Source organism: Bacteroides timonensis (assembly GCF_000513195.1).
Lineage (GTDB): Bacteria > Bacteroidota > Bacteroidia > Bacteroidales > Bacteroidaceae > Bacteroides > Bacteroides timonensis.
Map to the genome: position 1 here is coordinate 1 of NZ_CBVI010000147.1, position 41,341 is coordinate 41,341.

The window sequence follows — 41,341 nt, forward strand, 5'->3', positions numbered from 1 at the left end:
TAAACGAGAATGTCAAAGGTACAGTTATACGCTATAAGATGGAATGCTACAAAGTACTGTTCGAACATTTCACTGAACCACAAACCTTCCTCAAACAAAAACAGGAGGTTATGGAGAAGAAAGTGACGGAATACCAGGAATGTCAACGTCGCTTCAAAGATGCTCAAAAACTGATGAACGAGGCTAAAGCTGATCTTAATCAAGTGATGAAACTCACTATTGAAGACTGGCGTGCTAATAATCGTCAACTGAACTTGCCATTTTCAACAGAAGAAATCACAGAAGAATAAAATAATCCGGGCAAAATGTATCACCATTCAAAAATAATCATTATGTTTGCATCGTTCCCGCCAAGAACAATACATATTATCAAATGCGATGGCCTTTTTTGTGACCGTTTGGGAATATTTTGCCCTAATGATATAAGGTTATCTGATCCACATGGATTGCTGTCGCATGATAGTAGTTTGTTCTTGGCGGAACGTGGAAAGGATAACCTTTCTTTATTTTTTAATATTATAATTTTCTATTCATGCCAAGAACAATGGAATTTTGTAATACAAGGAATAATAGTACTTGTGAAACAACGTCTATCCACGAAACGGGTACTTCTCTTATCGCCCTTACCGGCAATCCTTACACCGACCTTGCCGCCTATGGCATCGACCTGCACGGATGCACCATCCGCTATTTACGCACCCCCAATTCAAATGGCAACACCGTTACCGGACGATTCAACATCTCCGGTCGTGAAGAGACTGCAGGGGCTATTAGCTACGAAACCCTTATCCTCTTCCTGGTGGAGAAGAATCGTGAACATCGTCGCTATGTGGCAGAATGCCATCAGCGCAAGCGTGAGCGCAATTATGCTTCATGGCTGTCTCGCCATCCGGAATTCATGTTCTACAATTGTAACGTCACATTCATGTAGCCACTTACACAAGTCGGCTAACTATTATTTCATTGCACAACCTACATTTCTGGTAGGTTGTGCAGGAATTCTACACCCTAAAAAATAATTCAAATCAATAAACTAATGAACAAGAAAGAAGAACTAATAAAAGCCTTAGCCGATATCGAAGAACAGGAACGGAAGGCAATGATAGATGCTGAATATCCTAAATTAAAGGAATTAATCGGAACATGTTATAAGTACAGAAATTCGTATAGCAGTCCAGAGGAAGAATCAGACTACTGGTACACTTATTTCAAAATTACTTCTCTAACTCCTGATGATTTGTACATCGGTGGTTTAAAAAATGACAATGTGCTAGCTAGATGCAGAACTTTAAAATTTCAAGTATGCAAGTATGGCATTATTAGCATTGACCCGCATTGTTCTAAATTCGCTCATTCTCTTGGTGAAAGAATTAGCATAGATGAATTTAATCGAGAGTTTGATAAGGTCATTGATATGGCTAAGAAAGTGGTTTAACGTATAACTAAGTAAATATGAGCTATATAGACAATACAAGAAGGTCGTTTACATCTTCATATGAGATAACAGTGTGTATGACCAAAGAGGAATGTAAGATATTACTTCCATTCTTTCAGAAAGCATATAAAGAAGTGAGTTCAAAATACGAAAAGTATGATGATATTCATTCTGGAGGAGAGGCTACAGAAAGAGAGGAAAACCTTCGGATTAAGTACTTGGAGCAATCTGAACGTTTAGAAAGTGTTTTGTCATCTATTGACCTAATTCTAAAATAATTCAAATCAATAAATAAATAATTCCACTATGTACAATACCACAATTTTTGAGCTCGCCATGAACGCCTGCTCCTATAGATTAGACCATATATTCCTTAAGAAACGTTCCGTTTGCAAAATATATGGTAAAGTTCCAATAGCCAAGAGAGTCACCATCGATGGAGAGCGAAAAACGATTGTCAGATGGAAGAAACTCCGATGGAACGATGCCGGCCAATGTTTTTCCATGTACTCTTCCAAACGGCAACGAAAATACGATCTTCCGCTTCGAAGTATCGAAGAACAGCAAAAAATGACAAAGCAATGAGTATGTATTTAGATAAAGACTCCCGTGGAATATATGGATTTCATGATATCACCTTCCAGGAACTATCATCCATTCTTTCCATATTATCCACCTACAGGAATCCCTGTGAAAAGGAACTGGAATCTATAGCATTCCAGACCTTCATGTGCATTGAACATCAACTTCTTAAAATTGAAGCAAATGACCGACCTGAGACAGTACCGCCTAAACAACCTTAATGAGATAGACCACTTCATGGCCGAGATGGGTACAGATGCCTTTCTTGACTTCGAACGTAGGGTTTACAGTGTTCTTGAGAAGCTTAAGGTCATGCGTTACTTCGATATCGAAGAAAAGATTATTCCGGATCAGCAGGAACTTTTCATTAAGTTCTGCTGCTGCTATATAGAAAAACACCCAGAATACGAATTTAATAACAGTTATACCCAAATATGGAGGAAAGAAAGCTATGAACAATGGAAGGTGGAAACCTCACGAAGACAAGTTCGTAAGAGACAACGCCAATAAAATGACTCCAGAGCAGATGTCTGAGTCATTGGGGCGTTCGCCTCTGGCCATACAATTGTATATGCATCGAAAACATATTGTTGTCGGCCAGACAGTCAAAAGGAACTTGATACAAGAGATGCTCCGGATTAAATTCCGGCATCCGGAGAACTTCATGCCAACCCGCACTTTTTATCGTGAAGTTGGCATTAATCAAATGCGCTGGTGGGATATTTTCCACGGACGCAAGAATGTTAATCAGCAAGAGTATATCGCGCTATCTAATTACTTCGGCGTCACGATGCAAGAAGCGTTCGAAGCACGTCAACTCTGTATATTTGAGGAAGAAAATAATGATTGATAACGAACTACGAGATCGAATTAAGGATGCTAATGACATTGTAGATGTCATCGGTGAATTCGTCACCCTAAGAAAGAGAGGTATTAACTATCTGGGGATTTGCCCATTTCACCCCGACCGAACCCCATCCATGACTGTCAGCTCTTCACGACAAAGTTTCAAGTGCTTTGTTTGTGGAAAAGGTGGAGACGTTATCGAGTTCCTCCAGGAGCACGAAAATATGTCATTCTACGAGGCTGTTAGCTGGCTGGGGCATAGGGTAGGGATAGAGGTTCCTAAACCTGTATTGACCGATGAAGAAGCTGCAAAAAATCGCGAACGCGAGGCGCAGCGCATTGCAATGAAAGGTGCTGTCACTTTCTTCGAGAAACATCTTCCAGAAGCACAGCTCTACCTTCACGAAAGAGGATTCAACCTGACAGATAAAGTTATTAAAGACTTCCGAATAGGTTATGCCCCAGAAGGCAACCTTGCTAAGAAGGAAATGCTTGCTGCAGGTTTCTCTGAGCGGAAGCTGGTCGAGGTCGATATTTTAAAAGAATGCGATAAAGGTTTCACTTTCGATACTTTTAAAGACCGCATCATGTTCCCCTTCTTCGACGTCAAAGGGAATATAAATGGCTTCACCGGACGCTGGCTCACTACCCAGCCTAATTCTGGGAAGTACGTCAACACCGGTGATACCCCTTTATTTAAAAAAGGTACTCAGCTATTTGGTCTATACCAGGCACGTACTGCCATTGCCCGATATGACCGTGCTTATGTAGTCGAGGGTCAGTTCGATGTTCTTTCCCTAAGTGCCGTTGGTGTCTGTAATGTAGTTGCCACCAGTGGAACAGCACTTACTCCAGAACAGATCCAGTTACTTGGCCGCTTCACCCGCCGGGTAATTCTAATCTACGATTCCGATGCTGCAGGACTCAAAGCCTCGCTTGTCAATTGTGAAGCATTCCTTCGTGCTGGCTTCGAAGTAAGTGCCATTCCGCTTCCCGAGGGCAAAGACCCGGACAATATTGCACAGGAATACAAACTCGATACAGGAAAGTGGCTCATGAACCGTGAACAGAACTTCGTTCAGTACTTCGCCATTTCCCTACGAGGCAAAAATCCCGGCGAAGACCCCAATAAAGAAGAAGAAGCCCTGAAGCAACTCTGCACGCTAACCTCAGTCATTCCCTCAGAAACACTTCTTCTCAAATGTATCGAAGCAATAGCCAGCATTTTTGGCACCAATACCGAGGTCATCCAGCGCAAGGTTAATAGCATTCTCCGACAGATAAAAACGGCTTCATTAAAAAAAGAGTCGCAAATGAAGCCAGGTATCTATGGCATTGAAATGATTGCTGAAACTCGTTGTAATGGTGAACCTTGTACCATCACTTCCGATTATCAGGAGTTCATCACACTCTATGGAGATGCACCTATTATTTATATTCACGGAATACCCAGTATTACAGATATCCAGCTTCTTCGCCAGGCCAGCCAGTTTTTTACTACGGACGAAAGCGGACTTTCCATAGAAAAGAGTGGCGAAGAATCCCCCTATCTGGCTGCATTGGCCGCAGTCTACCGTGCCGGCATCACGAATATTACAGTAGAAGTGGAAATCGAATCCACAAAGAAAGAGAAAGCTTCAGGCAATGATCCCGACGAAGAGGAGGAGGAAGATGAAGAATACGAAGAGGAGAGCGAAGAAGGGTATACCCAGTCTTTCAACTTTGCAAAATACTATGTACGTGCTCACATGTTCTTTTTTTCCAAGTTCAAAGGAGAGCATTCTCCATTTGTTGAACGATGCGCAGAGCTTATCAGCTATGCTGATGACTCCGTTCGCATCGTCAACTATTCCTATTTCTACAACGCTCTTGGTCTGACTAAGACTGCATTGACTGAGATATTGAAACCCTATCTCGCCAAACGGAAGTCCCGCATGGCTATCAACGCTCAACGTTCCGATGATGACTTCGAAGAAGAGTATAATCCGGAAGAACTACCTTCCTATGTCAGTGAAAATCCGGAATACATGGAGATGTTCCATCAATGCGGCTACTATCCCAAAATAAACAAAGACCATGAACCTGTATGTTACATTTTCAAAAATGATAAATCCGGGCATACTCTGGTAGGCGATTTCTATCTTACTCCTCTGTTACATATCTATTCAGATGACAAAGAGGCCAATAAACGTGTACTCAAGATAACCCGGCGTTACTATAAAAATCCATTATACATTGAAATATCCTCCAAGGCTTTACTCAAGAAGGCTACCATTGAAGAAGAGCTTATCATGCTCGAAGCGGTTAACTTCACAAACGGAGAGGAAAAGCACTGGACTAAAATACGTGAATATATGAGCAGACATTTTGTAACCTGCACCGAAGTCACCACTTACGGAAATCAGCAGGAGGACGGGCTTTCCCGTCGCGAAGACAATATGTTCTTCGCCTTTGCCAATGGCATCTTCCACACCATCGACGGTGTTCCTCGCTTCGACCCGGTCAACGAGCTCGGAGTTGTTACTCACAACAAAAAGAATTACTATCTACCGGCGTTTTCTACAATATATGCTGGATCCGGACGTCAATCTGACAAGTACGAGCTAATATCCCAGCTCGTTTATAAGGAAATACCGTTAGAGAAAAGGTGCACTTTTGAGCGATGGGCTTCCCTGATGGACGATGTCTACAAGATTAACGACAATGGCAAATGGGCCGTCCTTTTTGCCATTATGTGCGCTTTCCGTAGCAACATTCACTGTATTGACCGCTTGTTTACTGCTCCCTTCTTCATGGGGCCGATGTCCTCCGGTAAGACTCAGATCGCAATCTCCATCCGTTCCCTTTTCATTTCTCCGAAAATCCCCATTTTCAACTTGAACATTGGTACTGATGCTGCCATGTCCACACTGATGAGCACCTTTAGAGATGTACCAGTAGTGCTCGACGAATACAATAATAAAGATATCTCAGATCAAAAGTTTCAGGCACTGAAAGGTATCGTTTACGACGGTGATGGGCGTCAGAAGCGAAAAGGTGTCTCCGGAAAAGAAATAGAGAACGATAAGGTATATGCACCGGTTATAATATGCGGTCAGGAGACTCCCCAACGTGATGATAATGCCTTGATGTCCCGTATCATAGTTTGTGAGGTTCCCAAGCCCAAGAACAGAACACAGGAAGAAGTAGACCTCTTCAACACTCTGAAGGAAATCGAGGATCCGGCCAAGATAGGCCTTTCCAATGTACTTTTTGATATCCTTAAGCTCCGGCCATTATTTATGGAGCATTTCCGGATACTCAAGCAAAAAGCCTACGACGAATTAAAAAATGCCCTTCCTAATGCCGGAGAGATAGACCGCCTCATGAAAACCGCCTCATTATTCTTAGCAACATGCAACTTAATTGAAAATTATACAGATATGAAACTTCCATTTTCCTACAAAGATTTTTTAAAAATAGCCTGTAATAAAATCAAGTTCCAGGTAGAACTTATCAGTAAGACAGACAAGCTGGCCACCTTCTTTAAAGCTATGGACGTTATGATAGACTCCAAGGCCATCCGTGAGGGACGTGATTTCGCTATTGATGTTCCGGACAAACTTACCATCAAACTTCCAGGAGGAGATAAGAGAGAGGTACCGGTTCCCGCAGGTAATCGGGTTCTCTTCCTACGCGTTAGCAATATCTACACTCAGTTTGCCCGCTCTTCCTACAGCCAAGAAGAATCGACGCAATCCACCATCGAGCAGAACCTTCGCTCAAACCCAAGCTATATTGGATTCATCCATGCCCGACGATTCACCTGGAACGAAGTAGTCGAAGTTCCCCGAGGCGGATTTGAGGAAGACATTCCCAATGAAACCGGCATCGACATTAAAATTGATAATAATATGGTAAGGAAAGTCGAAAAACAAGGCGCCAATTCAAGCTGTATAGCATTGAACTACGAAATTTTCAGAGAGCTCTATGGCATAGACCTTAAGCGTTCTGTGCCCAAAGAATCAACCACTCCCAATCCGGACAATGACCCTATCGGAATGGCCGGTGCACCTCAAGACATCGAATTTTGATTTCTATTATATAAACCTAAAAACAAAAAGTTATGGAAACAAAAGAATTTGAATACAACGGAAAAGTTGTCGGCTTCGAAATCGACGACAAAAATGTGATGGTTAATGCAACCCAAATGGCGAATGTTTTTAATCGTGATTTGTATCAATTCACCAAAAGTGAAGATACAAAACGGTTTATAGAAACATGTCTAAAACCTGCAAATGCAGGTTTATTAGAAATCGTTAACAGAACTGATTTAATCGTATCAAGACAAAAAGCGGGCACATTTATGCACCGTGTGCTTGCTATCAAGTTTGCTGCTTGGCTCAATCCTGATTTTGAGTTGTGGGTATATACTACAATTGACAAAATTCTATTCGGTTCTTACCTTGACGATGAAAAAAGTCTGAAAGAGATAGCCCGGATACAAACTCAAATATCCCAAAAGGAGCAGTATCTGGTCGATCATCCCATACAGAAGGAGATAGAAGAGCTTAAGAAAGCGGAGCAAAAGGAAAGAAGGTTGCTTGATTTGCGTAAGAAAGAGAGAATCAGTAATTTCAAGTCCATGTTCTCTGTAGGAGAAATGGCTGGGGAATCTGAGAAAGCAACTGAAGAATAAAAAATACTCCGGACAAAATGTCGCACAATTCAAAAAGAATCATTATGTTTGCAGTGCTTAACATATATAACAACTCAAATGCGGGCTGTCAGCTTGCATTTTCGGTGCAGGCATTTTTTATGCCCGGACATATTGTGTACCCTATATGGTATCCGTGTACCCCCGTGTGGAGCGTTAATGCGCCCACAGCATTTGAGTTGAATGTGTTAAGCAGCGGGAAAGGCACGGATACTTTCATTTTAAAAACAAATTGTTTATGCTTAACAAATCAACTCACTCTGATTCTGCAATGCTTAGCAGCCTCGGAACGTCCGCCCACGAAACGGGTACTTCTGTTATCGCCCTCACCGGCAATCCCTACATTGACCTCGCTGCCTATGGCATCGACCTGCATGGCTACACTATCCGTTACTTGCGGGAATCCAATCCGAAAGGGAACAACATCACTGGGAGATTCAATATCTCCGGACGTGAAGAAACAGCCGGAGCTCCTTCTTATGAAGCCCTTATTCTTTTCCTGGTGCGGAAGAACCGTGAACATCGCTGTTATGCGGCAGAATGTCGTAAACAGAAACGCGAACGGAACATGTCTTCATTCATCAGCCGTTATCCGGATGCAATGGTACTTCCGGCATACTTTTCCTAACTTGTACCTTTTACATCAATTTTTATGTATTATTCCCGGTGGCCACCCCATCGGGAATAATTGCTTTTTCTGTTCTGATTTACGGACATTTCGCGTCTCATTCTTCTATCCATATTGTTCTATTAACCTACAGTTAAATCCCCCGTACCCCCTGAAGCAAAAAAGAGAGCAAATAGAGCGAGTTTTGAAAGGAAAACTTTTCATAAACACCATCCAACCGTCCAACAGTCCAACAATGAAAAACATTTTAAAATGTAACTCGCTGTTGTATAGTAGTATATATATTGTTTTTAATTATATATATATACTATATAACCGTTGTCTTGTTGGACGCTGTTGGACGTGTTGGATTGACGATTTTCAACCGTCCAACAGTCGCTGTCCAACAAAAACAGCCAAAAAGGCCATTTTGTTGGACGTGTTGGACACCATCCAACAGTATTTTCTTCTTGGTAAATTTGCATAACTAAATAATAATCAGTAACTTTAATAATCCTGTTGGACTGTTGGACGGTAGGACGCGAAAATGAACAAAAACTATTTCAAAAATATCTTTAGAGGAAACAGCCATGATTACAACGAGCATTATGATTACACCTTACCTTGCTGAATATCTGCGTGGAAAATATAACAATGGCGCAGATGAACCCATTAGAATTCCTGACAATACAGATTTGTATCACGCTATTTGGACCCTGATGGCCCGTCGTCATCAGAATCAATCTCCGGTTGATAATGGCAATCTCACCATTATTCTTCCGGACAGGCGAATAGGGAAGGATCCACAAGTCTATAACTACCTATCCCCACGTGCTGCCAAGGTCATAGAGAATGAAGTACGCCGTATGTTCAACCGTGATCTTCATACCGCTATGGATGAGAATGATTTAAACGGCCATGAACTTAACAATCTTGATATCGTTCATAAATTCCTTTGTTCCTATTGCATTGACAGCATTACTGAAGATGCTTTGCTAAAAAACTTCTATCGGTGGCGAGAAAACATTCGAAAGAGAAAAAGGCGTCGGGACTATAAAAAGAAGTTAAAAAAGAGCTAAAAAATCACCGACCAAACTATGCTTTTTGTCCCAAAATGGCGGACAAAATGTCCTATGTGTGGCGAACTTGTTGAATATCAAATAAATATAATCACAATGAGAGAACTATCTATCCAAATCAATGTATATCCTATCGCCAAGATGCGTCAGGATATCTATCGTTTCACTGCCGATGAATTTACTTTTGCTCCGGTACCGGAAGATTCCGAAGCTGGCCGGTGCTTTAACTGCAACAAAGATATCACTGTCGATCTTCCTCCTGTAGACGTAATTCGTGATTTTTCTTCAGGCAAATTTGCTATCGTTGAATTTAGGGATACCCGGTACCGGAAGTTCAACATCGGAGACAATAAGATACCGGCCATCGTCTCCATTTCCCCGAATCTGAACTCCGCTACTCTGAAAATCGAGTGTAAGATGCTCAAATCCCCGCTCCAGTAGCGTCCTTCACCCCCTTCTGTAAGCTGCCTATCTTCGCTGAAAAGATATGCAATGAACAGAACTTTTCTCCGCCAGCTTCTTTTATCAAACACTCACCAGCTTCTCATCACGGCAGATGGTCTTTCTTCTGCCATGATGGATGCTTTTCCTTTGATAGTAAATGACTCGCCTACACCATCAGCTTTCTTCTTCGACGATGATCCGCCTACATATAAGGATTTGGCAGATAAGGCCCTCGCTAAAATTCAGCAGCAACTACATGCTCTTTCCGAGTTTCAGGGAGTAACCCTTACCAGTGACTTCTCATCCGACGAACTTCCGGAAGGTAGCATTGCCTACCATCGCATTTGGGGATTTATCACCGCCGACAGCCGCTGGTATTTTTCTTCCAAGCAATTTGAGCGAGATATCCTAGATGCCGAAACCAACCCGGCCATTTCCTGCCACTTCATCCATGCCAACTCTCCAGGTGGAGAAGCCTGGTATCTTGATAGACTCAGCGAAACCATGCGTTCGTTGAGCAAACCCATAATAAGCCTTGTCGAACAATGCAATTGTTCTGCCTGCTATTACATCACCTGCCACTCCAACGTAATTGCCGCACTTACAGCCAACGATGTCATCGGCTGCATTGGTACCATGATCGAGACTTATGACTTTAGTGGCTATTACGAGAAGCTCGGTATTAAAATCATTAGGGAAACCGCTGAAAAATCAGACCTTAAGAATAAAAAGTATGACGACTTGCGTGCCGGCAATCCGAAGCAATACGTCGAAGATGTATTGAACCCGCTCACTGAGCAGTTCCTAAATGAAGTACGCGCAAGCCGTCCGGAACTGAGTGAGCTCCCGGAAGACGATCCTGTCTTCCGGGGCGAAACGTTCGATACTCCTCATGCCATCGAAAAGAAACTCATCGACAGCTCCATGACCTTCCTCGAAGCCGTTGCCAAGGCCGTGGACCTTGGACGGGCTTACACGAATCTGGAAACCATCAAAAAGAACGCTCTCAACTATTTATAACTTAATTTTTTCATTCACATGAATATTAAAGAAAGAATTCAGACCGTCCTGCAGAAATTGAAGCTGCTGGACAAAGCAAAAGCCAATCAGCTGACTGACGAAGAATGGAAACAGATTGTTGACTCTTATCAGAAAGAGTATCAATCAACTCTTCAGGATGACTTAGCCGCCGACATGGCAGCTCATGCTGCTACAAATACTCCTATCACTCAAGAGCAGATGGATCAGGTACAAGGCATTTTGGATAGTATTGTTAATCCAAACCAGAATGCAACTCAAGATGGAGAAGAAAAGCCGGTAGTACAGACTACTCAAACTCCGGCAACCGGTACTGACATTGTACAACTTGCTCAAGCCGTACAAGGCTTGGTCAACACGATGCAAAATAGTGCCACTGAAGATCGTCCCATTCAGACGGTAACCGCTACTACTGCCAGTTTCACAGGTCCTGCAGATCGCACGAAGTTCTTGTTTGGTATCGAAAATTCTATGTTTTCCATGACCGATCGTTGGAACCGTATTGCTGCTAATCCGGCAACTGCAGCTTCTTTTGGAGCTTGGGATGAAGATACAGAAGGCGCTTCTTTCCGTAAACAGGCTGTAGCTTTCTCTCGCTCGTTGCAAAAACGCTATGCCTATTTGCACGCCAATGGCATGCTCGATGCCAAGAAATTGGCTGCCGGTGAATTTGGAACTAATTACGAAGGCGTTAATACTGCCGGAGTCGGTAACCAATTTGTAGTTCTCCGTCAAGATGCCTTGATTGCTCGTGTTCTCACGAAACGTGATCTCACTCAGTATTTCCCGGTACGCTACGGCATTCAGGATCATGACCTCGTATTCAATGCTTTCTTCTCGGAAGTTTCCCAGGCCTACCAGCAAGGTGAAATCTGGAAGGGTGACATGAAGCTCGAGAACGAGATGGGCCATGTAGACGACGCCATGATCAAACTCAAGTTCGGACCGATGAAAGAACTGGAGCGTATGTATATCGGCTACTTGAACAAAGAAGGTTCCGATCCGATTAAGTGGAATATGATTGAGTTCTGTATACTGAACTCTCTGGAAACCGCACAGGTAGAGCAGAACAAACGCCGCATGCGCGGTATCTATGTAAAACCGGAGGCAGGCGTTGCCGGCAGCTATCTGAATGCTTCCACCGGTATCATCCACACCCTGATCCGCTACGTACACGAGTTTAAGATTCTTCCCCATGACGACGATGCTTATCGCGGTTATACCGATGCCGATATGCTGGATGCCGTTCAGGATTTTGTTGCCGACATCATCACTTCCTGCACGGAAGACATGGAAATAGACAACCACGTCCTGTACCTGAACAAAACTCATCAGCCTTGGTGGATCAAGAACGTCCGCGCCAAATATGGCAAGGATATCGACTTCACCGGACCGGACAGCTACAAGAACGTTGTTCCCGATACGAGCGTCCGCATCGTATGGCTTCCATATCTCGGCCAGCTTCCCCTCATGTTCATGGACGTTCCCGGCAATCTCCAGTTCCTGGAATATGTACCGGGTGAAATGATGTCTATCAAAGTCAAGGAAGACATGGAACTCGTCAAGGCATGGTCTACCTGGAAAGAAGGTTGTGCAGCTTCATTCACCGGCCGCCGTTTCGACAGCCTGGATAAACTGAAGGCAAACAACTACGAATGGCAGCAGATCTTCATGAATAAACCTGCTGTTGACATGGAGGCTGATGCTACTACCGTAGATGCATCCAAGGGTTTCTGGCAAATCACTGTAGCCAACACTGCCGCCAAAGCCATTACCGATATCACTAATGCTAAAGCCGGTGTAGCTTACATCATTGAGTGCGGAGCAACTGAGAATGCAACCACTATCGCCAAAGCTGATAAGTTTGCCGATATCACAGAAGCTTATGCTCCTACCAAGGTAGGCGATTACATCATGGTGATCTTGAACAGTAAAGGAAACTTCCTGGAACTTGAGCGTCAGGTCGGTGGTGTCCGCAAGGTCAATGCCGCACTGCAGCCCAATATTCCCGGCGTAAGATAACCTTTGTTAGTCTGGTAATTAATTGTTTTTAGGTGACTGGGGCGGGTCTAGTAGCCCGCCCTTTCTTTTTAACCCATCATTTTATTAAATATGAAAGCAAGAAAAATTTCAAATCCTTTTCGTAAAGGAAACCAAGCTGCCCGCAAAATGCAGGTTCGCTTCTTTCTCTCACTGATGACACTGGTCGCATTTACCTTCGTCATTGGCATGCTCCTGGATCCTGCATCCTCTTCCTTTTGTCTCACCGGATTTGCCGGTACCTCATTTGCCGCTATGATGGTCATCGGTGACGTTGGCGATGTTTCTGACCGCCAGACTCACGGCTCGAATATAGCATATAAGGCCTATTTGATTGAAATATCCCAAATCAATCCCGATGTAGCTTTTCCGAAGCCTAATTCAAATCGGGAGGTCGGTACATTGCCGATGAAAGCTGGACAATACATGAAGTATTTCGAGGCCCACGATATTCCCACATATACATCAACAGGGGAGAAAGGTGATATCACCACCAGCGGAGAAAACAATTTTGTAATGATTATGGGAGGCATGCGCGATCAGCTTCTCACCTTTATTGAAGAACATGCCGGTGGTAAGTTCATTATCCTATTTAAGGAAGTGGGAGAGGCCCAATGGTATATTCTCGGCAATTACGACCGACCGATGGTACTGTCCTCTTATGAATCCAAGAATGACAAGGATGGCCGCTATGTAACCTTTACATTCAAGCGCACCAGCATTGACCAATATTACAAATACGCTGGCGATATCATCCGCGTTCCTGCCGCCAAGCATGCGGCTGACTCCACAACCCTGACGATATCTCCTCAGAACAACCGGTACGAAATCCCGAACGGATCAGCAGCAACTTACGCCATCAATGCGATATCAGGCCTCACAGCCAATGATAAAGGCCGGTACATCACTCTCGAAGGTACCGGTACCGACAAGGCTGCCACTATTGCCGACGGTGCAGCATTTACTCTCGAGGATGGTGCCACCTGGACAGCCAAGGCCGGCTCTTCCATCACGCTCCGTGTCATGGACCCGTCCACGCTTGTCGAAGTCCAGGGTACTCGTATCCAGACAGCTTAAAAATCATCATTAACAAGCTAACCTGCTGGTCTAAATTCAGTTGCGTTAGCTTGTTTCTTTAAATCCTACAGCTATGTACAATTTCAAAGAAAAGAAACTCCACTTCAATGCCCTGCGCAATCCGGATGCTGCAATATATGACCTTGAATTATTGCGAAAGGGGTGTCCCTGGCTTCCTCAGTTGAGAACTTATGCTCGCGATCCGAAAAGGTACGCAGATGAAATCCTCTATTCTTTGCTGGATCATACCACCAGGGAAAACATTCGCGCCTTCCGTCGTCAGAAGTTAGATGAACTGAAGGCCGTTGCAGAAGTTCCCGGTACCGGTAGCGAAACTCCTTCAGCCAACGCAATTACTGCCACTGACAATGACACCACTGCCACTGATGAAACTCCCAGTACTGGCGGTGAAACTCCTCCGGTCAGCGAAACTACTACTGATAATGGCATCCCTGCCACTAATGAGACTACCAGTACCGGTACCGAAAGCTCTCCAGCATCTGAAAAAATAGAAGAGCTGGAGCAATCCCTCGAAGAAGCCGAAGAAAGAGCCGATGAAGCTGAACAGCGTGCCGAAGAAGCGGAAGAAGCCCAAGAAGAAGCCGAAACTCGTGCTGAAGAAGCCGAACAAGCTCTGGAAACTGAGAAAAAAAAAGAGCAGGCGGTAGCAGCTCCGGCAAAATCCAAAAGCACGAGGAGTACCCGCAAATCGACTGGGACAACCTCTTCGACCCGCAAGTCCAAATAGCCACACTCATCTACAATGACCGTGTGGTTACCTGGAAGCAAATGAAGCAGCTCGACGAACGCCTGGATAAGAATCCGGTCAAGCGTGACATCATGGACATGGTGGAACTCCGGATCCGGAACTTACAAGCCTTCGACGAGCTGCAATCGTTCAACGACACTGGGAAGTTCCTCTACATTCATCCGCTCATAACTCATCAGTCAGAGAGAGCGCAACTGACGAAGCTACTGAAGACGGATCCGCATGAGTTCCTACGCTTGCACAAGAATGTAGCAGACAACATCCGCAGATACGAATCTTACCTGAAGCGAGCCGATCGGCAGACTCGGCGCATTCAGGATAAAGAGAACCTCCGTCGCCATCGTGAACGTGAGGCCTTATTCAAAGCAATATTGCAATCAGTAAGTCATCCCGATAGTCCCAATAATCCCTCTTAACGCTTTCTTATGCAATAGAATCCACGTATACCAACCAGCACTCCTGCTGACTGTGTTCCTTTGTCTTGTCAATTTGCAAAATGACAGAGTAATATTAATCATTAAAACATCAACCAACATGAGTGTAAACTATTCCCTCGCTCTGATGAGCAGCAAACCCGGTGATAAATCCGCTTTAAAGCTATATTATGCCAAGGCGCAAGCCAACGGTGAAGTAACTATGGACGAAATGGCCGAAGATATTGCCTACGCCACATCCCTGACCGATGGTGATGCTTTGAACACTATCCGTGCCCTCATCAAGCAAATCAACAAGAATCTGGCAGCAGGCAAGATTGTTCGCCTCGAAAACTTCGGCAGCTTCCAACTCCAACTGTCCAGCAAAGGAGCCAAGAATGAAAAAGAGTTCACCCCCAACAACATCACGGCAGCCAACGTCCAGTTCCGCCCGGGAAAGCCGATTAAAGCAGCGACCCGTGCCGGAGACGGAGGTCTTACCTTCAAGCGTGTGCCTAAATTAGGAGAAACTCCCCAAACAGATGGCAGTGGTTCCGGCTCGGACGGAGGCATAGAGGAGAACCCTTTGGGATAAATTACTTATAGGTAGTCAGCCAACTGCCTGTAAGTAAATCTCCCGCTACCTATAGGTAAACGTCCTATTGCCTATAGGTAGTTTCAAGTAATTTAGCAGCCATAAATCCCAAAGCAATATTAATATACGAATTATGAAAGCAATCTACATGAGCGACCTCGCTCAAGCCTATTTCCCGCGAAGTACGCCTCGCAGTGCCAGTATTCAGTTACATCGATGGATAGAACTGAATACAGAACTGAAAACAGAACTCGCAACCCTGCACTTCAAGCCCCGGCAACGGGCACTCACCCCCATACAACACGAAGCTATACTTCGATACTTGGGAGAGCCGGGAGAGTAAAAGAAATGAAGCGGAACAGAAATATTCCGCTTTTTTTTGTCATATCAAAATAAATCTGCACTTTTGCATTGCCCCTCAAATTTAGTGATATAGATACTGAAAAACGGGACATGAATCCCTTTTCAAGACGTAATCCGTAAAATCGGATTGAGGTTACACTAATACCTTTGGGCACGTTTTGATAAGGGATTCGCCATTTTGTACAATGATTTGATGATAAAAGGACGAACAAAATATCGAAAATTCTTGGCTAACAGAGCAAGACGTTTGATGCTAAGAAAACTCTCATTTCAGGATAAGCACAAGCAGCGGTTGATTTGTAAGGCTCAAGGAAGGGCTTTTGTTCGATATCCTCATCTTTATAAAAAATGTGTTCGTGATAAATCTATATCTAAAGTAATACCCCAAAATTTCGAGGTATTAACGAATCAAGAAGAAGTATTCCGTTTTGTTGCAGAGTTGTTGGATATGCATTCCAACCGAAGACTAAGACAAATCTATTTAGATTTGACTGATGTTCAGACTATTGATTCTGCTGCAATTTGTTTATTGTTATCTGTTGTTTGTGAATTGAGTAACTATAGCATCAAAGTTACAGGAAATTACCCAAGTAAGACCGAATGTGCCAAATTCTTTATAGAATCAGGGTTTCTAAATCATATGAAAGACAATAATGGTAAAGAGTTTGTGATTGAAACTCCAAATCTTATTGTTGAAGCAGGAACAAACAAAACAAGGAATAAAGATATTGCACTTGCTGTTCGGAAAGCCTCAGAATTCTTATTGGGTTCCCCTCAAAGGTATCAACCAGCATATACAGTGGCTATGGAAATTTGTTCTAATTCAGTAGAACATGCCTATGAAAAAAGGCCTAAACATTGGCGTTTGGGAATTTGTCATGTGGATAATCACGTTGCATTTACAATGACTGATACAGGAACGGGTATATTAAAAACATTGTACCGGAAATTCTGGAAAGAAATTAAGGACACTGTTACGCTAAAAGATAATAGTGATATATTATATCGCGCTTTTTTAAGAAAATATGGTTCTTCTACTCAATTGGTAAATCGCAATAAAGGACTGCCTTGTATTTTAGATAAGTTTAACTCTGGGCTAATCAAAAATTTGAAGGTTATCACAAATGATGTATATTTGGACTTTAATAATATAAAAGAACGAAAGAGAATGAACAATCCCTTTTCTGGAGTATTATTTTATTGGGAAGTAGATAATGAGTGTATTGATAATTTTGTTAATAATATAAAAATATGACAGTAGAACAAATTAAAGTTTTGACTGATTTTAGCATGTCACCAGGACCAAGGTACTGTAAGCAGGGACCGGATTCCGGAGAAGACTTTTATCATAAAGTGCTAAATCATAAGTTTGCTGAAGCATATAAAAAGTCTGTGACGTTAGTTCTGGATTTAGATGGAACGGATGGTTACATGTCCTCCTTCTTAGATGAAGCCATTGGTAATTTGGTTTACGACTTTGGAGAACATACTGTGAAAGATTATTTGCAGATAATTTCTAATGAAGAGACTGTTTGGCTAAAACTTATTAATGATGAAGTGATACCTGAATGGGCTAAACATAGAGAAAATGATGAAGAACCATTGAAGACGAGTAAGAAAGATCATCCAGCGTGGTATAGATTGGTTAATGAAAAGTTAGAAAAACGTATATGGATACATTCTGTATAATTTATCTATGCCAACTTACCGATTGGTTATCCATCGGGGTCGATCTCCTTACTGGAGGTGTAATAGCTTTAATATTAGCTTATGTTGTTCCTAAAAAATTGAATGATGACCGAAGTTTAAAAGATTTTTTTATGCAGGAATTTCAAAGTATAAAGAATGAATACAATGATTTTTGCAAAGAAATGTGTTTAGGCAAGCATGATGCACGTACTATAAAGGAGATATTCAAACAACTAAGTTTAAAATTAGACGATATCCAAAATGTTGCCAATAGAAACTTGAAAGTAGATATAAACATTCTGGATGAATTAAGCCAAACTCAAGTACAGGTTACAAGAGCTCAAGAAATAAATGACCAATATGAAGAGCCCAATATAACCTTTAATCCTACTACTAAAAATTTAATATGGCAAAGACAAGATGTTTTTAATAAGAATATAATATCAGCCATAGCTTCAATAAACAAAGCAAAATCAAAATAGGCTAATTCCCCATTTATTTAAAGCGGAGCAAAAAACTCCGCTTTCTTTTTGCTATTCCAAAAACTATTCCCATCTTTGCAACGTCTACCATTTGAATCAGGCGAGAAGGCTCGCCAATAGTTTTGCTGCGGGCATTTTTTATGCCCATAGCCATACATATAGTTCCGTCCCGTGTGGAGCGTTAATGCGCCCACAGCCTGATTCAGGTGGTAGACAACGGGGAGCGGAACTTTTTTTGTTCCCTCTCCGTAACAGTCAACCTATTGTTTCATTTTAATTGTCTACCAAAATGAGAAAGCAACCCCAACGCGCCCACGGACGCTATGTATCCGCCGAAAAAGTCCAAAGTATGTTTGCCCAGCTGGGCATTGAACTCTGTTCCGGTCGCAAGCGCATTCGCGCTACCCGTAATGAACAATCCATTATCATCTATACCAATGGGGGGAGTGTGAACATTACTTTCAATGAGGAAGGAGGTTCCAGATGAGTAAGAAGAATAAAAGAATACGCCACATTCTTGTTTCCGAGGCAACAGAGCATTATATGGGTGGTACAAACACATCACCACGCTACACCATCCACGTCGGTGAGTATTCCATTATTGAAGATTTGAATCTGAATGAACTGTTCTGCCTCCGGCAACTTCTTAATGAAGTCTATGATCATCAAAGAATAAGGCACTTTCTTTGGAAAGAACACTGCGCTAAACAGAAAGGAGGTTCCAAATGAATCCTAATAAGAAAATGAGTAAGGAACTGACCGTTGAAGAATGGTCAATGGTTGCCCGAGCTGTTATGAGCCTGATTGTAACCTCCAACCTTGCCGAAATCCCCAAGGATGATATGAAACTTGTAAAATGGCTGACTGCATTTTGTTCCGATATCAATCAAGAGATTATAGAACTTTCCTTTCACCAGTAATTCTTCAAAGCCCTGTTGCAAAAGTTTGTGACGGGGCTTTGTCCTTCATAGTCGCCATCGCATCATTTACTTTTGCCTGCACAATTTATGCGGCTTATGAAAAAGGAAACATCACCCACCCAAGAAGATAAAGCGGCCACACCGCCACTTACCCCACAGGAAGCGGCACAAACCATAATGGAAGAGCTTATCAAGAAAGCTGCCAATGGCGAGCTCGACGCCATAGCTATGCTGAAAGAAACCACGCAAGAGGCTAAACTGGAAAAACTTCGTAAAGAACTGTTTGGCGTATGACACAACTCGACACCCTTGACAAGATACACCCGGACATGATATCCGCTTTCCTCACCAACGGAATGTGTGATGGAATTCCGGTCGACGTGCAGCTCTTCCTAAAGCAGCTGCAGTGGGCAGCCGAAATCTACGAGTACGAACGCAACATCACCCGAGCCGCCAAGCAACTACGTCAACGAATTAACGCTCAGCAACAAATTAACATTGACGACCGTACTTGCAAAGCCCGCATCTATGCTGCCATCAACTACTTCAACATCGACAACAACGTATCCATCAAGGTGTGGGAGTCCAACTATGCCGATAAGTATGAGGACCTTGCCAAGCTCTGCGCGGCAGCCGGCGACTACAAGACCCAAGGCAAGTGTTATGCCGCTGCTCTGGAGTGCCGCCGCCGTGCCTCCGAAATCGCCGAAGCCGACCGCGACCTTGGCATCGTCTTCCTTATCTCTCCGGAACTCAGTCCTGAAGACCTCGGTTACAGCAAAGCCTCACTCAAGGAAATTGCCGCCAAGCACAATAAAGGCTTCTACCTCAATCTCATCGACAGTCTTCCTATCGAGAAAGTTGAAAAGAAGCGTCTCCTCCGCGATGCCGATATCCAGGAGGCGGAATACGAAGAACTAAACGAGGAATAACATGGGAATAGAACTGTATAGCCAATCCTCAAGCTCTCTGTCATCTTCAGAGAGTACCTTCGACGCAACAACGAGCTTCGAACGCTACTACATGAACCAGATGCAAATTCAGGTCAATGTCATCGACTCCAACAACGTGTTTGCCGAGGTTGCCCGTGCCGGAGGAAAGACCGAAGGTATCACCGGCCCCCGCATCATCCGTGTGGCCAATGATATGCCCGGTGAACTTTCCTTCCTGGTACATAAGACCTACGTCGCCCTCATGACCAATGTCTGGCCAAACCTACAGGCCTACTTTTCCAAGCCCGTCACCGTCGCCGGTAAAGTCCGCCCCATGCTTGAGTACGGCATCGACTACGTTGTTGGCGAAGCCAAACTTCCATCGCACTTTCGCCGACCTCGATATCCCATATCGTACCCCAAGCATAGCGTCGTCTTTCGTGATGGCCATCACATCCAGCTCGTCAGTTCCGACCAGCCCGAATCCGTCGCCGGACGGTCTGCCGTCCATGCCATCATCGAAGAGATGAAGCACAACAAAGGTGAAAAGCTGAAAACCCGTTTGTTCCCCTCACTTCGTGGATCCAGTGCCGATATTCGTCGCTCTCCATACTACCAGGGCATCACCGGTGTATCCGATACCGCCCGCGTTGACCTTGGCGAAGACGACTGGTTCGAAGAATACGAACGTCACATGGACCACAAACTTCTGGAAGAAATATCTACCGTTGCACTTCACGTAAATGCCGCTATCTATCAGAAATACAAACTAATAAATGCACAACGCGAAACCACCAATCCCGTCACCCTTGAGCGCATCCGTCTTGAAATCATCAAGCAAGACCGCATCATCGCTCTTTGGAACCCTCGTCTGGCCGACATGCGCCGGAACGCCACCCTGTATGTCCGTGCCAGCTCTTTCTGTAATAAGGATATTCTCGGTCCTAAGTTCTTTAAAACTCAGCTCGAAACCCTCGACATGGATGAGTTCCTTACTTCCATTTGTGCCATCCGCCACAAAGAGGTAATCAACAAGTTCTTTGCCAACTACAACAAAGAGAAGCATCAATTCTCCGACAGCTACATCTACGAATCTATCCTGAAGCTCGACCTCCGGGAGCACTTCATCCTCACGGCCCGCTACCTCAAGCACTACAGCAAGCACGATGAGCTTCTCGTTGGCTATGATCCCGGGCACTTCTCTTCCTTGACTGTAGCCCAGGAAAAAAGTTACGGCCGCCAGCTCCGGATCCTAAAAGAGTTCTATTGCTGTTATCCGGACGAACAACCGGAACTCGCCCGCCAGTTCTATGAATTCTTTGGCCCGGACTCCATAAACAAACGCATTATTCTATATCCTGACCGTGCCGGTAACAAACGTCGTGAAGAACTGGAGCAAATCACCACTGACAGCCGCGCGCTGAAACGTGAGCTTGAAAGTTATGGCTTCGAGGTCGAGCTGATGAACGAGGGCCAATCTACAATTTACTATTGGCAACAGTTCAAGTTACTGCTGCTCATCTTTGGCAACCGTAGCAACGCCCTGCCGGAAGTCTTGATAGATGAAAACGAATGCAAGAACCTTTGCAGCTCCATCATGCTCTCCCCGCTGAAGAAAACCGAAGGCCGTATCGAGCTGGATAAAACTTCCGAAAAGAAAGTGCCGCTAAAGAACCAAGCCGGCCTCACAACCCAGCTCCCCAGTGCCCTAATTTATCTTTTGTTTGGTCGCTACGGAAATAAAGTGCAAAGCGAATTATCATCAATGCCGGATAATCTACCCGACAATTTATCAATATAGTAGCTGTATTTCACCCTAAAAACAGTTCAGTAAGTATATAATAATGGCAATGTTTGACATCAAAAAAACAGGTAAGTTTGTAGAAAACAGACCTTTGCCTTTCCAAAAACAAAAACACTTTTTTTCGCAAGGCAACCTCCTGCACGCACCGCTGAGTTTTCACTTTGCCGCTCACCCCCTCCCGAAAATTCCGAAAATATGACAAACTCCGGGTGCGTCCTTTTGGCGCACCCCAAAACCTACTACTTTCGGGCATGGAAATGACGATGACAGGTATTCAGGCGATGCAATGGGCTAAAGAGATCTCGAAGCTCCCCAATGGATGCTTCACCATTGCCTTCTTCCCATGCTCAAGGCATAGAGGGGAGGCAATACTTAATCTAACGGTTAAGGAAGGATGCAAATGGCGTACCCAACTTCCGGAGGAACGGTTTAGCATTGATAGTGATAACTTCTTCCTCTTCAGTGATGCAGATGGTGAGCCAAAGATGTGCTACCGCATACTGATCCGGTATATGGGCTTTCCACAAGATGGTTTCAAACTTCATAAAATAGATTGGCTATGAGTAAAAGCAACCTTAAAATGGTAGGCAACTACGGTTGCTATCTTGACGACGATAATGTAATATCATTTCAAATCGGTGATACGCCACTCTCGTCAGTGCTGGATCCTGATCCTATGTTTCCGGTACTTAATGATAGCAATTTTCCGGATATGCAATGGCAAAGCATCCAGGGATTCCAAGTCTGCAGTCGTGGCTTCAACAATCTGAAGTGCGAAGAGATCGCCTCAGATATCAAAAAGAACCGACTACTTCCTCGCTTGATAACCAAGCAGATTAATATGCTGTATGGGCATGGGCTTAATGTGTACAAGCCTACGATTGTCGATGGCAAATTGCAGAAAGAATGGGTTGATTGTCCTACTGTTACCGATTGGCTTAATAGCTGGAAGGATCGTGGTCTTGAATCGGACCATAAAGAGGTTGCCAAATCTATCATTAAGAACTACTACTATTTCCGTGATTTCTTTGTAAAATGGCGATTTACGATAGGGAAGGGTAGAGGAACACTCCCTGTTGCCGGTCTTGAAATAATGGAAAATAAGCATTGCCGTTTGGCGACAACAAAGAAAGATGTTGCCACCGATGTAGTTTATTATAAGGACTTTCGGCATATAGCAGTAGGGAGATGGGGCTACGGAACTTCAACTTTCCGTATCTATCCTAAATTCAATCCGGCGGAGGTCGGTAATTACAAGTTTGCAGCGATATCACACCATCGTGAAAAATCCGTTGATGAGTTCTACGGGGTGAATGAAACACATGCCGGAACGAAATCGTATATTAAAGGCTCCAATGATACCGCTGATTATATAAACTCATTTCTCCGCAACTCTCTGGCCGCTAAAATTCATATAATTATCCCTAATGCCTGGCTTGAGTCAAAACGTATCCAAATCACCAAACTCTGTGATGAGAATAAACGACGCAAAAAGAACAATGAGGAACTTTTTAAATATAATGATATTGAGATCGGTACAGAATTCAAAGAATCGACGTTAATCAAATATTTGCAGTCGGAACTCCGCAAAATATCCCGCTATCTTTCCGGAGCGGATAATCAGGGAAAGGCCTACGCCACTATTAGTTTTAAGAACAGCCAGGGCGAAGAAGAACGTTGGAAAATAGAAACCGTCGATTTGAAATACAAGGAATATATCGACGCACTGATATCCTACGATAAACGTGCCGATGAAGTCTTACTCTCCAGTGTGGGCCTTGATTCTTCAATTTCGAGCGTCAGCAAAGATGGTGTTATTTCCAAATCGGGTGCTGATGCATACTACAACTATCTGATCTACATTATGTCGCTGACATCTGAAGACGAAATTTGTTCTGAGCCATTTAATCAGGCTCTGCAGATAAACTTTCCCGATTTATACAGTCAGGGATATCGCCTTGGTTTCTATCGCGAAGTTCCGGCTCGCCAGGAAGATGTATCACCCAAAGACAGACTTAATAAGCAACAGTCATGACAATATTAGAAGAACTTTTCTCCACCATTGCGGAGTTTCGCATGTATGTTCCCTACGCCGAAAGCAATATATCTTTCGAGCAACTCAACTCATCGGCCATCTCGGCCAAAAAACAGATCGTTCTCATTCTTACAAGGAAAGTCTATTCGGATATAGAGTCTGCTTATGGAGAGCTCAATGAAGCTTTACGCATGGCGATGGCCAACCTCACGATGGCTAAACAACTCGTATTCGACATTGTGTCGAAACGCAAGAACAACGTTGACATCTACAAGCATGAGCAGGAAGCCATGCGACGCTCTTTTATCGAAAACTACTATAATGCAATGGATACGGTTATCCAATTGCTCGATACTAAAGAAGACTTCCCTTCCTGGAAGGAAACCCGCTACAAGAAACTCCTTGATGGACTCAGAATTCAAAGTACTGAAGATTTCGATATGCTATACTCCATCGACCTCTCTTATCTCTTTTTCTTCCGGACAATACCTATTCAGAAAGAAGCTCTGGACGATGGCCTATCCGCCTACTTTGAACGAGCAGAAGATAAAGAGGATGTATTGCGGATGCTTCATCGATGCCTGGCAAAACAAACCATTGCCATTGCACTCCGACGTTTTGATATCATTGAGTTTCCGCCTACGATCCGGAACCTGTTCGATGATTCCAAGGTGATGCGATATGGAACACAAGAGCAGGAGCGTATGCTCGCCTTAGCGGCATCTTTGGCTAATGAAGTTAAACAAGAATTAGCCAATATCGACCTGATACTCACTTCGGATTCTTCCGGATCCGTTGATACCAACACCTCCTTTAATCGTCCGGACGACATAATAATGCTCATGCCATGCTAAACCAAACCATTGATTTTACAGTCAAAGGAACGCAATACAGCATTCCTAATTCCTGGGAAGGCCTTACTCCATATCTTTTCCGATCACTGATCCATGATATATCCTTGATGGCCCAAGGCAAACTCTCTATCGCTATGGTCCGCGTGAACTATGTGTGTCGTGTTATGGGGTGGCAAATCAAAAAAATAAAGGACTCTGACGGATTGGCGAACTTAGCCTGGCTGGCTGAACAAGTAACATTCCCATTCACAATTGTCTATCCGGACAACGATGCTGCTCTTCAGGAACTCGATCCTGAAACACGAAAGTTGTGTAAGCGCATCCCTCCACATCGCTTAACGGGCATCACCATTGCCAGATATCTGAGTAAGCAGCCTTATAACTATGCCTTTGACTCATGCTTTTGTAAACAGCAGATCCCGGCAATTCGCATCGATGACGACGAGCTGTATCCGGCCTATAATATAGATACCTCGTTCAACCGGCTCACTTGTTCTTTGACAGCTCTTCAGTTCATCGAGGCCCGTTCCCTAATCGGCGGATCATTGGAGCAACTTCCACTCCTGGCCGCTATTCTTTACTATCCAGACCGGTACTCTTCTGATGGAGCTCATGCCCTTGCACACAAATTTGCAAATCTGCCGGCGGATGAGTTAACGGCCATCGCCTTTAACTTTCAGGCATTCGTTAATTATCTATTTACCAAAACTGAATTCAAGTTACTTACAGAGGCCAAGAATACCAAAGAGTCTGCCATTTCTACCGGTGCTCTTGAGTCTCTGTATAACTTGAGTTCTGATGGTCTTGGTGATGTTTATACCGTCGAGCGAATGAATATTCTCCAATACTTGACTATTCTTCGTAAGAAACTCATCGATACCGTTCGAAGCCTTCACTCGGCTAAGATGGAAAAGATAGATATTGCGAATGAAACTGGCTTACCCATTCACATAATAAATGATATTCTATGATCCTGAATTTATTAAAATACTTTGCCCAATACCCTCAGAAGGAAGGCGTGATTTCCATGTTCAGCAATGGTGCAAGCCAGTCCCCTCAGTACTCCACCTTGCTTGAGTACGTGAAGAATCTTCCAGATCCGCTCATGCCGGAACTTGAGAATCTTGTTTTCGGACAATCATACGATGATGTAAAAAGGCGTGTGAACGACATCATCGGTAACTATCTCTTCATTGATTTTGGAGAATTTTCCTCGTCCCGAGATTCCCGAAACTCCATCTTAGATCAACAGAAGCTGGCGGCTACTATCGCCATGAAGCTCACCGATTCAGCCGATATGGTCGAAGTAGCCATTGCCTCGGATATCACCTTATCCCTTCTCACATCTCTCCGGAAGAAACTCATCCTGGATTCTCGATCGAATTCTTGGCTGGATAAGATATCCGATAATCACGATATCGTTCCTTTTGTTTCTCCGGAGTTTAAATCCATAGGCTGGACACTCATGTTCAGTTCCTCAGCTGCTGATCTTTTCGAAGTGAAGATACCACAATAAATGTCCTTTATCCGTTGCTGAGAACACTATACTTTTGAAATAAAAAGAACGCTATGGAACTTTTTCTTAGATCAATTTTAGACCATTTGTGCCATATATTTTCCACTTTCTACGGTTGGTTAGTGGCCTTATTACTTCTTATCTTCAATTTTTTTTCGCCTGCCTATTATCCTTTTCTTATAGTATTTATCCTCATCTTGGTAGACTTAGGTTGGGGAATTGCAGTTTCACTGAAAAAGGGAGATTTTGCTTACTCGGAAGCCGGGCGTGAGACCTGCATCAAAATTGCAATATACGGATGTTGTTTAGGTTCGGTTTATATGATTGAACACATGTTCCATCCAGGCATCACTATCACTTCTGTCGCTGCAGCTGTAGCCGGAGCCTGCGAAGTTTGGAGCTTTAGTGCATCCATGCTTATTATATATCCAAAGATGCCTTTCCTACGTATCTTCCGTGCGCAACTTCGTGGGGAAATGGAGAAGAAGTTAGGACGTAGTATTAATACATTTCTAAAATAAAAAGATATGAAGCATTTCACAATTGCGGAATTATGCCGCTCAAACACAGCTGATCGATTTGGAATCGATAATCGATGCAAAAAAGAACATGTTGCGAACCTCACACAATTGGTGGAACACGTATTGGATCCACTAAGGGAGGCCTATGGGAAACCAATTATAATTAATAGCGGTTTCCGTAGTGAAGCGTTGAATCGTAAAATAGGTGGTTCGGCCACCAGCGACCACATGAAAGGAATGGCCGCCGATATCACTGGTGGCAATCCCAAAGAGAACCGCCGTTTATTCTACCTCATTCAAGAACTCGGTTTACCATTCGATCAGCTCATCGATGAGAAGAATTTTTCCTGGGTCCACGTTAGCTATCGAGGAGCTACCAATCGAAACCAGATCCTGAAACTTTAAATGTGTTGTAACCATGCACTTTGTTCATAATATATTGATTGTGTTGTTTACATTACTCCTGATCGTGGGCTGTCGAAGTTCGCGGTCAGGAACTTCTCATTCTGATATCGAAACCAACCACCTCAAGGAAACCCGGACCGACTCTTTGGATTTCAAAGGAAAGTTTGCCCGATATCTGCATGAGCAAGAATCCGACCTCACTGTCCGGATCGTGGAGTTTTTCCCTCCAGAGCCTGGCGATACCGCCTCACATGGTCCGGTTAAATCTGTAACTGATATCGACCTATCTTCCAAGAGCAAATCCGATTCCACAATCAACGAAACCCAGCTCACCCTTACCTGCGACACCACCTCAGAACAATTTCATGAAACAGAAACCGTCGACACCACCTACCAAGTGAAGCAAGTTCCCTGGTATCAACCCTTCCTTCCATACCTCGTTTTGATCTTTTTGGCTACCCTTATACATTACCTCCGACGCAAAAAATAATCATTTTTTTGCTCAAGCTAAACAAAGCTAAGTCGCTGATAATAAAGATGGTATTGCTACGATATGTGCGTTAATAGTGTTACCTTAGCTGTACAATAATAAAGGTAAAGCATTATGAACGAACAAATTACAAACATTCTCAACCAGAGCATAACGAAGACAGCGAAGATTCAACAGCTGCTTCTTTTAGGTCTTACCCGCCGCCAGGTGGCCGACTTAGTAACCAACGGAAACTACGGTTTCGTCCAGAACGTCTACAAGAAGATGCTTGAGGCAGGCACTTTCAACCAACAACAACCTACAGCTACAACAGCCATCCCGGAAATAGACTACACTTTCAACCGCCGCTTCGGCATCGAGATTGAAGCCTATAACTGCGATAAACACCGCCTTGCCCGCGAACTTAGCGAAGCTGGAATCGAAGTAGCGGTTGAGGGTTACAACCACGACACCCGCAACCATTGGAAACTTGTATCAGACGGAAGCCTTAGCGGAAACGACACTTTCGAACTGGTTAGCCCGATTTTGGAAGGAGAGGCCGGGTTGCAGGAGCTTCAGAAAGTTTGCTGGGTACTTGACTATTGCGACGTAAAGGTAAATAACAGCTGCGGCCTGCACATCCACATGGACGCCGCAGACTTCACCATCGAAACTTGGCGCAACCTGGCAATAACCTACCGCCACCTCGAACCTGTAATCGACGCTTTCATGCCGAATACCCGCCGCAATAACACCTACTGCAAACGCCTTTCCGGTATTTCAGAAAGCCGCATTCGGGAAGCGCAAACCATCCAGGACCTTCGCGGGGTCTTCAGAAACGACCGCTACCACAAGCTGAACCTCGAAGCCTACGCTCGCCACCGTACGGTTGAATTTCGCCAACATGGCGGTACAACCAACTTCACAAAAATGGAGAATTGGATACGCTTTGTTGCAAACATGATTACCTTTGCAAAACAAGGCATGGTTAACACAGGATGCTCCCTTGCGAACATTCCTTTTTTAACCGCTGACCAAAAAATATTTTTCAAACTCAGAACCAAAAAATTAGCATAATAATGACAACAACCTACACTTTGCAGGACGGCGGTAAAATTACCGCCACCTGCACCGCCGATTTTGTAACCAAGTTACGCGAAAGCAGCCGCTTCGATAGTGAATGCACTGACCAGGAATATATGTATCATTTTGCCGACCGATTCCACGATCAGACCGGGAACGTAATCCGTGCCGATTCCCCTGAACACTTTTTGGAGGATTTGTCTACTTATGGTTACGTAAATGTTAAATAATCAATCTAATAATGTTTTTATTATTGAATTGATTGGATGCTAATAATAAAAATATTATTTTTGCATTGTCATTAAGACAAGAGATCTCAATGAGTAATGACAAAGAGCTAAAGGCTCGGATAAAAGAGCGAGAAGAAGACTTGCGATTTTATCTCCGCAAGTATCATGAGTTAGCTTCCAGAAGCAGAAACATGAAAGCGGTGGTTGATGCAGAAATCAAACGGCTCGAAGAGGAAATCAAGAGTTTGGGTGCTATGCTTCATTGACCAGAAGGAAACCGCCCTTGTTGGCCACAAGGGCGGGATTCCTTTCGTTGAACTTAATTTTTTGTCACAATGGATAAGACTGAACGTTTTTTTGAACTGAAAGAGCTTTGGAAAAAGAGTGATGAAGCTCATCGTGTTGAAATCGATAAAGAGATTTCAGCATTATTGGCATCTATGGACGATGAAGATGATGGAAAGCTATTAGAAGGCGTAAAACAGGACTTTGCTCATATACATAACGATTTGGAAGAAGTTCGGCAAGAAGTATTGCGTGATAAAATGCAAGAAGTATTGCCAGCAATATCCGTCTCATACATTGCCCGCAAATACTTTGGTAAATCCTCTTCTTGGTTTTATCAACGCCTCAATGGCAATAGGGTAAACGGTAAAGAAGCTACTTTTACTCCTAATGAGTTGAGTACGCTGTCTGCTGCATTAAATGATATAGGAAAGAAATTAAGCGCTATGAGTGCTGTATTGTAACAATGCATCCTGAAAAGGAGCATCGCTTTTAAAAACACCAAAAGTTGAGGGTAAAGTTCGGATAAAGAACACTGAGTATTAATTGAACACTATTATTCTTCCCTCTAATTTAAAAGGGCTTCCACGAGTTGGAAACCCTTTTATTATAGTAGGAATCCTACTATTAGGCCCAATAAGAAACATGTTAAAATAATAATTGGAAGGCGGTCGATTGATGCTTGTAGAGTAAATACGTATTCGTACAAGTTGGATAGTTGTTTCTCGAATTTTATAATTCTCATTTCGTCTTCCATAGCTAAATATTTTCCACAAAAATAACTTTTTTTTTGGTACTTTCCAATAAAATCCTCAAATTGCACTGCCCAAAATAATTAACCTTAGTTTTCTGTTAGTGTATAATCTGAATACATCAGATTCTGGAATAATAACCAGTGGGCATGCATGAATAGAAAACTTATTGAAGATAAAATACTATGGATTTTAAAGACACTATTAAACAGCTGTCAGACAGAGTTATAAAACTCAAAGACAACATTCTCACCGAAGAAGCAACAAAAAATGCGTTCATCATGCCTTTTATAAATGCACTTGGCTATGATGTATTCAATCCTTTGGAAGTTGTCCCGGAAATGACTTGCGATATTGCAATGAAAAAAGGGGAGAAAATTGATTATGCGATAATGAAGGACGGAGAACCGATACTTCTTATCGAGTGTAAACATTGGGCGCAAGACCTGAATTTGCATGATAACCAACTTATTAGATATTTCAATGTCTCTAAGGCAAAATTTGGACTCTTGACTAACGGTATTATCTATCGTTTCTATACAGACCTTATGGAACCTAATAAAATGGATGAAAAGCCCTTCTTAGAAGTCGATATCACTGATTTAAAAGATGCTCAGATTGAAGATTTGAAGAAGTTTCATAAGTCATATTTCGATGTAGACAGTGTACTCAGTTCTGCCAGCGAACTTAAGTATACAGGTGAATTGAAAAATATCATTGCTCAAGAATTTGCCAATCCTACACCTGAGTTTGTGAAATACTTTGCAAAGCAGGTATATGATGGGGTCATCACGGCTAAGTTACTTGAACAATTTACGCATCTGACAAAGAAGTCTATTAGTACCTATATTAATGACTTAATATCAGAACGGCTTAAATCTGCATTGAAAACTGAAGTCGCTGAAGAACAGAAGGAAGCTGAAGCAACGCAAGAAAATGTTCAGTCTGAGGAAGATAGCAAGATTGTGACTACTGAAGAAGAAATAGAAAGCTACTTGATTGTTAAGTCGATCCTGCGCCCTGTTGTTGATATATCAAGAGTCGTGTATCGTGATGCTCAAACCTATTTTGCTATACTTCTCGACGATAATAATCGTAAACCTATTTGTCGCATGTATTTCAATAGCATTAGCAAGAAATATATAGCTACTTTCGATGAAAATAAGAAAGAAACAAAACATGAGATATGCTCTCTTAATGATATTTACAACTACGCTAAGGAGCTTGCAGACATCATCAAGTTTTATACTGATAAACAATAAAATAAATTATGGATTTTCAAACAATTATGATTCTATCAGCGATTCTAAATGTGATTATGCTGATTTGCTTTTTTGTTCTATGTAGCAACGTGTCTAACATAAAAAAAAGTATTCTTCCTAACAATAATTTTAGAGCTATGTTTTTACTCTATTGTTCTGTTGGAGAGAAAGAAAAAGCAAAGGAACTTCTCTTTAAAGAAATTAGTAAAGATGATGATTTTGGCAGTGCTTTTTATTCTGATTATAATAGAGCTAATGCCCAGCAATCCATTGCAAGTAAGTATGACAAGTTTCTAAAGATGGTTGATGTAGATATTAACTTTGATATAGTTGATGATTATTTAAAGAGTATCGTTTGACTCGCTTTTAGTTGTTAAAAACAAGTGGAGAAATTCCGAATATTATCGCGAAAATGATAATATTCGGAATTTTATTTTTGCTATTCTCAAAATAAATCCCCATATTTGCAGTGCCAAATCACATTATGGTTAGTCCATACCGAAGAGAGTCCGGTAGACGCTCAATACGAAATTGGGCCTTTTTTATGTCCATAGATGTCATTCTCCTGATGTTAGGAGGAAGATTTCATATACGAAACTTACGGCTGTCTTTTCTCGATTTATATATGCTCTTCGGAGGATACTATAATGTGGTTTGGCGACTTCGGGAAACTGACAGCCGTTTTTGTATCCAGCGGATATAAAAAAACTTGCCAGTAACAGCCAAATCACATTATAGTATGAGAAATCAGACTCCGAGCACGCCAGCCGTGCCTGTATCCCGTTCAACGCAGGATTGCAACACGCTCCAAGAGCGTTACTACCGCAGCCTATGTGACTGCGAAGTTAAAACCACTTCCGACCGCTGGTACATTGCTACCATCGCCAGTATCTGCGCCACATTTATCTGTTTACCCTGTATCTTAGTCGTAGCTTATTGCTGCCTTATGGCACGAAAATCAAAGAAAGGAGATTCTAAATGAGAAAGAAGAACAAAAGAATACGCCATATCTTTGTTACCAGGGCAACAGAGCATTATATGGGTGGTACAAGCACAACACCACGTTACACTATTCATGTCGGTGAATATTCCATTATTGAAGATTTGAATCTTAATGAGCTTTTTTGCCTCCGACAACTTCTTAATGAAGTCTATGATCATCAAAGGACACAGCATTTCCTTTGGAAAGAACATTGTGGTAAACAGAAAGGGGGCACCAAATGAGAAAGAACCTGCCAATTACTGAACGTGATATCTACGTCACCAGCGAACGAGCTTATTCAGATAAAGAATCCGGAGAATATTTGTATAATATCTGTTATTGTGGTAATATTGAGATGAGTGCAATCCCGGCAGATGATGTTCGTGAAATCATAGCTTGCCTTCAGCATGCACTTGATGTCAATGAGAAAGGAGATTCACATGAATAAGCCAATATTCAAAATTTTAAAATATAGCTATTATACTGGCGGTAAGAAGACTTTGGAGCAATTTGATGTTAGCATGGGAGGGAATAACTCTTTTATGTGTACCAGAGAAGAACTCATAGATCTTCAGGAACAAATAACGTTAGCACTTAATGACCAAAAGGAGGTACAAAATGAAAAATAAAGAACAAGAACAGAAAATAACCGATATTAGTATCCACATCGCAGCTCTGTCTGCCTCATTCAAGCCTGCACCCGATGCCCGTCATACGACTCATTGGTTTACCACCGATGAAGTCTTCGATGCCATCCGTCGTATTGATCCGGGTGTTCAGATCACCAAAGATCAAGTTCATCAGGCCATGCACGATGCCGGCTACCGGTACCAGAACCGGCCCGGATCCGCAGGCTTAGACTTCCGCTGGATGCTCCTGGCCAAAGACGTGAAATAAAATAGAATAAGATCCCGGGAAACCTCCACCGTATTAGTTACACAAAAGATACCAGGTTTCCCGGACTTTTCTTGCTGATTCCAAACAAATTGCTTATTTTTGAATAAAATAAAACCAACTAATATGTTGTACCTCATTTACATAGTTATTGTATTACTCCTGATGCCGATGATTTCCATTCATTCATCAGTCGATAAACTCTTCTACATCATCCTGTCATTAGCTCTTCCAATAGCCGGCATCTTTATTTATTGGTTCATCTTCCGCCGATAACTGTCCTTTCTTCATTATCTTCTACGACCTACTTTCGCTGTAAATAAGCAGCGAATATGATTACAGACCAGCTCATTCGCAACAAATTTATAGCTGATGTCATGTCCCAAGGCATCAACAAAATCTACGAGACACAAGAAAACGTGGTTCGTACTTATCTGAACACCCGTTCCGGAGACCTGGTAGCACACCTTCAGCGTCGTCCATTTACATCCCAGAATTCCGATAACAAGCAAGTCTACTATATGCGCATCTTCCCGTACCTTCGGTTCCTGGACATCAACTACCGTCGTGGATCCGACCGCATCTCCCGTCACATCCGTAGCAATCTTGCACTCTACAACCGCGTAGTCTGGGGAGTCCTCTATCATGAAACCTTCCCAGAAATCAAATACGGTTACACTCAGGAAATCCGAAGTTCCATCCGTCAGGAGCTGGAGCAAGCTCTTCAACAACCTTCTAATTAAATCGACATGGCTAAGAAACATCTATCCGAAGACGAAATCAGGTATATCATTTCCGGCGACAGTTCTAAGCTGCAGGAAGAGATCCATGCACTCACTAAGGATACTAAAGCCCTTAAAAAAGAGGAAAGTGAACGCCGTAAGGCTATGGTGGAGCTCGAAGCTCAAGGTAAAAAGAACTCGAAAGAGTACAAGAATCTCTCCAAGGAGTGTAGTGAATACAGTAAGCGCATTGCCGAGAATAACAAGAAGATCAGTGCTCTCAACCGCAGCATGAACGTCAATGACATGACTATGGGCCAACTCAAGAAAGAAGCCAAGCAACTTGCCGCTGTGCTGGATGACCTTTCCGAGTCTGCTAATCCGGAAGAGTATGCCCGCTTGAACTCCAGGCTCGCAGAGGTTCGCAATCGCATGGGCGAACTACGTAATGCCGGCAAGAAAGTCAACCAGGAATCTGATATGGGCGTGGCCCTGATGTCTAAGTTGAAACTTGCCGTCAAAGCCTTCATAGCAGTGAAACTTCTTGGATGGCTCAAGTCCGCTCACGATCAGGCCTACGAAACCCGTAAGGAGTTTGCTAAGTACGAAGCCGTCCTTCGCAATACTTTCCAGTCCCAGAAAAAAGCCAACGACGCAATGAAGATGCTCCAGCAACTTGCTGCAGATACACCCTCTTCAATGCAGGAATGGACCGAGGCATATATCAAACTCATCAACCGGGGTCTGAAGCCCACCAGTCAGGAGCTCGTAAATATGGGAGACTTGGCTTCCTCTCAGGGTAAGTCTGTCGACCAGCTCATCGAAGCTATTCTCGATGCAATGACTGGCGAAAATGAACGACTGAAGGAATTCGGTATCAAGGCTTCCAAATCCGGAGAAACCACCAAGTTCACTTTCCGTGGTGTCACCACCGAAGTCCGTAACTCCGAAGATGCCATCAAGGATTACCTGCTTTCACTTGGCCGCATCGATGGCATTGCCGGTTCTATGGCTGTGCAGATGCAGGAACTCGAAGGTATCCAGTCTAACCTCGGCGATACGATGGACGCCTTTTTCAACAAGGTAGGTAAGAAGTTAGAGCCATTCTGGAAATGGGCCATGAAACAGGCAAACGATTTCTTCAGTACTATGGGCGATTTGCTGACGTCCTACACCGAAACCTATGATTTGCATTTCGATAAAATGGTGCAGCTCGAAGGCACTCTTCCCGGTCTTGTTTCTCGATATGAGGAGTTGGCTGGCAAGTCATCACGGTCTGCCGAAGAACAAAAAGAGTTGGCCAGTGTCATTTCACAGGTTCAGGCTATGGTTCCCGGTGCTGCAACAGCTTTCGATAATTACGGTAATGCCATAGCCATTTCCGGAGAGAAAGTCGAGGAATTCTTGGCAAAGCAACGCGCCTTGCTGAAATTCGAGAATCAGAACGCAATTAAGGAAACCACTAATCAGCTTGAGGAATATCGCAAAACCTACGACAATCTCATTGCACAACAGGAGCAAGGTGGTGCAACTATAACCCAGACTAATGGCCAGTTTGGCGGCAGCACCTCTTATATCGATACCACCACCATGCCCCAGATTGAGGCAAATATCAAGAAGTACGGTGAGTTGATTCAGGGTGCTGAAGAAAAGCTGAAGCAATTGAATGGCCAGACGGTCGAAGACGCGATTCACTCTCAAAAGAAAATGCTTGAGGCGCGGCAGAATTTCAATAAAATGGATGAAGTCCAACTGAAAGCCTGGATACAAAACAATAAGGACAGCTATAAAGAATACGCTGAAGTTGCTCAGGAGATTTATAATAAACGTTTTCCTGAAGAGGACCCGGAAGCTGCAAAGAAGAAAGCGGAAAAAGCAGCCAAGGCAGCAAAAGCAGCGGCCGAGAAAGCCAGAACTGCAGCCGAGAAAGAACAACGGGATAAGGTGTCCACCGAACAAGCCGCTGTTAAATCTCTCGAAGCTCTTCGTGAAGAAGACTTGCAGAATCAGCAGAAGACGTACAATGATTCCTTGGCCGCTCTGAATCTTGCTCAATCCTCCGGTAAACTCACCAAGCAGCAACACGAAATGATGCTGTTGGAGCTGAACAAACAAAATGCCGATGCCCGTCTCAAAATTGAGCAATCTTACTACTCTGATGCTCAATCGATGGCCCTTACTGATGCCAACACCAAGGAAGACATCGTCCGAAAATCCAATCAACGCGTCATCAATGCTGAAAAAGAAGCCAATACCACTCGTGCCGCCCTGCAGACGCAACTGAACGAACTTATCAAAAGTTTTAAGGATCAGTTCAAGCTGACTACTGTTGATGAAGACTATGCCATGCAACTCAAGGTTCTTGAAGCATCTTACCAGGCTCGGAAGGAAATGGCCGAAAAGAACAATCTCGACACCACCGAGCTTGACAAGGCCTACTATCGTGCCAAAGAGCAACTTGAGTCTGAACACCAGCAACGCCTCCTGGCCATTCGCAATCAATACGGCCTCACTACTCAGCAGGAGCGTCATAATGCCGAATTAGAGCAGCTAAAGCTTGCACGCAATCAGCAATTATTAACCGAAGAAGAATACGAACAAGCTGTTCAGAATCTCAAACGAGACAGCTATAAGAAACAGTTCGACTACTATGCTGATCTTTTTTCCAGTGCTGTCCAGGCACTCCAGCAAGCCGAGATGGACAATGTTGACGCCAAATACGATGCCGAAATCGAAGCCGCCAAAGGTGATGCTGACGAAGTAGAGCGTCTGGAGAATGAGAAAGCTCAGAAGAAACTCGACATACAGAAGAAATATGCTGATGTCAACTTCGCTATCAAAGCTTCCCAAATCATTGCTGATACAGCAGTTGCTATAATGAAAGCACTCGGTGAATTAGGTCCAATTGCTGGTCCTATTTTCGCAGCTGTAATGGGAGTTACCGGGGCAGCCCAACTGGCCAGTGCCAAGGCCGAACGTGACAAGGTCAAAAATATGACTCTCTCCGGAAGTTCTTCCTCAGGATCCGCCGCCGGTGCCCGTGTTGCTACCGGTCGCCAGGAAGGTGGAAAAATAGATGTCCGTCGAGCCCAGGACGGCAAACTCTTTCCGAACTCCGACTATGATCCGGATGCTCGTGGTTTCATCGATCATCCTACCGTCATAGTAGGAGAGGGGCCTTCCGGCCAATCAAAAGAATGGGTGGCCAGTAACGCTGCTGTCGAGAATCCCACCGTAGCACCTATCTTGGATATCCTTGATAAATCCCAGCAAGCTGGCAACATCCGCACGCTCGATCTCAACCAGGCTATTCGCGCCCGCATGGCCGGTTATGCTTCCGGCGGATCAATAAGTTCCACTTCATCAACCCCGGATCCGGTACCTACCGGTAACTCCGGAGCTGCACTTCCTCCGGAACTCATGGAGAAACTGGCTCGTTCCATTATCCATCTCGATGAATATGGAGTACCGGCTTCTGTCGTTCTTTCCGATATTGAGCGAAAAACTGATCTCCGCAACCGCGCCCGTGCAATAGGATCCAAAAAACAAGCATCATGAAAATAGTCAATACCAAAGCCGGCCAAGCCTACCATCTTACTCCCGGTACTCAACTCGAAATCGAGCGTCCCAACCTCTTTTTTAACGAGTGGGGCGAGCAGTCCCTGCCAACCGATCTCCCGGACACCGACCTGAACCGCCAGCTTACCAACTACCCGGACATGCTGGCCAACCGGAACAAACCTTCAGCCAACATAGATTGTAGCATCCAGGATGGCGATTACTTTATGCCTTGCCGGCAAGCCATTTTAGGGGCCAAACGCCGTGAAAAGATTTCCACGGCATTCTACATGAACGAAGGTTCCTTTCTTTCCAGGATATCCGATGTCACACTAACCGATATCTTTGGTGATGAAACCATTCCAGGAATCACCACCGTCCAGCAAGGAATAGACTTCTGTTGGTCCCTTCGTGACAACTCGCATCCCAATTTCGCCATTTTCCCGATAACGGTCAATCTGGATGGAGACCGTCGGTATGTCAATCGCATCAATTATATGAACGACGCCGGCGTCTGCATATCCAGCAGTGCCGGAAAAGGAAGCTATCGTTTCTACAACTCTTTCGAACGCAAAGAAACCGTCAACGATCGTATCATTAAGCTTGAGCCGGGCTATTATATTTCTCCTTTCATTCGTGCCGCATATCTATTGCGCCGTATCTTCACCTACTTTGGTTATACCTTGCTCGATCACTTCCTCCTGACGAGCGAGCCTTTCAGCAAAATGGTATTCATCAATAATACCATCGACTCCCTTGTCAACGATACAATTTTACTTTCCCACCTGGTGCCCGATTGCATGGCTAACACCATCCTCGATGTTTATCGCAAAAAGTTCTGCTGTGAGTTTATACCCGACGAAGTTGCACGTACTGTGCGTATAGAACTGTTTAACGACATCATGGAGTCAAAACCAACAGTTGATTTAACCCCATATCTGAAATCCCATCCTGAACTTTCTTTCCCCGGATACCAACAGCTCAAGCTATCCTCTGAAACGGTGATTACAGAAGGGGATGCCTACGATTCAACTTACGAACTGGAGGCTAAATATCCGGAAGCCTGGTACAAAGAGGCTGATGGTAGCTATTGTCGTACAGGCTACACAAGTACCACCATCGAGGAACGACTTTCCGATGGCAACATTCCCTACTATGCCGGCGGTCCTCTCAAGGCCTATGAGGTCAAAGTACCGGATTGTGCGTTTTGCTTGTCATATCTTGCCTTTTCGGATATACCGGATACAAATAGAGGTACAATGAAAAGGGGAGAGACAGCTCCTTATATCGGTGATGGCCGCACACTCAACTCAACGATCGATGGCGTACCCGTAGAGAGTGCTGCCGAAGATTCTACAGCGTCAGATGATGATGTTGTGGCAGATAATCCGGATCAGAAACCCATCCTGTCTTTCGTGCACTATAGCTCTAATTATGCAGTCGGAACCAACCATGATGTATTGGGTAAATGGGGATATTCCCTGCTATATAATGGTCCCACTGGTATATTCGAGAAATTCTACCGGAAGTTTGACAACCTTCTCCGTAATTCCCTTCATAAGGTCTCTGCCGATTTATTGCTCCCTAACTCTTTAAAAAATTCCCTTCAGGTTCATCACAAGGTTACTCTCCAGGGAGTTGAGTTGTTATTCAACATCTTTAAATACACGATCGGTGGAGAATCAGAACCGGTAACCTCTGAGTTGATGACCACTGCACTCTATGAACCACTATCTATTGCAAAGTCCGAATCCGAACGTATGATCCGGAACACGGAGTACAAATGGATGATTGTTTCCAACAGAACTGAAGTTAGTGAAGCAGAATACATCGCTGCCGGTTACAGTACCGATACTGACACAAGTCTGAGGAATAATCAAAATGCAATTCCAGCCATTTATCCTTTGCAACCGACTAAAGCTATTTATGATGCTGGAGGAACCTATTATCATCGTACTTTCTATACGCATTTAACAGATCGGAACAACAAGAAAGTCTACTATCGTATGGACTTGTCTTTGCGTCCTGCTCTTTTCTCAGAGAAGGATCCTAACGAACGTCCCTCACGTCCGTCAACGACTCCCACCTGATTTTGTCCTTTTAATAATCCCACTCCAGCTCTAATTTTGGCATAAAAAAGAAATCAATATGACAATACTTCAGCAACCGGACGCTTTATCGCTATCTCAGAACTTGAAAGAGTTTCGCATCTCTTCTTCTGATCAGGTCTCCTTTGTCCTGAAGCAAGGCGATGTCGAAATCCTCTCTCAGCGATACGATCCGTCGTCCAACAACGACATCACAATAAACCTGCGTGATATCATCCATGCCAGGTTATCCTATCGGTTGTTCGAGTCCGGGCAAGTATATCAGCAAACCTCGCTTGTTTCCGATTTTACTGCAGTAATTGATGGCACATCTGTACTGACCTTCCGCGTCATCCGCGCCGGCGTCGATCGTTTATCCGACTCCGCTGCTAATTTTCTCACGCAGAACTTCCTCACTTGGCAACCCAATATCAAGCCGGTTACTTACTATTCTCCGGAATTCCTGACCTACTATTCCGTAGTCTCCAGTACAGTGAAGCTGCGGGCCTTTTTCACTGACGATTCCGGATCCGTCACTTCGTATACTGACTATACTGTCGCTGAACTGACTGCCGGCATTGCCTACACACTCCCTCTGCAGTACTCTGTTGTTGCCGGCTGGCTCAACCATCAGCTGCCGGCCTATTACGATGTCTGGGTTGAGAATCCCACCGGCCAACGACTCACATACGTACAGCGTTACTATGCCGAAGACATGCGCACAGAGCAGGAACAGTGGATTCTCTTCGAGAACTCTCTGGGCGGGCTCGATACCTTCCGCGCCTACGGAACCACCACATTCAACGGCAATCACACCCACAACCTGGCTGAAATTGACGAAGTCTCCCAGGAGTACCGCATCGACACTGAACGTAAGTTTCAAAAAAACACTGGCCACTTAAACTCAGATGAGCGCAAATGGCTACTCGACTTCTTCCCCTCCCAGGCTAAATACCTCTATGTCGGTAACTACCTGCGTCAGATCGTTGTCACCGAAAGTAACATAAGTTACACCGATCGTACCCTTCCCAGCAACTATACATTCACTTTCAAATATGCGGATGCCCGTCCCTTATTAAACCTCCCCAGAACCAACATCCCTGCAGATGTCCTCAACATCACTGTGCCCGAAGTAGGTTCTTTTACAGTGCCCCCTCGGCTTGCTGAAGTTTCCCGCCTGCCACTCTCCGAGGGGGCACTCTTTCCTATCCAGAACCCTTACTCCGAGGAGTGGGGGACTACCACTGCCGAAGGCTTCGCCACTTTTGTTGGGCAATTCTTATCTTCATTCGCAGGATCCAGCGGTGGTGTTGGCCATCAGCATAAAAACATAGACTTACTGAATCTACTTAGCTATTTTCAAGAGTACTTGTTAGTCAATAGCCAGAAAATCAAAGCCGGTTATGCCGATATGGCTGGAGATATCGAAGGGGATAAATATATTCATAAAGACCGTTCAGATTTTACAGAATTTCTCCTCAAATTATTAGGTGGTGCTGAAATTGGTGAAACAATAGACTCTCTCACTGCTGGGAAAGGTATTCTTCTTAAAGATGGCCGTGTACAAGCTGATACTCTGGAAGCTCGTTTTGCCCTCATTGTTCAGGAAGTTATCTTCAATCGACAGTCCGCAATGGAGTCTGATTATTTCTTTTCCGAAGCCGGTACAATTGAAAGCGTCGAATTACTGGAAGATGGCACCTACAGGCTACCTCTTCGTAAACAATGGGAGAATGATTTCACAGCTTTGAGTGAAAATGATGTCATCTATGGCATCGTAAATAACCTTGCATCAGGTGGCGGAGATTATTATACTTCCTGGTTACGTGTCCTGAATGTGAACACAGTGGCCAATACCATAACTGCTGTCATGTT

The 41,341-nt window shown here is 43.8% G+C and carries 51 protein-coding genes and 1 pseudogene; all 52 read left to right on the forward strand.

Features of this window, described 5'->3' with window-relative positions; all coding sequences use genetic code 11:
* Positions 1-290 (forward strand): annotated as a pseudogene (locus tag BN161_RS25190) (phage antirepressor N-terminal domain-containing protein); the annotation flags it as partial.
* Positions 291-544: 254 nt separating this feature from the next.
* Positions 545-931, forward strand: coding sequence for a hypothetical protein (locus BN161_RS25195; protein ID WP_044271541.1), 387 nt, complete (start codon positions 545-547; stop codon positions 929-931).
* A 105-nt stretch (positions 932-1,036) separates the two neighbouring features.
* Positions 1,037-1,435, forward strand: coding sequence for a hypothetical protein (locus BN161_RS25200; protein ID WP_044271543.1), 399 nt, complete (start codon positions 1,037-1,039; stop codon positions 1,433-1,435).
* Between the two features lie 77 nt (positions 1,436-1,512).
* The gene (locus BN161_RS25205; protein WP_244436623.1) at positions 1,513-1,713 is read left to right on the forward strand and encodes a hypothetical protein; all 201 of its coding nucleotides are present in this window, start codon (positions 1,513-1,515) and stop codon (positions 1,711-1,713) included.
* A gap of 28 nt (positions 1,714-1,741) precedes the next feature.
* Positions 1,742-2,020: a hypothetical protein gene (locus BN161_RS30205; RefSeq protein ID WP_044271546.1), complete on the forward strand. Its 279-nt coding sequence runs from the start codon at positions 1,742-1,744 to the stop codon at positions 2,018-2,020.
* A 180-nt stretch (positions 2,021-2,200) separates the two neighbouring features.
* The gene (locus tag BN161_RS29605) at positions 2,201-2,527 is read left to right on the forward strand and encodes a hypothetical protein (RefSeq protein WP_125910925.1); all 327 of its coding nucleotides are present in this window, start codon (positions 2,201-2,203) and stop codon (positions 2,525-2,527) included.
* Positions 2,469-2,867, forward strand: a complete 399-nt coding sequence (locus BN161_RS25225; protein ID WP_044271552.1) for a hypothetical protein — start codon at positions 2,469-2,471, stop codon at positions 2,865-2,867. Before BN161_RS29605 ends, BN161_RS25225 begins: the two co-directional genes overlap by 59 nt.
* Positions 2,860-6,936: a DNA primase gene (dnaG, locus tag BN161_RS25230; protein ID WP_044271553.1), complete on the forward strand. Its 4,077-nt coding sequence runs from the start codon at positions 2,860-2,862 to the stop codon at positions 6,934-6,936. Before BN161_RS25225 ends, dnaG begins: the two co-directional genes overlap by 8 nt.
* Positions 6,937-6,968: 32 nt before the next feature.
* Positions 6,969-7,541 (forward strand): KilA-N domain-containing protein, encoded by a 573-nt coding sequence (locus tag BN161_RS25235; RefSeq protein ID WP_044271556.1) that lies wholly within the window; start codon positions 6,969-6,971, stop codon positions 7,539-7,541.
* A 256-nt stretch (positions 7,542-7,797) separates the two neighbouring features.
* Positions 7,798-8,187: a hypothetical protein gene (locus BN161_RS25240; protein WP_044271559.1), complete on the forward strand. Its 390-nt coding sequence runs from the start codon at positions 7,798-7,800 to the stop codon at positions 8,185-8,187.
* 569 nt (positions 8,188-8,756) lie between these two features.
* The gene (locus tag BN161_RS25245) at positions 8,757-9,245 is read left to right on the forward strand and encodes a hypothetical protein (RefSeq protein WP_044271561.1); all 489 of its coding nucleotides are present in this window, start codon (positions 8,757-8,759) and stop codon (positions 9,243-9,245) included.
* A gap of 96 nt (positions 9,246-9,341) precedes the next feature.
* Positions 9,342-9,686: a hypothetical protein gene (locus tag BN161_RS25250; protein ID WP_044271563.1), complete on the forward strand. Its 345-nt coding sequence runs from the start codon at positions 9,342-9,344 to the stop codon at positions 9,684-9,686.
* A 51-nt stretch (positions 9,687-9,737) separates the two neighbouring features.
* Positions 9,738-10,709, forward strand: coding sequence for a S49 family peptidase (locus BN161_RS25255; RefSeq protein ID WP_044271565.1), 972 nt, complete (start codon positions 9,738-9,740; stop codon positions 10,707-10,709).
* 18 nt (positions 10,710-10,727) lie between these two features.
* Positions 10,728-12,749, forward strand: a complete 2,022-nt coding sequence (locus BN161_RS25260; RefSeq protein ID WP_044271567.1) for a hypothetical protein — start codon at positions 10,728-10,730, stop codon at positions 12,747-12,749.
* Between the two features lie 90 nt (positions 12,750-12,839).
* Positions 12,840-13,844, forward strand: a complete 1,005-nt coding sequence (locus BN161_RS25265) for a hypothetical protein (protein WP_044271569.1) — start codon at positions 12,840-12,842, stop codon at positions 13,842-13,844.
* A 73-nt stretch (positions 13,845-13,917) separates the two neighbouring features.
* Positions 13,918-14,592, forward strand: a complete 675-nt coding sequence (locus BN161_RS25270; protein WP_044271571.1) for a hypothetical protein — start codon at positions 13,918-13,920, stop codon at positions 14,590-14,592.
* A gap of 41 nt (positions 14,593-14,633) precedes the next feature.
* Positions 14,634-15,029 (forward strand): hypothetical protein, encoded by a 396-nt coding sequence (locus BN161_RS25275; protein WP_044271573.1) that lies wholly within the window; start codon positions 14,634-14,636, stop codon positions 15,027-15,029.
* 118 nt (positions 15,030-15,147) lie between these two features.
* Positions 15,148-15,621: an HU family DNA-binding protein gene (locus BN161_RS25280; protein WP_044271575.1), complete on the forward strand. Its 474-nt coding sequence runs from the start codon at positions 15,148-15,150 to the stop codon at positions 15,619-15,621.
* A 133-nt stretch (positions 15,622-15,754) separates the two neighbouring features.
* Positions 15,755-15,964 carry a DUF4248 domain-containing protein gene (locus BN161_RS25285; protein ID WP_044271577.1) on the forward strand — a complete coding sequence of 70 codons (210 nt, stop codon included), beginning with the start codon at positions 15,755-15,757 and terminating at the stop codon, positions 15,962-15,964.
* A gap of 246 nt (positions 15,965-16,210) precedes the next feature.
* Positions 16,211-17,239 carry a hypothetical protein gene (locus BN161_RS25290; RefSeq protein WP_125910926.1) on the forward strand — a complete coding sequence of 343 codons (1,029 nt, stop codon included), beginning with the start codon at positions 16,211-16,213 and terminating at the stop codon, positions 17,237-17,239.
* Positions 17,236-17,673 carry an STAS-like domain-containing protein gene (locus BN161_RS25295; protein WP_044271581.1) on the forward strand — a complete coding sequence of 146 codons (438 nt, stop codon included), beginning with the start codon at positions 17,236-17,238 and terminating at the stop codon, positions 17,671-17,673. The genes BN161_RS25290 and BN161_RS25295 overlap by 4 nt, the downstream gene beginning before the upstream one ends.
* Positions 17,655-18,155 carry a hypothetical protein gene (locus BN161_RS25300; RefSeq protein WP_044271584.1) on the forward strand — a complete coding sequence of 167 codons (501 nt, stop codon included), beginning with the start codon at positions 17,655-17,657 and terminating at the stop codon, positions 18,153-18,155. The genes BN161_RS25295 and BN161_RS25300 overlap by 19 nt, the downstream gene beginning before the upstream one ends.
* A gap of 289 nt (positions 18,156-18,444) precedes the next feature.
* Positions 18,445-18,642: a hypothetical protein gene (locus BN161_RS25305; protein WP_044271586.1), complete on the forward strand. Its 198-nt coding sequence runs from the start codon at positions 18,445-18,447 to the stop codon at positions 18,640-18,642.
* Positions 18,639-18,884: a hypothetical protein gene (locus tag BN161_RS25310; RefSeq protein WP_044271588.1), complete on the forward strand. Its 246-nt coding sequence runs from the start codon at positions 18,639-18,641 to the stop codon at positions 18,882-18,884. Before BN161_RS25305 ends, BN161_RS25310 begins: the two co-directional genes overlap by 4 nt.
* Entirely contained in the window at positions 18,881-19,075 is a 195-nt protein-coding gene (locus BN161_RS25315; RefSeq protein WP_044271589.1) for a hypothetical protein, read from the forward strand. Before BN161_RS25310 ends, BN161_RS25315 begins: the two co-directional genes overlap by 4 nt.
* Before the next feature lie 96 nt (positions 19,076-19,171).
* Positions 19,172-19,369: a hypothetical protein gene (locus tag BN161_RS25320; protein WP_125910928.1), complete on the forward strand. Its 198-nt coding sequence runs from the start codon at positions 19,172-19,174 to the stop codon at positions 19,367-19,369.
* Positions 19,366-20,007 (forward strand): hypothetical protein, encoded by a 642-nt coding sequence (locus tag BN161_RS25325; protein ID WP_044271592.1) that lies wholly within the window; start codon positions 19,366-19,368, stop codon positions 20,005-20,007. The genes BN161_RS25320 and BN161_RS25325 overlap by 4 nt, the downstream gene beginning before the upstream one ends.
* Before the next feature lies 1 nt (position 20,008).
* Positions 20,009-21,808: a hypothetical protein gene (locus tag BN161_RS25330; protein ID WP_209441930.1), complete on the forward strand. Its 1,800-nt coding sequence runs from the start codon at positions 20,009-20,011 to the stop codon at positions 21,806-21,808.
* Positions 21,809-22,062: 254 nt separating this feature from the next.
* Complete coding sequence (locus tag BN161_RS25335; RefSeq protein WP_044271594.1) at positions 22,063-22,374, forward strand: hypothetical protein; 312 nt, start codon at positions 22,063-22,065, stop codon at positions 22,372-22,374.
* The gene (locus tag BN161_RS25340) at positions 22,371-23,846 is read left to right on the forward strand and encodes a hypothetical protein (RefSeq protein WP_044271597.1); all 1,476 of its coding nucleotides are present in this window, start codon (positions 22,371-22,373) and stop codon (positions 23,844-23,846) included. The genes BN161_RS25335 and BN161_RS25340 overlap by 4 nt, the downstream gene beginning before the upstream one ends.
* Entirely contained in the window at positions 23,843-24,700 is an 858-nt protein-coding gene (locus tag BN161_RS25345) for a hypothetical protein (RefSeq protein WP_044271599.1), read from the forward strand. Before BN161_RS25340 ends, BN161_RS25345 begins: the two co-directional genes overlap by 4 nt.
* On the forward strand, positions 24,694-25,671 hold the full coding sequence (locus tag BN161_RS25350; RefSeq protein WP_044271601.1) for a hypothetical protein: 978 nt from the start codon (positions 24,694-24,696) through the stop codon (positions 25,669-25,671). The genes BN161_RS25345 and BN161_RS25350 overlap by 7 nt, the downstream gene beginning before the upstream one ends.
* Positions 25,668-26,216 (forward strand): hypothetical protein, encoded by a 549-nt coding sequence (locus BN161_RS25355; RefSeq protein WP_044271603.1) that lies wholly within the window; start codon positions 25,668-25,670, stop codon positions 26,214-26,216. Before BN161_RS25350 ends, BN161_RS25355 begins: the two co-directional genes overlap by 4 nt.
* 53 nt (positions 26,217-26,269) lie before the next feature.
* Positions 26,270-26,737, forward strand: coding sequence for a hypothetical protein (locus BN161_RS25360; RefSeq protein ID WP_044271606.1), 468 nt, complete (start codon positions 26,270-26,272; stop codon positions 26,735-26,737).
* Positions 26,738-26,743: 6 nt separating this feature from the next.
* Positions 26,744-27,142: a D-Ala-D-Ala carboxypeptidase family metallohydrolase gene (locus BN161_RS25365; protein ID WP_044271608.1), complete on the forward strand. Its 399-nt coding sequence runs from the start codon at positions 26,744-26,746 to the stop codon at positions 27,140-27,142.
* Between the two features lie 13 nt (positions 27,143-27,155).
* The gene (locus BN161_RS25370) at positions 27,156-27,632 is read left to right on the forward strand and encodes a hypothetical protein (protein ID WP_044271610.1); all 477 of its coding nucleotides are present in this window, start codon (positions 27,156-27,158) and stop codon (positions 27,630-27,632) included.
* Between the two features lie 114 nt (positions 27,633-27,746).
* A complete protein-coding gene (locus BN161_RS25375) occupies positions 27,747-28,688 on the forward strand; it encodes an amidoligase family protein (protein ID WP_044271612.1) in 942 nt (313 codons plus the stop codon).
* Between the two features lie 2 nt (positions 28,689-28,690).
* Entirely contained in the window at positions 28,691-28,924 is a 234-nt protein-coding gene (locus BN161_RS25380; RefSeq protein WP_044271614.1) for a hypothetical protein, read from the forward strand.
* Between the two features lie 89 nt (positions 28,925-29,013).
* Positions 29,014-29,190, forward strand: coding sequence for a hypothetical protein (locus tag BN161_RS30010; RefSeq protein WP_167332576.1), 177 nt, complete (start codon positions 29,014-29,016; stop codon positions 29,188-29,190).
* A gap of 69 nt (positions 29,191-29,259) precedes the next feature.
* Positions 29,260-29,673, forward strand: a complete 414-nt coding sequence (locus tag BN161_RS25390) for a DUF5053 domain-containing protein (RefSeq protein WP_044271617.1) — start codon at positions 29,260-29,262, stop codon at positions 29,671-29,673.
* Positions 29,674-30,146: 473 nt separating this feature from the next.
* On the forward strand, positions 30,147-31,223 hold the full coding sequence (locus BN161_RS25400; protein WP_044271622.1) for a type I restriction endonuclease: 1,077 nt from the start codon (positions 30,147-30,149) through the stop codon (positions 31,221-31,223).
* A gap of 8 nt (positions 31,224-31,231) precedes the next feature.
* The gene (locus BN161_RS25405; RefSeq protein ID WP_044271624.1) at positions 31,232-31,582 is read left to right on the forward strand and encodes a hypothetical protein; all 351 of its coding nucleotides are present in this window, start codon (positions 31,232-31,234) and stop codon (positions 31,580-31,582) included.
* Positions 31,583-31,962: 380 nt separating this feature from the next.
* Entirely contained in the window at positions 31,963-32,205 is a 243-nt protein-coding gene (locus tag BN161_RS28955) for a hypothetical protein (protein WP_074435191.1), read from the forward strand.
* Positions 32,202-32,447 carry a hypothetical protein gene (locus BN161_RS25410; protein WP_044271626.1) on the forward strand — a complete coding sequence of 82 codons (246 nt, stop codon included), beginning with the start codon at positions 32,202-32,204 and terminating at the stop codon, positions 32,445-32,447. The genes BN161_RS28955 and BN161_RS25410 overlap by 4 nt, the downstream gene beginning before the upstream one ends.
* The gene (locus BN161_RS25415) at positions 32,444-32,653 is read left to right on the forward strand and encodes a hypothetical protein (RefSeq protein ID WP_044271629.1); all 210 of its coding nucleotides are present in this window, start codon (positions 32,444-32,446) and stop codon (positions 32,651-32,653) included. The genes BN161_RS25410 and BN161_RS25415 overlap by 4 nt, the downstream gene beginning before the upstream one ends.
* Positions 32,646-32,834: a hypothetical protein gene (locus tag BN161_RS25420; protein WP_044271630.1), complete on the forward strand. Its 189-nt coding sequence runs from the start codon at positions 32,646-32,648 to the stop codon at positions 32,832-32,834. The genes BN161_RS25415 and BN161_RS25420 overlap by 8 nt, the downstream gene beginning before the upstream one ends.
* Positions 32,824-33,102, forward strand: a complete 279-nt coding sequence (locus BN161_RS25425) for a hypothetical protein (protein ID WP_044271632.1) — start codon at positions 32,824-32,826, stop codon at positions 33,100-33,102. Before BN161_RS25420 ends, BN161_RS25425 begins: the two co-directional genes overlap by 11 nt.
* Positions 33,103-33,225: 123 nt before the next feature.
* Positions 33,226-33,375: a hypothetical protein gene (locus BN161_RS30015; RefSeq protein ID WP_167332577.1), complete on the forward strand. Its 150-nt coding sequence runs from the start codon at positions 33,226-33,228 to the stop codon at positions 33,373-33,375.
* Between the two features lie 56 nt (positions 33,376-33,431).
* Positions 33,432-33,842 (forward strand): hypothetical protein, encoded by a 411-nt coding sequence (locus tag BN161_RS25430; protein WP_044271634.1) that lies wholly within the window; start codon positions 33,432-33,434, stop codon positions 33,840-33,842.
* 144 nt (positions 33,843-33,986) lie between these two features.
* On the forward strand, positions 33,987-37,379 hold the full coding sequence (locus BN161_RS25435; RefSeq protein WP_244436624.1) for a hypothetical protein: 3,393 nt from the start codon (positions 33,987-33,989) through the stop codon (positions 37,377-37,379).
* Positions 37,376-39,469 carry a hypothetical protein gene (locus tag BN161_RS25440; protein WP_044271638.1) on the forward strand — a complete coding sequence of 698 codons (2,094 nt, stop codon included), beginning with the start codon at positions 37,376-37,378 and terminating at the stop codon, positions 39,467-39,469. The genes BN161_RS25435 and BN161_RS25440 overlap by 4 nt, the downstream gene beginning before the upstream one ends.
* Before the next feature lie 58 nt (positions 39,470-39,527).
* A partial coding sequence (locus BN161_RS25445) for a hypothetical protein (protein WP_125910930.1) occupies positions 39,528-41,341 on the forward strand: 1,814 nt, incomplete at its 3' end.

What these genes read in the sequence shown, in the direction of transcription:
- BN161_RS25315 (WP_044271589.1), top strand. Translation starts at nt 18,881, where the DNA reads ATGAATCCTAATAAGAAAATGAGTAAGGAACTGACCGTTGAAGAATGG.
- BN161_RS25425 (WP_044271632.1), top strand. Translation starts at nt 32,824, where the DNA reads ATGAAAAATAAAGAACAAGAACAGAAAATAACCGATATTAGTATCCAC.
- BN161_RS25420 (WP_044271630.1), top strand. Translation starts at nt 32,646, where the DNA reads ATGAATAAGCCAATATTCAAAATTTTAAAATATAGCTATTATACTGGC.
- BN161_RS25240 (WP_044271559.1), top strand. Translation starts at nt 7,798, where the DNA reads ATGCTTAACAAATCAACTCACTCTGATTCTGCAATGCTTAGCAGCCTC.
- BN161_RS25235 (WP_044271556.1), top strand. Translation starts at nt 6,969, where the DNA reads ATGGAAACAAAAGAATTTGAATACAACGGAAAAGTTGTCGGCTTCGAA.
- BN161_RS25335 (WP_044271594.1), top strand. Translation starts at nt 22,063, where the DNA reads ATGGAAATGACGATGACAGGTATTCAGGCGATGCAATGGGCTAAAGAG.
- BN161_RS25365 (WP_044271608.1), top strand. Translation starts at nt 26,744, where the DNA reads ATGAAGCATTTCACAATTGCGGAATTATGCCGCTCAAACACAGCTGAT.
- BN161_RS25195 (WP_044271541.1), top strand. Translation starts at nt 545, where the DNA reads ATGGAATTTTGTAATACAAGGAATAATAGTACTTGTGAAACAACGTCT.
- BN161_RS25310 (WP_044271588.1), top strand. Translation starts at nt 18,639, where the DNA reads ATGAGTAAGAAGAATAAAAGAATACGCCACATTCTTGTTTCCGAGGCA.
- BN161_RS25360 (WP_044271606.1), top strand. Translation starts at nt 26,270, where the DNA reads ATGGAACTTTTTCTTAGATCAATTTTAGACCATTTGTGCCATATATTT.
- BN161_RS25390 (WP_044271617.1), top strand. Translation starts at nt 29,260, where the DNA reads ATGGATAAGACTGAACGTTTTTTTGAACTGAAAGAGCTTTGGAAAAAG.
- BN161_RS25350 (WP_044271601.1), top strand. Translation starts at nt 24,694, where the DNA reads ATGCTAAACCAAACCATTGATTTTACAGTCAAAGGAACGCAATACAGC.
- BN161_RS25245 (WP_044271561.1), top strand. Translation starts at nt 8,757, where the DNA reads ATGATTACAACGAGCATTATGATTACACCTTACCTTGCTGAATATCTG.
- BN161_RS25355 (WP_044271603.1), top strand. Translation starts at nt 25,668, where the DNA reads ATGATCCTGAATTTATTAAAATACTTTGCCCAATACCCTCAGAAGGAA.
- BN161_RS25415 (WP_044271629.1), top strand. Translation starts at nt 32,444, where the DNA reads ATGAGAAAGAACCTGCCAATTACTGAACGTGATATCTACGTCACCAGC.
- BN161_RS25285 (WP_044271577.1), top strand. Translation starts at nt 15,755, where the DNA reads ATGAAAGCAATCTACATGAGCGACCTCGCTCAAGCCTATTTCCCGCGA.
- BN161_RS25320 (WP_125910928.1), top strand. Translation starts at nt 19,172, where the DNA reads ATGAAAAAGGAAACATCACCCACCCAAGAAGATAAAGCGGCCACACCG.
- BN161_RS25435 (WP_244436624.1), top strand. Translation starts at nt 33,987, where the DNA reads ATGGTGGAGCTCGAAGCTCAAGGTAAAAAGAACTCGAAAGAGTACAAG.
- BN161_RS25305 (WP_044271586.1), top strand. Translation starts at nt 18,445, where the DNA reads ATGAGAAAGCAACCCCAACGCGCCCACGGACGCTATGTATCCGCCGAA.
- BN161_RS25330 (WP_209441930.1), top strand. Translation starts at nt 20,009, where the DNA reads ATGGGAATAGAACTGTATAGCCAATCCTCAAGCTCTCTGTCATCTTCA.
- BN161_RS25340 (WP_044271597.1), top strand. Translation starts at nt 22,371, where the DNA reads ATGAGTAAAAGCAACCTTAAAATGGTAGGCAACTACGGTTGCTATCTT.
- BN161_RS25260 (WP_044271567.1), top strand. Translation starts at nt 10,728, where the DNA reads ATGAATATTAAAGAAAGAATTCAGACCGTCCTGCAGAAATTGAAGCTG.
- BN161_RS25410 (WP_044271626.1), top strand. Translation starts at nt 32,202, where the DNA reads ATGAGAAAGAAGAACAAAAGAATACGCCATATCTTTGTTACCAGGGCA.
- BN161_RS28955 (WP_074435191.1), top strand. Translation starts at nt 31,963, where the DNA reads ATGAGAAATCAGACTCCGAGCACGCCAGCCGTGCCTGTATCCCGTTCA.
- BN161_RS25270 (WP_044271571.1), top strand. Translation starts at nt 13,918, where the DNA reads ATGTACAATTTCAAAGAAAAGAAACTCCACTTCAATGCCCTGCGCAAT.
- BN161_RS25225 (WP_044271552.1), top strand. Translation starts at nt 2,469, where the DNA reads ATGAACAATGGAAGGTGGAAACCTCACGAAGACAAGTTCGTAAGAGAC.
- BN161_RS25345 (WP_044271599.1), top strand. Translation starts at nt 23,843, where the DNA reads ATGACAATATTAGAAGAACTTTTCTCCACCATTGCGGAGTTTCGCATG.
- BN161_RS25265 (WP_044271569.1), top strand. Translation starts at nt 12,840, where the DNA reads ATGAAAGCAAGAAAAATTTCAAATCCTTTTCGTAAAGGAAACCAAGCT.
- BN161_RS25380 (WP_044271614.1), top strand. Translation starts at nt 28,691, where the DNA reads ATGACAACAACCTACACTTTGCAGGACGGCGGTAAAATTACCGCCACC.
- BN161_RS25400 (WP_044271622.1), top strand. Translation starts at nt 30,147, where the DNA reads ATGGATTTTAAAGACACTATTAAACAGCTGTCAGACAGAGTTATAAAA.
- BN161_RS25250 (WP_044271563.1), top strand. Translation starts at nt 9,342, where the DNA reads ATGAGAGAACTATCTATCCAAATCAATGTATATCCTATCGCCAAGATG.
- BN161_RS25205 (WP_244436623.1), top strand. Translation starts at nt 1,513, where the DNA reads ATGACCAAAGAGGAATGTAAGATATTACTTCCATTCTTTCAGAAAGCA.
- BN161_RS25275 (WP_044271573.1), top strand. Translation starts at nt 14,634, where the DNA reads ATGAAGCAGCTCGACGAACGCCTGGATAAGAATCCGGTCAAGCGTGAC.
- BN161_RS25375 (WP_044271612.1), top strand. Translation starts at nt 27,747, where the DNA reads ATGAACGAACAAATTACAAACATTCTCAACCAGAGCATAACGAAGACA.
- BN161_RS25370 (WP_044271610.1), top strand. Translation starts at nt 27,156, where the DNA reads ATGCACTTTGTTCATAATATATTGATTGTGTTGTTTACATTACTCCTG.
- BN161_RS25295 (WP_044271581.1), top strand. Translation starts at nt 17,236, where the DNA reads ATGACAGTAGAACAAATTAAAGTTTTGACTGATTTTAGCATGTCACCA.
- BN161_RS25325 (WP_044271592.1), top strand. Translation starts at nt 19,366, where the DNA reads ATGACACAACTCGACACCCTTGACAAGATACACCCGGACATGATATCC.
- BN161_RS25280 (WP_044271575.1), top strand. Translation starts at nt 15,148, where the DNA reads ATGAGTGTAAACTATTCCCTCGCTCTGATGAGCAGCAAACCCGGTGAT.
- BN161_RS25405 (WP_044271624.1), top strand. Translation starts at nt 31,232, where the DNA reads ATGGATTTTCAAACAATTATGATTCTATCAGCGATTCTAAATGTGATT.
- BN161_RS30010 (WP_167332576.1), top strand. Translation starts at nt 29,014, where the DNA reads ATGAGTAATGACAAAGAGCTAAAGGCTCGGATAAAAGAGCGAGAAGAA.
- BN161_RS30015 (WP_167332577.1), top strand. Translation starts at nt 33,226, where the DNA reads ATGTTGTACCTCATTTACATAGTTATTGTATTACTCCTGATGCCGATG.
- dnaG (WP_044271553.1), top strand. Translation starts at nt 2,860, where the DNA reads ATGATTGATAACGAACTACGAGATCGAATTAAGGATGCTAATGACATT.
- BN161_RS25255 (WP_044271565.1), top strand. Translation starts at nt 9,738, where the DNA reads ATGAACAGAACTTTTCTCCGCCAGCTTCTTTTATCAAACACTCACCAG.
- BN161_RS29605 (WP_125910925.1), top strand. Translation starts at nt 2,201, where the DNA reads ATGACCGACCTGAGACAGTACCGCCTAAACAACCTTAATGAGATAGAC.
- BN161_RS25430 (WP_044271634.1), top strand. Translation starts at nt 33,432, where the DNA reads ATGATTACAGACCAGCTCATTCGCAACAAATTTATAGCTGATGTCATG.
- BN161_RS30205 (WP_044271546.1), top strand. Translation starts at nt 1,742, where the DNA reads ATGTACAATACCACAATTTTTGAGCTCGCCATGAACGCCTGCTCCTAT.
- BN161_RS25300 (WP_044271584.1), top strand. Translation starts at nt 17,655, where the DNA reads ATGGATACATTCTGTATAATTTATCTATGCCAACTTACCGATTGGTTA.
- BN161_RS25440 (WP_044271638.1), top strand. Translation starts at nt 37,376, where the DNA reads ATGAAAATAGTCAATACCAAAGCCGGCCAAGCCTACCATCTTACTCCC.
- BN161_RS25200 (WP_044271543.1), top strand. Translation starts at nt 1,037, where the DNA reads ATGAACAAGAAAGAAGAACTAATAAAAGCCTTAGCCGATATCGAAGAA.